Origin of the sequence: Photobacterium arenosum (assembly GCF_014841115.1) — a bacterium.
In the GTDB taxonomy this organism is placed as follows: Bacteria; Pseudomonadota; Gammaproteobacteria; order Enterobacterales; family Vibrionaceae; genus Photobacterium; species Photobacterium arenosum.
The window spans coordinates 1-57671 of record NZ_JACYTP010000009.1; the positions used below are offsets into that span (position 1 = coordinate 1).

A 57671-nucleotide genomic window follows, 5' to 3' on the forward strand; every position below is an offset into this window, starting at 1 on the left:
CCTCCATGCCTGCAATGGTGGCGCATACGGTCAGAAACAAAATGTCGAACAGTGGGTACGATATTTTTGCTGACTGTCGTGGGTCTTGAATAACTGAAAAGAATTGAGAAAAAGCATCGATATTCATCAGGAACTCCCGTAAAAAAGGAGTATATGATCACAACCAGCCCAGATCGTCAAACTGATCTATTTTGTTCAAAAAACGTTCGTGATCTTGCCCTGGCAGTCAGCTGGCCAATCCCAGCAATTAGTCCTATACCGTATTTTCCAATTTCAATTGTCTGATCAATCAGACTCTGCCTTTCTTGTCTGACATACCGGGCAACCTGATTTTTGGAGAGAATACCATTTTCATAGTCATCAACCAAACACTTGCCCAGCCATAAATACTCAGAACGGAACTGGTGTTGGATCATGGGGTTATTCAGGTGGGTTAAGCTGATCGAATTCGCCTGCCGAAGCAGGCCTCTGACAGCCAGCTTAACCTCATCGCGATCGGCTTCCTGTTGAGATGCGTTGCTCATTGCATGGCTTCCTTGACAGAATCAATCAGCCAGCTTGCATACGCGCCAGTGTTGGCAGCAACATGACGCCATTGAATGTCTTTGTAGGCAATCAGGAGTGTTTCCTGCATCTCGTCATCATTAAAGTCAACAACATGAGGCATATGCATAGATACCGATCGAATCAGTGCGCCGGTTAGCTGGATTTCATAAAAAAGCTCAACACCACCCTTGGCGTTCGGTCGGTAAAATGACAGTTTGCATTTCAGTTCCTCACCATCTGAGCAGGCCTGTGCCAGAATGGGGGAGCTTTTATCGACTCTTTTCACGATTTGAATCGGATGGTGAGTTGAACGGTTATCAAAGGCAATGGCGTGTGAGTAAGAAAGCACGGTAATTTCGTCCTCATGCCCTAACTGGTAAGCATTACCCATGGACAGGGGAGTGTTACACCCTTGGGTTAAGCAGCCAGTAGTTGTTCCTTCAATTGATAAATATGCGATAGTTGCCATGATCATACCTGTCGTAAAAAATCACATATTATCAATCATATATATTGACAGATAGCTGTTAAAATGACTGTGTTGGCAGTCGAATTGACGGTTGCGACCGTAAAAAAGAAAAATGGGGGCGAGATCTAAAATTGTGTTTTCGCAGATAAAAAACGCCCGTCCGCGGCGGTGTTAGAGACGTGAATACCGGGACGGGCAAGGATAGACGCATTGTGGAGACGCGAGTTTTTAGCTCGCTTTTTTCTTAGTTACCATTTCTGGTTCGGTTGTGCCTTCGGCATCGTAGGCTTTTTCGCCATAGACGAAGGTTTTGCTGACGGTGCGGTCATCGCCCAGACTCATCAGCACAAAAAGTTGCTCTTCCAGCGTTTTTGCTTGCTGCATGCGGAAAGACATTAACGGTGTTGCGTGCAGATCCAGTACCACGAAATCCGCTTCTTTACCCGGTTTCAGGTTGCCGATCTTGTCGTCCAGATACAGCGCTTTGGCGCCGCCCAGGGTCGACAGATACAGGGATTTCAGCGGATGCAGTTTCTGCTGCTGTAACTGCAGAATCTTATAGGCTTCGCTCATGGTCTGAAGCATTGAGAAACTGGTGCCGGCACCAACATCGGTTCCCATACCAACACGAATACCGTGCTGCTCCATTTTCGGCAGGTTGAACAAGCCGGAGCCAAGGAACAGGTTAGAGGTCGGACAGAAAGCAATCGCTGAGCCGGTTTCAGACAGACGTTTGCACTCACAGTCGGTCAGGTGCACACCGTGGGCAAAAACGGCCCGGTTTTTCAGCAGTTTGTAATGGTCGTACACATCTAAGTAACTGTCGCGCTCAGGGAAGAGTTCCAGCACCCACTCAATTTCTTTCTTGTTTTCAGAAAGATGAGTGTGCATATACACATCCGGATACTCTTCCAGCAGTTTGCCGACAGTCGCCAGTTGCTCGGGTGTGCTGGTTGGCGCGAAACGCGGTGTCACGGCATACAGCAAACGGTCTTTGTTGTGCCATTTTTCGATCAGCGCTTTTGAGTCCTGATAACCGGATTCCGGGGTGTCTGTCAGGTAATCCGGCGCATTGCGATCCATCAGAACTTTACCGGCTATCATGCGCAGTTTGCGTTTTTCAGCTTCTTCGAAAAACACATCAACAGATTCTTTATGCACTGTACCGAAAACCAGGGCGGTGGTTGTCCCGTTGCTGGCCAGCTCATCAAAGAAAATGTTGGCGACCTGGCGTGCATACACCGGGTTTTTGAACTTCAGTTCTTCCGGGAAAGTGTAGTTTTCCAGCCAGTCTAGCAACTGCTCGCCGTAAGAGGCGATCATGCCGGTTTGCGGATAGTGAATATGGGTATCAATAAAACCGGCAGTGATCAGCTTGTGCTCATATTGCGTGACGGACATTCCGGACGGGTGGCGAGCCAGTACCTCGTCAGCCGGACCCACATCCAGAATGTGGCCGTTCTCAACCACCAGAACACCGTCTTCAAAAAATTCAAAGCTGTTATCAAGGCCGACTTCCTGGGGATCGGCAATGCTGTGTAAAATCGCTGAGCGATAAGCCGTGCGTTGTAATGTCATGTATTTATCCTTCGTTAATCGCTGTCAGGCGACTTGATTGTCGGGGCTGTCATTGGGCTCTGTGGCAGCAGAGTCCTCGCGTTTATCGGCCAGGGTTTCGCCCTGATAGTGGGCGATCAGCTCGCCCGCGACGGAAACCGCAATTTCTGCCGGATGCTTACCCTTGACGGCATCAATGCCAATCGGGCAGACCATACGCCGTATGGTTTCATCATCGTAGCCGCGTTGTGACAGTCGATAATCAAACTTCTTCCTCTTGGTCAGCGACCCTATCATGCCAAAATAGGCAGTATCATTTCTGTTGAGGATTTCCCTTGCCAGCTCAAAATCCAGCTGATGATTATGGGTCATCACCAGATAATAACTGTTGGCAGGCATATCGCGGATATCGCCAACCGGATCATCAGACACCAGTTTGGTCACACCGAGTGGCAGCTCGGCAGGGAATTCACTTTCCCGCTGATCGATCCAGGTCACACGAAAAGGCAATGTACTGACAATATGAATTAATGCTTTCGCAACATGACCTGCACCAAAAAGCACCAGATGGTGTTGTTGCTGGCCAATCGGCTCCAGGCTCAGGGTGGCCATGCCACCGCAGCACTGACCGAGTCTGGCACCTAAATTGAAGTGCTCAACTCGCGGGTGTCTGTCTCCGGTCAGCAGCATTTCCCGTGCCAGTTTGATCGCTTTGTGCTCAAGATGGCCGCCGCCAATGGTGGCGATGATCTCGTTACGGGTCACCAGCATTTTGGTACCGGCATCGCGGGGTACTGAGCCCCGATCAGCCAGCACAGTGACCATGACACAAGGTTCACCACGTTGATCCAGTTCAGCCAGGGCATGAATCCAGTTGTCTTTAAACATCGCGCTTTCCTCATCAGGCGAGCCCGAAGGCCCGCCATATACTACTTTTGGCTGTTTTACTGGGCTTGTTCACTGGTTGCTGTCTCGGCCTCTTCTTTTTTCCTGCGACTCAGGAAAGGTTGAGACGAAGACGGTTGCACTTCGTTGATTGCCCAGAGAACGCGCTCTGGTGTTGCAGGGGTATCCAGTTTGACCAGCGCACCCGGCTCGGCAACCGAACGGATGGCATCTTTAATGGCACTCCAGACCGACATACCCAGCATGAACGGCGGTTCACCCACGGCTTTTGAGTTGAAGACTGTGTCTTCAGGGTTACTGCGGTTTTCCAGCAGATGCGTGCGGAAATCAATCGGCATATCGGCAATGGCCGGGATCTTGTAGCTCGCCGGGCCGCTGGTCATCAGACGTCCCTGATCGTTCCACACCAGCTCTTCTGTGGTCAGCCAGCCCACACCCTGAATAAAGCCACCTTCAACCTGGCCGATATCAATGGCCGGGTTCAGAGATGCCCCTACATCATGCAGTATGTCAGCACGCAGGATCTTGTATTCACCGGTCAGGGTATCCAGTACCACTTCGGCACAGGCTGCACCGTAGGCGTAGTAGTAGAATGGGCGACCGCGGGCTTTCTCATGATCGTAGTAAATCTTAGGTGTGCGGTAGAACCCTGTGCTCGACAGCGAAACCTGATTGAAGTAAGCCATCTGAATGATTTCTTCAAAGGTTTTCAGTTCTTCACGGATTTGCACCAGGCCGTTTTTAAAGATCACTTCTTCCGGTGTGACTTTAAAATGGCTGCAGGCAAAGTCGATCAGGCGCTGTTTGATGGTCAGGGCGGCATTCTGCGCCGCTTTACCGTTCAGGTCGGCACCTGAGGAGGCTGCCGTTGGCGAGGTGTTCGGTACTTTGTCGGTGTTGGTCGCCGTGATCTGAATCCGGTCGATATCCACCTGGAACACTTCAGCCACTACCTGAGCCACTTTGATATTCAGGCCCTGACCCATTTCAGTACCACCGTGGTTGAGGTGAATACTGCCATCGGTGTAGATGTGGATCAGTGCACCTGCCTGGTTCAGGAAGGTGGCTGTGAAGGAGATACCGAATTTAACCGGTGTCAGTGCCAGGCCTTTTTTCAGTATCGGGCTGGTTTTATTGAACTCGGTAATGGCTTTACGGCGCGCTTTATACTCACTGCTGGCTTCCAGCTGCTCGGTAATGTCATGAATGAAGTTGTCTTCCACTTTCTGATAGTAGTGGGTGACATTGCGATCCTCATGGCCGTAATAGTTCACCTTGCGCACATCCAGCGGATCTTTACCCAGATGCTGGGCAATTTCGTCCATGATGTGTTCTATGGTCATCATGCCCTGCGGGCCACCGAAACCACGGTAGGCGGTATTCGACGCTGTATTGGTTTTACAGCGGTGACCTGTCACTGTGGCATCGCCTAAATAGTAGGCGTTGTCAGAGTGGAACATGGCACGGTCCACGATAGAGTTAGACAGATCCGGTGAATAACCACAGTTACCAGATACCGTAATATCAATACCGTGGATCCGGCCGTCATCATCAAAACCGACTTTGTACTGGTTGAAGAACGGGTGACGTTTACCCGTCATGACCATGTCTTCCATACGTGGCAGACGCATTTTGGTCGGGCGGCCGGTCAGGTGTGCAATTACAGCAGCCAGACACGCCGGGCTTGCCGCCTGCGTTTCTTTACCACCGAAACCGCCACCCATGCGGCGCATGTCGATCACCACTTTGTGCATAGGGACGCCCAGCACTTCAGCGACCAGTTTTTGCACTTCAGTAGGGTTCTGGGTAGAGGTGTACACTATCATGCCGCCGTCTTCGGTTGGCATTACAGAGCTGACCTGGGTTTCCAGATAGAAGTGTTCCTGACCGCCGATATGCAGATCGCCTTCCAGCACGTGCTTCGCACTCGCCAGTGCGCCTTCGGAGTCACCGCGCTTGTGCTGGTGACTGCCTGAGACGAAGTGTTTCTTGGCCAGTGCCTCTTCAACATCCAATACGGCTTCCAGTGGTTCGTATTCGATGATGGCCGCCTGAGCGGCTTTGCGGGCAGTTTCCATATCATTGGCGGCTACTGCAATGACTGGCTGGCCATAGAATTCAACAATGCCGTCTGCCAGCAATGGATCACCCGGCAATACTGCACCTATGTCCAGTTGTCCCGGTACATCTTTGCTGGTGATGGCAATGGCGACGCCTTCAAAGGCGTAACACGGGCTGACATCCAGCTTGGTAATTTTGGCGTGCGCGTAGGTACTGGTACGAGCATACACGTGTAATTGGTTGGGAAATTCCAGCCGGTCATCAATGTAAACGGCTTCGCCAGTCACCTGTTTGGCAGCGCTGTCATGCTTTACGCTTTTACCCACGCCGGAAGTCAGATTCTGCGCGAATTTCGCCACCATTTCATCGTGACTCAATGTGTTATGGTGATGATTAGACATAAGCAGTTACCCTTGTTTCAATTTGGCCGTTGGACTGTTGTTCGAGATAGAAACGGTGCAGCATGTTCGCGGCCGTTAATGCACGATATTCCTTGCTGGCCCGGAAATCAGACAGCGGCTCGAAATCGTCAGACAGCGCAGCCATCGCGGTCTTGACCGTCTCCAGATTCCACTTCTGACCAACCAGTGCGGCTTCGCAGTTGGCGGCTCGTTTTGGCACTGCCGCCATACCACCGAAAGCAATACGGGCATCAGCCACTTTTCCGTCATCGCTCAACGCAATAGTGAACGCACCACAGACGGCGGAAATATCATCGTCCAGACGCTTCGACAGTTTGTAAGCCCGGAACTGGCTGCCAATCACAGGCTTAGGCACAATGATTTTCTCGATGAACTCGGAAGGCTGCTGCGCTGTGACTTTATAACTGATGAAGTAGTCTTCCAGCGGCATGGTGCGGCGGTCGTTACCACGACGCAGCACGATCTGCGCATTCAAGGCAATCAGCAGTGGCGGACTGTCTCCGATTGGCGACGCATTCGCCACGTTACCGCCGATTGTGCCCTGGTTGCGTACTTGCAGAGAAGCAAAGCGGTGCAGCAGTTCTCCGAAATCCGGATAGTACTTTTTCAGTGTGGCATAACAGTCGGAAATCGGCAGGTTTGCACCAATTTCAATGCTGCTTTCAGTTTCGGTCAGGATCTTCATATCGCTGACCAGACCCACGTTGATCAGTTTATCGATCGGACGGTGGAACTGAGTGACTTCCAAAGCCAGATCTGTACCACCAGCAACCATACGGGCATCCGGGTGCGTCAGCAGCAGGTTGGCCAGTTCATCGCCAGAGGTTGGTGAGAAGCCATACTGGCCTTCAAACTTCAGTGTTGCATTGGACAGATTGATTTTCGACAGCTTGGCAACCGTCTGGCGCTCCAGCTCTGCGAACTGGTCCATCAGCTGCTCTTCCTGGCTTAGCGACAGGGCAGCATCAACGATAGGGCGATAACCGGTACAACGGCATAAGTTGCCCGCTAACGCTTCCATGACATCTTCTTTATCTGCAGCCGGCTTGTTTTTGCTCAGCGCAAACATCGACATAATAAAGCCTGGTGTACAGTAGCCACATTGTGAACCGTGGTATTCGACCATGGCTTGCTGAACAGGGTGGAGCTGCTTGTTGGCATTCTGCAGATCTTCAACCGTAATCAGCTGCTTGCCATGCAGAGAAGATACAAACGTCAGGCAAGAGTTGACTGAGCGGTATTGCAGTTTTCCGTCGACAAGTTCACCCAGCACTACGGTGCAGGCACCGCAGTCACCAGAGCCACAACCTTCCTTGGTGCCTGTTTTCTTTACATGGGTACGCAGGTAGTTCAGTACCGTCATATTCGGGGAAACATGCTCTTCTTCCCGAATGTCCTGGTTTAACAAAAAAGTAATCAAGTGACCTCCTCACAGGCTCATGATCTGACCTATAAGTCAATTCTGGATATACTTGACCCAGTAGTCAACTTTTGTGTTAACGCTGTGTGACAGACCAGCTTGAGTGAAAAAATACAGTTAACTCTTTTTAATCAATATGTTGCTTCATTTTTGTGCTGTTGTGGCATACCCTCTGTGTCAAATTTGTTTCTAAATGTTGTGATATAGGTAACAAGTCATGGTTTTGATATCACTGTCACCAATTAAACGGAATCTTCATCTGTAAATTTTAGTATTTATTGGTGGAATGTGCTGAGTGATAGGTGTGAGATTGTTTGTGGTTGGCGATATTAACTTATTGATATATATGGAAATAGAATGATTTTCTGCCAATTGGGCTTTAATATAGAGACTCTGTGATCTGACAAGCTTTTTTACGGTAGCAAGCCGTATCCAACCACCGGGCTGAACTAAACTGAAGTGAAGGCAGAGCTGTAATGAGGGACTAGACTGTGCAGAGTACCGGCTTTGCCGGGCGGTGTGTTTTTTAACAGTTGCAGTGGTACGGATGTTAATCGCCTGTGAAAAGAAAGCCTTCGTCATCAAACAGGCTGAAATAGATAAATCAGAGCATGAGTATAAATGTGATGAATGAATATGGGAGTAGCATTTTTTTATTTTGTGGATTATAACAGCCCGGTAATACTGAATATTATTCTGCACTGCTTCATAGGTTACTGTCCCTGTATATTTTTGACTTAACAGGCTGAAACAGGATGTTTTCATCCGTTTATGTGGCTTAATACGATGAGTAATTCGTGTGCTTTTACACATAAACAGTCTGTGAGAACATTCCAAGTTCAGGCAAAATTGGGTACTATCAGCAAAAGTTATCCCGCCAATTCCGGCAGGGTGCAGAGCCAAATCATATTGGAGATACAGCTTGATCAATGTATTCCTTGTAGATGATCACGAACTGGTTCGCACAGGGATCCGACGTCTTCTGGAAGATGTCCGTGGTATTAAAGTGGTAGGGGAAGCCATCAGTGGTGAGGACGCCGTAAAGTGGTGTCGAAACGAGCATGCCGACATAATCCTGATGGATATGAATATGCCTGGCATTGGTGGGCTGGAAGCGACACGAAAGATCCTTCGCTTCAATCCGGATGTGAAGATTATCGTGCTGACTGTCCATACGGAAAACCCATTCCCGACTAAAGTGATGCAAGCCGGCGCTTGTGGTTACCTGACCAAAGGTGCAGGTGCCGATGAAATGGTCAACGCTATTCGCACAGTCAATAGTGGTCAGCGTTATATTTCACCGGAAATTGCACAACAAATGGCGCTGAGCCAGTTTGCATCCAACTCAGAGAACCCGTTTAAGGATTTGTCTGAGCGTGAATTACAAATCATGATGATGATTACCAAAGGCCAGAAAGTGACCGAGATTTCTGAGCAGCTGAACTTAAGCCCTAAAACGGTAAACAGCTACCGTTATCGCTTGTTCAATAAGCTGGATATCAATGGTGATGTCGAACTGACCCACCTCGCAATTCGTCATGGCATGTTAGACACAGAGACCTTGTAGTGTCAGAAACCTTCGATGCAAAAAGTTTCCTGAAATCAGTCACAAACCAGCCTGGTGTATACCGGATGTATGACCAGGCTGGTGACGTTATTTATGTCGGTAAAGCCAAAGATCTGAAAAAACGGCTGGCGAGTTACTTCCGTGTTCAGGTGTCGAGTGAGAAGACCCGGGCGCTGGTACGCAACATCTGTAAAATCGATGTCACTGTTACGCACACCGAAACAGAAGCCCTGATCCTCGAGCATAACTACATCAAGCAGTACCTCCCCAAATATAATGTACTGCTGCGCGATGATAAGTCTTACCCCTATATTTTTCTGAGCGGCCAGCATCATCCGAAACTGGCGGTTCACCGGGGGGCGAAGAAACGCAAAGGCGAATACTTCGGCCCGTATCCGGATTCAGGCGCTGTCCGCCAAAGTCTGCACCTTCTTCAGAAAATCTTTCCTATCCGGCAATGTGAAGACTCGGTATATGCTAATCGCAGCCGTCCCTGCCTGATGTATCAGATTGGCCGTTGCCTTGGCCCTTGTGTGAAGGGGCTCGTCAGCGATGAAGAGTATGCTGAGCAGGTCAATTTTGTTCGTCTTTTCTTGCAGGGCAAAGACCGTCAGGTGATCACTTCGCTGGTGGACAAAATGGAAGTGGCCAGTCAGCAGCTCGCGTTTGAGAAGGCGGCACGTTACCGGGATCAGATTCAGGCGTTGCGCCGAATTCAGGAGCAGCAATTTGTCAGCCAGGACAGCGACGATGATCTGGATGTTATAGGTATCGCTCACGATAAAGGCATGGCGTGTATTCATGCCCTCTTCATCCGTCAGGGCAAGGTGCTGGGCAGCCGCAGTTATTTTCCGCGTATGCCAGCCGATACGGATATGAATGAGGTGATCACCAGCTTCATCAGTCAGTTCTATTTCAATCAGGCGGAAGGGCGGACCATTCCTTCCGTTATTCTTGTCAGTGAATCATTGGGTGATGAACAGGCGGCCCTGTCTGCTGCGCTGACTGAAGTTGCAGGTCGTAAAGTCGAACTGCGTTCACAGGCCCGGGGCTATCGCGCCCGCTACCTGAAACTGGCGCAAACCAATGCCCTGACAGCATTAACCAGCAAACTCAACCATAAAATGACGGTTCATCAGCGTGTGACGGAACTGCGTGAATTGCTGGGACTAGACTCACTTTCCCGTATGGAATGCTTTGACATCAGCCATACGATGGGCGAGAAAACGGTAGCGTCTTGTGTTGTCTTCAATCAGGAAGGGCCGGTCAAGGCTGAGTATCGACGGTTTAACATTACCGGTATCACGGGCGGCGATGATTATGCTGCGATGGGACAAGTGTTGAATCGCAGGTATAGTAAACAGATTGATCCTGATAAGATCCCCGATATTATTTTTATCGACGGGGGCAAAGGGCAACTTTCCCGCGCCCATGAGGTTGTGAGTCCGTTGTGTAGTGACTGGCCAAAAAGGCCGCTGCTGGTGGGGGTGGCGAAGGGCACAACCCGAAAACCCGGCCTGGAAACTTTGTTGCTGGTCACCGGAGAAGAATTTTCATTGCCTGGCGATTCACCGGCGCTGCACTTAATTCAGCACATTCGTGATGAAAGCCATGATCATGCTATCAGTGGTCACAGGGCGCAGCGTGGAAAAGCCCGTAAACGAAGTACACTGGAAGATGTTGAAGGTATCGGGCCGAAACGCCGACAGGCATTGTTGAAGTACATGGGGGGATTACAGGAACTGAAACGCGCAAGCAGGGAAGAAATCGAAAAAGTGCCGGGCATAAGCCGATCTCTGGCCGAAAAAATATACGACGCATTGCAACACGGCTAGCTTTGCGGCACCCTTAAGGTCTGTTTACAGCGGAAAGGCTTTCGTTGGCAGGCACAATACGTTAAACATAAGAACGAACAATATGCGCTTAACAATTCCAAATATCCTGAGTTTCATCAGGCTGGTGCTCATTCCATTCTTCGTGATTACCTTCTACCTACCTTACGAATGGTCACCGTTTGCCACCGCTCTTATCTTCACCATAGCAGGTATCACAGATTGGTTTGACGGTTACCTGGCCCGTAAACTGAACCAGACGTCAAGATTCGGTGCTTTTATTGACCCGGTTGCCGATAAAGTCATGGTAGCAACGGCGCTGGTGCTGGTGACAGAACACTATCATTCGGTCTGGGTAACCATACCGGCGATTACCATGATAGGCAGAGAGATCATTATTTCAGCATTGCGCGAGTGGATGGCTGAACTGGGCAAGCGTTCCAGTATTTCTGTTTCCTGGGTGGGCAAGGTGAAAACGGCCGCGCAGATGTTTGCTCTGGTGATGCTGATGTGGCATCCCAACGAGCTGTTGGAGACAGTGGGTTTTGTTGCCCTCTACATTGCAACAATTTTGACTTACTGGTCAATGTACCTGTATCTGAAAGCTGCAAAGGGTGATTTACTCCATCCCGACAATATGTGACAGAACAATCACCTACCTATTGATAGAAAGCGGCCTTGGCCGCTTTTCTTTTTCGCTTGTAACCAGTGTGTTGAAACAAAGTAGATGAATTTTTTTATTCAATCGCAAATTCTGCTTGGCAATGAAAAGCGCAATATGTTATTTTTCGCGCAATCTCAGGGGGCAACATATCTGAGACACATCCGTCATCATGAACTCAGGCTGATTGCATGTTGACGATCCGTAGGTACTGCTAGCGATGGCGCTGTCAGTAGAAGGGCATTAATAGTGCAATCTTGCGTAATGAAGCAAGGGCATCATTGAGGGAACCCAACTGTGAATACTTTAACGTCTCTAACCCAAATCAGCTTTGTCTTACCCAATTGCAGTATTATTACTGAGCCTTGATCGTCCGATCACCATGTCTTCAGCTGACTATCTATCAAACTACAGTGATGTTTATCGCTGGGGTTGTTAGTTGTGTGCTGAGTGCGCTTTACCGATAAGTTACTGACTTATCAATGTCTTTTATACTCAAAAGTACCACCTTTGGTGGGCTTCACTATTTTGGATTAAAAACCAATGAGTAATGTGTTTGATTTTGACGATGTCAAGCATGCGTCCAATGTTCCTGTAGTTCATGACCTGTATGACCTGACCCCAGATGAGTTGCTGCTCAGTCAGGAGCATTATGAGTCCGAAGTTCGCTCTTATCCGCGTCGTTTGCCGCTGGCGATTATGAAAGCGACAGGTGTATTGGTTGAAGACAGTCGTGGCCAGGTCTTTCTGGACTGCCTGGCAGGCGCAGGTACTCTGGCCCTGGGTTACAACCATCCTGAGATTAACCAAGCAATCATTGACCAGCTGAATGCGGGTATCCCGTATCAGACGCTGGACATGACGACACCAGTAAAAGATAAATTTATCCGTGAAGTGATGAACTTCCTGCCGGATGAGTTTGCTGCCAATGCTCGCATTCAATTCTGCGGTCCGTCTGGAGCAGACGCTGTAGAAGCGGCTATCAAGCTGGCCAAGCAAACCACTGGCCGTAACGTGATGATGGCCTTCCATGGCGCGTACCACGGTATGACCAACGGTACTATGGCCATGATGGGCAACCTGAACACCAAGGCACGCCGCCAGGGTCTGATGGCTGACGTCCACTTCATGCCGTTCCCGTACAGCCTGCGCTGCCCGTTTGGCATCGGCGGTGATGAAGGGGCGAAACAAACGCTGCGTTATCTCGAGCGTATGCTGAACGATGATGAGAGTGGCGTACAAAAGCCGGCTGCGATCATTGTTGAACCCGTACAGGGTGAGGGCGGTGTGATTCCTGCTCCGGCATTCTGGCTGCGTGAACTGCGCCGTATTACCAAAGAACACGGCATCCTGCTGATTTTTGATGAAATTCAGTGTGGTATCGGTAAAACCGGTTTCAATTTCGCGTTCGAAGAATCTGGCATTACCCCAGACATCCTGTGCTTGTCTAAAGCTGTGGGTGGCGGTTTGCCTATGTCTGTGCTGATTTTCGACAAGTCGGTTGACACCTGGCGTCCGGGTGAACACACAGGCACTTTCCGCGGCAATCAGCTGGCGATGGCAACTGGTGCGAAAGCACTGGAAATTATCCGTCGTGACAACCTGGTTGAGCATGCCCGCGTGGCGGGTCAGTACCTGCGCGAAGGTCTGGAGCGCATTGCTACTTACGTTGACTGCATCGGCGAAGTGCGTGGCAAAGGCCTGATGCTGGGTGTTGAGATCGTCAAAGGCGGCAAGAAAAACAAATTCGGCGAGCCGGAAGCGGATCCTCAACTGACAATGCAAATTCAGCGTGCTGCGCTGGAGCGCGGTTTGATCATCGAAAAAGGCGGTCGTCAGGGTTCTGTACTGCGCTTCCTGCCACCTTTGATCATCAGCCTGGAGCAAATTGATTTTGCGCTGGATGCACTGAGCAAAGCGATTATCGCTACTGCCGGTCCAGCGAAAGTGGTTGAAAAGTCAGCGGCCAGCGATGCCGACAAATGGCGCTCATTCTTCATCCAAACCGGTGAAGGTGGTGCTGATCAGTTCGAAGCTGCGCTGAACCAGACAACCAAAGTACTGAAACAAGTATTTGAAAGTACCACTGCGCCGTACTCAGGTATGGAGCCACAGGTGCTGAAAAACCTGATCAACAATATTGAATTGAATGATCAGCAACTGCCGTTGGATGCTGTGATTGACCAGGCTGGCGAGTTGATTGCCAAAAACTCAATCATTGTTCAGCATCCTAACTGCATTGCGCACCTGCACACGCCACCACTGGTACCGGCTGTAGCGGCTGAAGCATTCATTGCGGCTCTGAATCAGTCTATGGATTCATGGGATCAGTCAACGGCTGCCACCTTTGTTGAGCAGAAAGTGGTCGACTGGCTGTGCGGTGTCTATGGTTACGACAAGCAAGCTGATGGTGTATTCACCAGTGGTGGTACACAGAGCAACCTGATGGGTCTGTTGCTGGCACGTGACCGGTTTGCAGATATCCAGTCGGGCCATAACATTCAGAAGCAAGGTCTGCCTGAGTATGCTGGCAAGATGCGCATTCTGTGCTCGAAGAAATCGCACTTCACCGTACAGAAGTCCGCTTCGCTGATGGGCCTGGGTGAGCATGCGGTAGAAACCGTGGATACGCATCCGGACGGCACCATCAAACTGGCATCGCTGGTTACGCGTATTGATGAACTCAAGCGTGATGGTTTGCTGCCGTTTGCGGTAGTGGGTACAGCGGGTACAACAGACCACGGTGCGATTGATGATCTGGATGGTCTGGCTGATATCGCCGCTCAGAACAAGATGTGGCTGCATGTAGACGGTGCTTACGGTGGTGCGCTGATCCTCAGCCGTCACAAAACGCGTCTGCATGGCATAGAGCGTGCGGATTCGATCAGCGTGGACTTCCACAAGCTGTTTTATCAACCAATCAGCTGTGGTGCGGTGATCATCAAAGACAAGAGTAACTTCAAGTATCTGCTGCACCATGCAGATTACCTGAACCGCGAAGACGATGTCGTGCCTAACCTGGTTGATAAGTCTATCGCGACGACCAAGCGTTTTGATGCACTGAAAGTACTGATGACAATGCAAGCTGTCGGCACACATTCACTGGGTGCCATGTATGACCACCTGCTGGGTCAGACACAACAGGTTGCAGACATGATTAACCAGTCAGAAGAGTTTGAACTGCTGGCTGATCCTGCGCTGTCGACAGTACTGTTCCGCCATGTCGGAAATACCGAGGCTGATCTCGACAAATTGAATAAAAAATTGCGTTTTGAGGCCCTGGTGAAAGGTGTTGCAGTATTGGGTGAAACCGTAGTTGATGGCAAAATTGCCCTCAAGCTTACGATTCTCAACCCATGTCTGACCATGGCAGATTTTGAGAACCTGCTAAATGAAGTTAACCAGCTTGCTTGTTCACTGGTTGACTGAATGACGTGGCTTGCTCCAGTGGGGCTGGAGCAAGCCAATGTTTTATCTGAAGAAGACGGAATGAATTAAATGGCAATTTTACAAATCGGTGCTGGGGGTGTTGGCTGGGTTATTGCCCATAAAGCTGCTCAAAACAATGATGTGTTAGGTGATATTACTATCGCTTCGCGTACTGTGAACAAGTGCGAACAGATCATTGAATCCATCAAGGGTCGCAACAATATGAAAGATCCAGGCAAGAAGCTTGAGGCTCGTGCCGTGGATGCTGACGATGTCGATGCCCTGGTGGCACTGATCAAAGAGGTTCAGCCAGATCTTGTTATTAACGCTGGTCCTCCTTGGGTTAACGTTGCAATCATGGAAGCCTGTTATCAGGCGAAAGTGTCCTATTTGGATACATCAGTGGCAGTTGACCTTTGTAGCGAAGGCCAGCAAGTGCCAGAAGCCTATGACCCTCAGTGGGCTTTCCGTGACAAATTTGCACAAGCGGGTATCACAGGTATTTTGGGTGCCGGTTTCGATCCGGGTGTCGTCAGCGTCTTTGCTGCCTATGCAGTGAAGCACCTGTTCGATGAGATTGATTCTATCGACGTGATGGACGTCAACGCCGGCGATCACGGCAAGAAATTTGCAACTAACTTCGATCCTGAAACCAATATGCTGGAAATTCAGGGCGACTCTTTCTACTGGGAAGACGGCGAGTGGAAGCAGGTTGGCTGTCACACCCGCATGATGGAATTTGATTTCCCGCTGGTCGGCTCACAAAAAGTGTACTCCATGGCGCACGACGAAGTGCGTTCAATGAAAGAATTCATCCCGGCAAAACGCATCGAATTCTGGATGGGCTTTGGTGACAGTTACCTGAACTATTTCAACTGCATGCGCGATATCGGTTTGCTGAGTCCTGAACCTGTCACTCTGGGTGACGGTACGGTTGTTGAGCCACTGAAAGTGCTGAAAGCTTTGCTGCCTGATCCAACCACACTGGCACCGGGTTACACAGGTAAAACCTGTATCGGTACCTGGGTGCAGGGTACCAAAAGTGGCGAGCCTCGCAGTGTGTTCATCTACAACAACGCTGATCATGAAGTGGCTTACAAAGATGTTGAGCATCAGGCGATTGCCTACACGACAGGTGTCCCTGCGATCACTGCGGCATTGCAGTTCTTTGCCGGAAAATGGGCCGATGCCGGTGTGTTCAATATGGAGCAGCTGGATCCGGATCCATTCCTGGCAACCATGCCGAAAATTGGCCTGGACTGGCATGTTCAGGAGCTGGAACCTCGCCAGCCACTGATTAATATTCTCAAGTAAGTCACCGACTGTTGAGTTAACCATATTCAAGCCGGCGTTGGAAACGACACCGGCTTCTTTAGATAGAAGCTTAGAATATGCAGCATCCTGAATTAAAAACCCCGTATTTCATGATTGATGAGAGCAAACTGATCCGCAATCTTGAAATTGCCAAGAAACTGAAAGAACTGTCCGGCGTTAAACTGGTTCTGGCCCTGAAGTGTTTCTCTACCTGGGGTGTGTTTGACATCATCAAACCGTACCTGGACGGCACCACCAGCAGCGGCCCGTTTGAAGTGAAGCTGGGTTATGACACCTTCGGTGGCGAAACGCATGCCTACAGCGTGGGTTACAGCGAAGATGACGTCAAAGAAGTCGCGGATATCTGCGATAAAATGATTTTTAACTCGCAAAATCAGCTGGCAGCGCACCGTCACCTGGTGGAAGGCAAGGCTGAACTGGGCCTGCGCCTTAACCCTGGTGTCAGCTATGCAGGTCAGGATCTGGCCGACCCGGCACGTCAGTTTTCTCGTCTGGGCGTACAGGTTAATCACATCAACCCGGAAGTATTTAGCAGTATCGATGGTGTGATGTTCCACATGAATTGTGAAAACAAAGATGTAGATGCCTTTATTCGTTTGCTGGATGATATTTCTGAGCAGTTCGGTACGTATCTGGACCAGCTGAAATGGGTGAGCCTGGGGGGCGGTGTCTTCTTCACCTGGCCGGGCTACGATGTTGAGAAACTGGCCGCAGCACTGAAAGCGTTTTCTGACAAACACGGCGTTCAGCTGTATCTGGAGCCGGGCGAAGCTATCATTACTCAAACCACAGATCTGGTGGTGACTGTGGTTGATATCGTAGAAAACGAGCTCAAAACAGCTATCGTCGACAGTGCGACAGAAGCGCACCGTCTGGATACCTTGATCTATAACGAACCTGCTTCGATCCTCGGCGCCAGCGAGAGTGGTGATCACCGTTACGTGATTGGCAGTTGCTCGTGTCTGGCCGGTGATCAGTTCTGTGTCACCCAGTTTGATCAGCCGCTGGAAATTGGTCAGCGTCTGCACATCCTGGACAGTGCCGGTTACACCATGGTGAAACTGAACTGGTTCAACGGCCTGAAAATGCCGTCGATTTACTGCCAGCGTGCGAATGGCGAAGTACAAAAGCTGAATGAATTCGGCTATGAAGACTTCAAACGCTCGTTGTCGCAGTGGTCGGTTAGTTAAGATTCTGCCCAAACGAAAAATAGAAGGCCGGTTACTGACCGGCCTTTGTTTTATCGGCGCCATCAACACTTTGGTGCAGTTTTTAACTGCTTGAGAGAAAATTTGAACAATTAAACCCAAAATATCAATTAGTGTTTGACTCAAATTTTAAAATCAGTAAATTAGCATTCGCACCGCAGTCAATGAAGCGGTATCACAAAATGGCGCGTTGGCAGAGTGGCTATGCAGCGGATTGCAAATCCGTGGACCTCGGTTCGACTCCGGGACGCGCCTCCATATTTCACCACGCTGAACTATTCAGCCTGGTTGTGCAAAACAGACAAAAGCCAGCATTTCAGCTGGCTTTTTTGTACCTTCGAAAAGTCGTCATCTTGTTAGCCGGACAGCGAAGCCCAGTAGGCCGCCCATTCTGCTGGCTTGCCGAAATAGGCCTGTAGCGGGATATGTTTCAATTGCCCGTCCTGCTCAACCGTCATTGACGGATAGCCGCTCAGCTGATGTTGCCTCATCAGGTTTGCCGTGCGGGCAATAACGGCATCTTCATTCGCCGTGATGAGCGCTTGATGCCAGATCTCAGCCGGAATGCCTATCTCGGCTGCCAGCCCGGTTAATACTTTTTCATCATGCACCGTCTCGCCTTGCTGATAATGGGCAAGCTGGATCCGTTTGAGCATCTCTAACGCCGATTTCCCGCATTGCCCGGCTGCCAGAATGGCACGTACCGGCACGATGGAATCAAGAACCACAGTGTCTGCATGTCGCATCTTTGTCTGATAGGCATCGCCAAAGATGACGCCACTCAGGGCGTGGATACGTTGATCACTGTCGAGAAAGTGCTGGCGGCTCGCTTTGTCGAGTGCTCTGCTGTCAAACAAGCCTCCGGGATGCAGCATAAGCTCAATATCATCGCGCTCAGCCAGGTGTTCAATCAGCGGGCCGGCGCCGAAGCACCAGCCGCAAAGTGGGTCGTAAAAGTAATGGACCGTCACGCCAGTATTTACCATTTCATCTCTCCCATGTGGACTTTTGCACCTATGCTCAGCGCCATCGGCAGGCCAGCATCCGGGTAGCGTTTCTCCATGGTGTCGATGACTTGCTGGCTGTTGTCACTGGATTTCACGGTTTGCTGAAATGCCTTCAGGTAGTTCAGGGCAAACGTGATGTTTTCAGCCGTCATTGGCGTGCCCGCTTTCATGTGGCCCGGAATGACAGTTTGCGGCTTCAGTGCCTGCATGGCTTCCAGCTGCTGTGCCCAGGCGGTTTGTTCAGCAGGTGTCTGTGCGTCGGCCATCCACAGGTGAACATTACCGTATACGGCAACATTGCCCAGCACGGTTTTACTGGACGGGATCCACAGGTAAGGGCGGTGCGCCAGCTCGCTACTGGTGTCATGGATTTCAATCGTCTCACCGTCAACTGTTAAAGTGGTCTGTGCATACGCGTCAGGAAGCAAAGTTTTCACTGGTGCGTTGTCACCCATTTTGGGTGTCCAGAATGCCAGTTTGCCCGCCATTTTCTCTTTAATCACCGCACGGACTGCAGGCGTGGTGATCAGGCGTGCTTCAGGAAACTGTTCTTTCAGCACTTGTGCGCCAAAGTAGTAATCCGGATCGGCCTGGCTGATGAAAATGGTTTTCAGTGTTTTGCCACTGTCCAGCACCATAGCGGCGATACGCATGGCATCGGCACGGGTAAAACCGGTATCGACCAGCATGGCGTCATGCTCGCCATAGACCAGGGTGGCATTAACATGGAAGCTGTTGCCATCGGCGTTATACACCTGAGTTGAAAGCGGCGCCGCTTCGGCCAGAGTGGCGGTAGAAAGTGCTACAAGGGAGGCTGCCATTAAGAATGTCTTTTTCATGTGTTCGCTCCAGCGAATGTCATTGGGAATGGCATGCATCATAGTGATTTTATTTGATTGGATATAGAATCAATTATCAACAACATTGTTTCTTAAATCGGACAAATAGATGGACAGACTCACGGCAGCAAAAGTGTTTATTGATGTCGCAACGACCGAAAGTTTCACCACGACAGCAGATCGGCTGGAGATGTCCCGCTCTATGGTGACCCGCTATATCGCCACCATGGAAGAGTGGATGAAAGCCCGGCTGTTACAGCGCACAACCCGCAAAGTGGCATTAACAACTGCAGGCCAGCAGTGCCTGAAAGAAATCAAGCTTTGGGTTGAGCAGGCCGAGCATATTGCAGTGACATTGCAGCCTGCAGACCGGCTCACCGGTCATGTCAGATTGACGACCAGTATGTCTTTCGCTCATGCGCAGCTTGCTAAGGCAATACAGCCATTTTTAGCGCTCAACCCTGAGGTTTCTGTTGAAATAGATGTCCGCGATCAGGTAACAGATTTGATTGCAGAAAGATTCGATTTAGCCATTCGTATTGCTATGGCGCCGGATCCGTCATTAATCGGAAAGCCGATAGCAGGTTGCGATTCTGTGATCGTGGCGTCACCTTCCTATCTTAAGCGGTCGTCTGATATACAGGTACCGGCGGATCTCAGTCATCATCAATGCCTTGGTAATCGTAGTTTCGAGCAACATGTGTGGCACCTGACGAAAAATAACGTTACTGAGTCGGTAGAAGTGACGTGCCGATTCATTTCAAACGAGGCGACCGTATTGAAAGCCGCGGCGATAGAAGGAGCGGGAATTGCAGTGCAACCCATGTATCTGGTTAGTGAAGATATTCAAGCGGGCAGGTTAGCCGTGGTATTAGCGGACTGGGTACCCAAATCAATGTCGGTATATGCACTTTATCCCGCAAGAGAATATCTATTGCCGGCGGTGCGGGGACTGATCGATCACCTGGCACAGTATTTTGAAGACAATCATTGGCCTGCAAAGCCGAATGAATTCGGGATGTAAATAAAAGTGAACAGTTTCTGTGAACCAGATACGGCTTCTCATTACTGTAAATGTGAGATAAGTCATACCTTCTGGTAAATTGAGAGTTAACAGCAGTATTACTTTGACTTATATAACAAAGTTGGTATTACGCGGAGTTTTTTCTCGATGTTGGTAGCTGAAACACATATCCGCTTTATGGGTGTGATTTAGCATATCCTAATATGGTATATTGCGCGCTCATTTTTCGATCTGGTTAGTGAGTTGGGCAAGGCGTGAAATCAGGCATTATCAACATCAATTTAGCTGTAAACCGGAATCGGTTGTTAGAAGTCTTTGATGCGGGCAGTGAAGGCCTGTGGGAGATGACGCCAGGGAATGTGGTGAAATTTTATAATACGCGTTTTTATGAAAATTTTGACGTGAACTTGAATGGTTCTCCAATTCATGAGTGGATTGCCATTGTGCATCCTGATGATGTTGAACAATTCCAAAATAATGTGAATCGACAGGTGACGGAGAAGATCAGCTATTTTACCAGCCAATACCGGATTCGGAATCGGCAGAATGATTATCGCTGGATTGAAGCTGTGGGTGTACTGAATACCGACGAGCACGGCGAACTGCAATATCTGGTTGGTTCACATAAAGATATCACTGAAAAAAAATTGCATGATGAAAAATTATTCCAATTAGCTTACCGGGATTCACTGACCGGTTTGTGGAATCGTCGGCAATTGGTTGAGCAACTTAACGTCATTCAGGCGGATGGTGTACCGGGCATTATCACTACTTTTGGGCTGACGAAGTTTAGTCAGTTTGTCGAAGTTTTTGGTTTTGAGGCTGGTAATCAGTTGATAAAGCTGTGTTCTGAGGCGATTACTGAAGTCTTTACTGACACCGATCTGATCTTCCGTTCGTATTCCGATGAATTTGTTGTCATGCTCAAAGACTGCCCTGAAAAATCAACGCTATGTTGCACTATCAATAAAGCGATCACACTGTTTGATCAGCGATTCCGTGCCGTTCACGACACCACAATTCAAAAGTTAAATGCCGGGGTTTATCAATTACCCGGTGGTTCTGCAGCGGCTGAAGATGAAGAATCTATTTTATATAAATCTATGCTGGTTATGCGCCACGGCAAAGAGCACGATTCACGCATTGCGTTTTATGCAGACGATGAGCAGCGAGCCATTGAGCGGCATCTTTTTCTGGAAACCGGCATAGAGAAATCTATTCAGGATGATGAATTCTATTTAATGTTCCAACCGATAGTGTGCGCAACGACCGGGAAGATCAAGAGTGTCGAATCATTGCTGCGTTGGCACAGCGCCAGTTATGGCGAAATTAATCCGGGAGAATTTATTGGGATTGCGGAAGCCAATCAGGACATTATTCCACTGGGATATCATGTGTTGGATTTGGCGTGCTCATATATTGCGGAGTACCGCCGACAGCACCAGCATGATTTTAAAGTATCTGTGAATATTTCTGTTATCCAACTGATGCAGGCAGATTTTGTTCGTAAATTTCTGGCAATTGTTAATCAGTATCAGCTATCCCCGAGTTATCTGTCAGTGGAAGTGACCGAATCGGCCGTATTAGAAACCAATGCATTTGCTGTTGAACAGTTGCTGATTCTTAATGAGTTAGGTTTTTCAATTTCACTGGATGATTTCGGCTCCGGGTATTCCTCATTCAACACCTTCTTTTCTATTCCTTTTTCTCAGCTCAAACTCGACAGATGCATCGTCAAAAAAATGGCTGATGATTCATCCGTATACTCTTATGTCAAATTTCTGGTTGTTATGTGTCGTGAAAAAGGAATTTCTGTTGTCGCAGAAGGCATAGAAGATCTTGCTCATGCCGAATTAGTCAGAGAAGCCGGAGTTGATTTAATGCAAGGCTATTACTTCTATCGACCTATGGTAGGACAAAAATTGCTCGAGTTAGAAATCAGTCCCGATTGAACGTCGCCAGAACAGGGCAATGTTACCTCAGAGCATAATGGAATATGCTCTGAATGATTATTGAAGCATGACTAAGAATATATGCAGTAGCTAGTGTAGCTATAATCTTGCTTATTGATACTGATTTTCCTATATATTTTAGTTGATTTATCTTAATTTCAAATTAAAGCTAGTGGGTTAAGCTGTTTTTCTTCATAGAGTAATTATTCACTATTGTTGATATGTTAATCGTTTATCCTTGTATGGTATATTACGCGCTTCATTTTTTACTGGTACTCAACTGGGCTTAACGTGAAATCTGACATTATCGACAATAAAGTTGTTAATAATCAGCATAGGTTGTTGGAAATATTTGATGCTGGTAGTGAAGGTTTGTGGGAAATGACACCAGATAATATGGTGAATTTCTATAACACACACTTTTATGAAAACTTCGATGTGTCATTACACGGCTCACCATTGGATGAGTGGATAGCCATTATGCATCCTGATGATAAAAGCCAGTTTATTGAAAATATTAGCACTCAGGTTACAGAGAAAATAACCCGTTTTATCAGTCAGTACCGTGTGCGCAACCGGCAGGGGGAGTACCACTGGATTGAAGCGGTCGGTGTTATTCATGCTGATGACAGCGGTAATCTTCTGTATATGGTCGGCGCGCATAAAGATATCACAGAAAAAAAGCAATATGAGGACAAGCTGTATCAGCTGGCTTATTGTGATTCACTGACTGGGTTTAATAACAGACGTAAATTAATTGAAACCCTGACAGAGTTGCTGGAAGCCAAAAGTCATGCGGCGATAATGACATTTGGGTTAAATAAAATAAACCAAATAATGGATGTATTTGGCTACCAAGCGGGCAACAGTATCATATTGCTTTGTGCTGAGTGTCTGAAAGAAGCCTTTGGCTCGAAAAACGTGTACAAAACACAGCCAGATGAATTTGTAGTGTTACAGAAGGGTGTTTACTCTGAGAGCGTATTGAAACAACAAATTGCCTCACTGCTTACTGACTTTGAACAACGTTTTCGCTCTTTTCATCAGTCGACATTACAGTCACTGAATGTGGGTGTTTATTTGTTGAAAGAAGATAACTGCCTTAGTGAAGATGCTGAATCGCTGTTATATAAATCAACGTTAATCATGCGGCACGGTTCAGAAAAAGACGACTGTATTTCTTTTTATGTGGATGAAGAGAAGCGATCGATTGAACGCCATCTCTTTTTGGAAACCGGATTAAAAAAAGCAATTACAGACAAAGAATTATATTTGTTGTTTCAGCCCATTGTCTGTGCTGCAACAGGAAAAACAGTGAGTGTGGAATCTCTGGTTCGCTGGAACAGTGTTCGGTATGGCGAGATCATGCCTACTGAATTTATCAGTGTTGCGGAAGAAAACGGGGATATTGTCGAACTGGGCTACCATGTACTTGTGCTGGCATGTGAATTTTTAAATCAATACAGAGAGGCCCATTCCCGCGTCATTAAGGCGTCGGTGAATGTATCGGTTATTCAGCTGATGCAGCCTGACTTTGTTGCCCATTTTCTCGCTATTGTGCGCCACTATCAGTTACAACCAGAAAATCTGACGATAGAGATGACAGAGTCTGTCATTCTTGAATCGAATCCTTTTGCCGTACAGCAGCTGCTGGCACTGGATGAGGCAGGATTCACCATTTCCCTGGATGATTTTGGTTCCGGATATACCTCTTTCAACACCTTTTTCTCTATCCCGTTCACCCAGCTTAAACTGGACAGAGCCATTATTAAAAAAATGGAAGCGAACAGCGCAGTCCGAGCCTATGTGAAATTTCTGGTCAGCATGTGCAACGAGAAAGGCATCACTGTGGTTGCTGAAGGCATTGAAGACTATGCTCAGGCGGAACGGGTTAAAGAAGCCGGAGTTGATCTGATACAAGGGTTTTATTTTCATAAACCCAAGAGCGGCAAGGCGATTATTGAATCTGAAACTGTATAAATTCGACCTGCCAAAGCCATATGTACTGACCGTTGATACTGATTATTTGAGGTTTATGCAGTATCTGTAGCATCAATGTGTCAGTCACTCTGTTCGGGTTGGTTAAATTCAATTCAGTTTGGTTGTAAAGTCCCGCACTAAGCTGGGCATATCGAAGTCCGGGCTAAACCGCCCGCGGAAAACGCCTTCAGGGTCGATAATGGAAAATGTTACGGAATGTGCAACGCTGTAGTCTTCCTTGTTTGCTGAGACTTCAAAACGGATGCCAAGACTGTTGGCAAAGCGCGTTAACTGCGGCTCACTACCTGTTACACCGTGAATTGAAGCATCAAAGTACTGCAAATATTGGCTGAGTTCGACAACTGAATCCCGTCCGGGATCAACAGACACAAACACAAAACTAACATCATGTTCGCCAGGGTTTTCTGTCAGGGCGGCAGAGAGTCTTGATAGCTGTGCCAGACTGGTTGGGCAGATGTCAGGGCAATGGAGAAAGCCAAATAATACAATGGTCCAATGCCCCATTAATGACTGGTTAGTAAACTCACCGACCTCAGATTCAAGGCTAAAACTTGCCAGACTGCGCGGGTTGTCCAGCCACTCAATGGCTTGTGGTGTCTTGGGTTGCTGTGCGTTGAGTCCGAGGGCTACGATAGCTAATGTTGCCCCCAAGGCGATACTCAGACTAAGTAATAGAAAAACACGCTTTGTACTATTCATGTGCCTGTCCCTTATAACTGGTCACAATCAGCCACAGCGCCAGCAATGCGGGCAGTGTAACGCCGCCAAAATCAATGATCAGAAATTCAGGCCCGCAGATGCCAACAAGCACTTCCCACACATGGAAAATGGCATGGCCGGTTAACCAGGCAGTTGGCATCAACCAAAGCGTCAAGCTATGTCTGGTGTCAATCGCTCCCCAAATAAAAGCGGCACCGATCAGGCTGTAATTCATGCCGATATCACGCAGAAAGTGCTGATTGAACGGTCCCCGGTCTGGCACGCCCGGCACCATCCAATACCAGGGCTCAGGGGCGAGCGTCATAAACACACCGTTACCCAATGCTGCCAATCCGAGCAGCACAGCTATTGTGATGCGCCATTTATTCAGCATTCTCAGCCTCCCCGGTTAAAGCAGCGCTCCGCTCAGGTGTGATGTATGATGCGTTGATCTGAATTCGCTGACAGGTTTTCCCATAGCCCAAAGTGTATTTCAGGGCCGGAAAAACCCGATAAGTGCTGATGGCAAAACCAATTGTAATCAGCCCTTTGGGGCCCCACAAAGCCAGTATTTTCTCACGATAATCATCCGCTTCAGGGTGATGAGCCAATACAGATTCAGTAAATTTCACCACCAGGGCAATATCATCAGGCAGATTGTTTAAATCTTTATTGATAATGGCTTGTACAATATCCGGGCTTATTTTTGCCTCCAGAGCCATATTCACCGCCAATTGGGTGCACGGGCCGCAATCGTCCCAGAGAATGGCGCGTATTCTGGCGGCATACAGAGGCCCTGCGGGCAAATTACCCGAATGGGAAGACATGGTCTGGAATCCCATAAACTTCAGGAAAGCCCCAAGATCGGTTTTCAGAATATCCTGCTGATAACGAATGTCGTAATCGTAACGGTTTTTGAATGCCAGAAGCATCTTGCTGAACAGATAGCGAATCATATTGGGTCCTTAGTGTTTGGCTGATAGTGAGGTGGCAGCACACCGGTTTTTGTTCTTTCCTGTGCCTGAACAGGCTTGAATAACAGAAAGAGACACGAGAAAAAGACCAGGGCGCAGGCATAGAGCATGACCGAAAAGTTACCGTTATCTAATAAGCCGGAAGCGAGCAGCGGGCCTGTCGCTAAACCGACGGAAGAAACAACAGCCGCCAGCGCTGAAAGACGCCCTGTGACGTCCATGTCAGCCGTTACCGCTAACAAATAAGACTGAACGGCAGGCCAGGAAAAAAACAGCAGCGTCATTGAAGTGACATAAAGCAGCGGGGTGAGCGGCGAGACGCTGAGCAAGAGCGCAGAAATGCTCGACAGAGCAACACCAGCGAGAACCCAGGATAAACGACCAAAACGGTTGCCGCTTATCACAGGTAACATTGCCCCCAATAACCCCAGCAATCCGGTTATTGCAATATACAGACTGACATTATCCGTGCTAATGCCCGCACCGAGGCCGATGCGCCCGACATAAGTCCAGATAGCGCTGGCGGCAAGCTGATAGGCGGTGATGGCCAGCATCAGTAACACTGCGTTGCCATTTAGCTCGGTCAACAACAGCGATTGTTTGACTGGCTTGCGCTCACTGGCAAGAGAAGGCAGAAACAGCATCATAATCAGACTCAATAATGCAAAGCCTGCCATGACATAAAATACCGCATAAGCGCTCAGCAGCGTTTCAAGTGCCGGCAGCAGGTAAATTACCACAGCGCCCAGGCTGAACTGTATGAGTAACAAGGTGCCAAAAGCACGATCCGCATTGTTTAACCTGGCCAGTACAGAAAAGCCGATACCGACACAAAGCCCACCGAAAAGCCCGGCTAAAAAGCGCCAGCCGAGCATGACACTGTAGGTTTCAATCCATAAAGTCCCTATATCAACGACAGCTAGCAGGGCTAAAAACGTATACATGGCAGACTGCCAAGGCATTCGGCGTACCAGAAAAATAGCCACAGTGCTGCCCAAAAGACCACCGTATCCATTGAGCGCAACAAGCTGTCCGGCCTGCGCATCACTAAAACCAATACTGCCTGCGAGTGCATTAACCATACCCGGCAGAAAATTAATATAGGAAAGTCCGGCCATAGTGATAAATGCCAGGAAAAAATAAACCAGCGGATGATTGGCGGATACTTTTCTGAACATAATGCCTCATTGAAGTAACAGGATTTGTTGTTGGAGCCTGAATATTAAGATTCAGCAAAGGGAAGAAAAATAGGCCGAAATCCATTTGAGTCGTGAATACTATTCATGAGTCTTTATTGTTATAGTCAGCCAACGAATAAAATCTTGATGCTCAGTGAATGGATAAACTCAGGTCATTAGAAATATTTTTAGCCACGTGTGATGGTGAGAGCTTTGCGGCAGCAGCACGAAGCTGTAACACAGATCCGTCCACGGTCAGCAAGGCAATCAGCCGGCTGGAAGCGCAGTTAGGACTGACACTTTTTCAGCGCTCTACCCGACAATTGCGTATCACCGCTGCGGGTCAGCGCTATGCCGATACAGTGCGCAAGATGATTCAGGATCTCACCGTCTGCGAATATGAGCTCAAGCATTTGAATGACTCGCCCAGCGGTACTCTGCGCATCAATTCGGCCGTCTGTTACGGCCATCTCTATCTTCGCCCCTTGCTGCAGGCATTCTGTCAGCGTTACCCAGCCATCAAGCTAGATCTGGAAATCAATGATTTACACGCCGATATCATTGAGAACGATATTGATGTCGCGCTGCGTACGGGTTACGTAAAGGACAGTCGCCTGGTGGCCCGGCGCCTGAGCCCAATGGACTTTCTTGTTTGTGCCTCACCACACTATTTAGCGGCTCAGGGTGCACCCCAATGTGCCGATGACTTTCACCAGCACAGCTGGATTGGTTTTCGTATCAAAGAGACACGACAGCTACAGCCCATCTTTTTGCCGAATGAGCAGGGTGAATATGTTCCTTATGAATTAGAACGAACGCATGTCACTGATGATGGCGAAGCAATGGCCTGTATGTGTGCCGATGGTCTGGGCTTTGCTCAATTACCTCACTTTCTTGCAAAACAGGGCTTGAACAACGGCACCTTAGTATCCCTGTATCCTTATTTCAGACCGCCACAACCTGATAATGGTGTGTTTGCCATCTATCCTAAACGCGAATATTTACCCGCCAAAGTCAGAGTGTTTATTGAATTTATGACTGCATCTTTGGCATCTATGGGGGAAAGCACAAATCACACCTGGGCTGAAAACTGGGCGCCTCTTGTGAGTGGCCGGTAGTTTTGCGGGGTGTTCAATAAATTGGTTTAGTAAATTAATATAAGTGCCTTTAGTATAGAGTTTTAGCAGAAGTATGTGAGAACATGGTAATGCGGAATTAATAAAGGCTAAACCCGATAATTGTAATGTGTTTTTTTCAGGTGAATGAATGGAAAATTCAATTGGTATGTTATTAGTTGTAGCTTTGATGCTGGTAACTTTATTTGCTTTGAATCGGTTTTGTAATGTTATGAAAGAAATTTGGATGAATAAAAAGATTAATTGGGCGTTGATACTTCAGTGCTTTGTTGCTTCTTTTGTTACAATTCTTCTTTTTTTCTTTATTTCGGAAAATGCAGAAATGCTAAATATCAAGGTGAGCCCAGCAAATCCACCTATTCAAAGGTAGTTAGTAGAAAATTATATTGAAATGGAGATTGTTATGAAACAGGTTCTTATGACATTGATGTTGTGCTTTTCATCGTTTTCTTTCGCCAACTACTATTGTTTAGGCGAAATCAAGCACCTTGGTGTTGATTCTTCAACCCTTCATGTCAGTAATGGTTTTGGTGTGCATAAACTGTGTAATGTGTCTGAAGAACACTGTAAAGCGTGGATGTCTATGGGATTATCAGCCAAAATGTCGAATCGTCAGGTGGTGATTTATTACAGGCATCCGACGTTGGCTGGAAACCTGAGTGGCAGTCGCTGCAATGAAATCGGTGACTGGGTGGTGCCAGAAGATAGTGTTTACTATTTCCAAGTCTATTAAATGGCTATATTGTTATTAATTGAGAGAAAACATGAATAAAAAACATGCAAGTTTGGTTAAGGGGTTATTTATTGCAGCTGGGTTCCTGAGCACGCCGTTCGCTAGTGCAGATGTACTGTGTGAAGGGAAAATTCAGAATATATATAAGTGGTCAGACAGACAAACGTTGTCTATTCAGGTAGCCACGCCTGAAGGTGTGACGAACTGGATTCGGATGCCAACCAAGTCGGATGAATCGATGGCGTTAACGGCATTTGCCAGTGAAAAAACGGTACAAGTTCGCTGGGAAGGCGATCTGAATTTTACCAAGTGTGTGGATGGATGGCCGCATAATACCGAATTTGAAGGCTGGTGGCTGATTAAGGGCTAACACTCTTGGATATTTTTACACGTTAAGTTGGTTGGAGAATAAAATGAAAAAATGGAATAGATTTTTGCTTGTTGCGTTGTCGCTTTTATCTTTTAGTTCACATGCTGTATACAACGCAAATATGACTGGCGTAGTAACGCAAGTGTTAACTTATACGGATGGCAATCAGATTTATTTCTTGCTGAAGAATCAGCCAACATCACACCCCAGCTGTAAGCCTGATTTGTTCGCCATTGACGCGAGCACTCCTGGTGAAACCCGACATCAGGTACTGTCACGGTTGCTGACAGCCTATGCAACCGGTAAGCCCGTGAATATCGGCTACGACAAAGAAGGGGATTGTGCACATACCTGGATTCGTGCTCACCGGATCGGGTAATTGTTCGTTTTTGCAAGAATGGCCGTCACTGACAATGATGGCCATTTTTTATGTCTGACGCTCGATCTCTCCGTTTCACCAGCATGAAAAAACAATCCCGCCAGCTCCCCATAGAAAGCATTGCCTGAATGGCGGTTTAGTGTTGATATGGTGTCATCGTGTGACTTACACGAGTGTAATTGTCTGTTGTGGCACTAAAATGGAGCGTTTCTGTTGAATCCGAACTATAAGGCAAGCGCTATTCTGGTGCTGACGACTATGCTCGCGGCCATCGGGTGGATTTTCTCTAAGGAAACACTGCAGGGCTTGCCGCCTTTTCTGTTTATTGGCATGCGATTTCTGCTCGCTTCACTGTGTCTGCTGCCGTTTTGTTATGCGGCGTTAAGGCGCACTACGCTCAAAACAATCAGTTTTGCTGCCTTGGTGGGCGTGCTGCTGGGGGTAGCCATGATGTGTTGGATTCATGCCATGTCCAATACGGAAGCCTTAGCGGAAGGGGCATTTATTGCCAGCCTGTCGATGCTGTTTGTGCCGGTTGTCGCCTGGGTACTTTTCAGACAGAAACCGCCGCGGTCATTTTGGATTTCTATGCCAGTCGCGGTGGCTGGCATGGCGCTGTTATCGCTGTCCGGCGGCTGGCAGCAATCTGACAGCCAGATCTGGTTTGCCGCCTGTGCCTTTATGCTGGCGATACACTTTAACGTGAACAGCCGGTTTGCCCAGCAGATCCCGATCCTCTTGCTGGCCTGTATTCAGTTATTTGTCACCGGCTTGCTGTCGTTGACTATGTCATTGACCGTTGAGCAGATACCTGCGCAAGTGCCGGCGTCTGTCTGGGGCTGGTTCGCCCTCAGTACCCTGCTGGCCACCAGTTTACGTTACGTGTTGCAAACGGTAGGGCAAAAACAGATCACGGCATCGAATGCGGCATTGATCATGTTGCTGGAACCTGTGTGGACAGCAACGCTCAGCGTGCTGTGGTATGACGAAGTATTCACTTTGAATAAAGCGCTGGGATGTTTGCTGATTTTGTCGTCTCTGGTGTTGTACCGTGTGGGATCCCGGCCATTTCGGGCAGCGCGGCGGGTAGCCCGCATTGAGCGCGGCCCTGATTCTTTTATCGATGCTTCAGCTGAAACGCAGGCATGCACTAAGAAGAGTGACGAGTAACAGCAGCCATTAGTAATGGGCATGACTCGTCCTGAACAGTAAAAGGGCCATCAATGATGGCCCTTTGCATAGCGAACGGGGTATCTGTGATTACTCCACGACTTCCACTTCGTCCGCTACCAGGTTTGCCGCTTTGATGCCGGCGATGGCACACAGCTCATCCAGTTCGGATAAATCACCGCTGATGCCAACCGCACCCAGCAGGCAGTTGTTGCTGCCGCGGATCAGTACGCCACCCGGTACCGGCAGCAGGTTGCCTTCGGCCAGCACATTGACTGCCGACATGAACGCCGGACGCTGCTGGGCATCAAGGGCGAGTTTACGGGAAGAGCAGCCCAGCGCCAGGGCTCCCCAGGCTTTGGCGATGGCAATTTCAGGGCGGAGCATACTGGAGCCGTCCTGACGTTGCAGAGAAATAAGTTTACCGCCGCTGTCGAGAACAGCCACAGTGAGAGGTGCAGCACCTTTGGTCAGGGCAGTGCTGAATGCGCCCTTGGTAATTACCAGTGCTTCGTCCAGTGTTAAGCTCATAGTGATCCCTCCGATCAAGAATTAATTGACTAACTTTTTGAGCGGCAGCCGGTTCCCGACTGCCGGGTATGTTGTTTATGTGCCACCAATCCATGCTCGGTGAGCGGCTTTACTCCTAAAATGCCATTCATACATGATGACCGGGAGTAAACGTCTCTACCGCTCTGGGAAATCCCCTGAGCAGACAATCAGCCTACCAACAGCGGGTAGCTTGGCAATGTCAGGAATGGTGCAAATTCGTCTGATGTCGACAGTTCATCAAACAGTTTGGCCGCATCGTCAAAACGACGATTCTGGCTGTTATCCGTTTGTTCAAGCTTGAGGCTGTCCACTTCCTGTTGCAGCCAGTGGCGGAACAGCTCTGCGGTAAATAGCTGACCATCATCCAGCGTGACACCGTGGTGTATCCACTGCCAGATATTGGCCCGCGAGATTTCAGCGGTTGCCGCATCTTCCATCAGGCCATGGATTGGCACGCAGCCAAGCCCGCGGATCCAGGCTTCGATATACAGCAAAGCGATGCGCACATTCTTGCGAACACCGGCTTCATTACGGTGACCTTCACAAGGAGCCAGCAGATCTGCAGCTGTGATGTCGTTGGCGGCCGATGGCAGGTAATCAAGCTGGTTTGGCTTACCGCCGAGGCGCTGGTTAAACACTGTCATTGCGGTATCAACCAGACCAGGGTGGGCCACCCAGGTGCCGTCGTGACCATTGCTGGATTCACGCTCTTTGTCTTCGATGACTTTTTCAAGAACCTGCTTCATTTCTTCAGGGTCTTTACTTGGAATAAAGGCAGACATACCGCCCATTGCCAGCGCGCCACGCTGGTGACAGGCAGCAATCAGCAACTGGCTGTATGCCGTCAGGAAAGGCTGCGCCATGGTCACATCGTGACGGTCAGGCAGAATGCGGTCTTTATGTTGCTTGAGAGTTTTGATGTAACTGAAGATGTAATCCCAGCGGCCGCAGTTCATGGCAACGATGTAATCGCGCATGGCGTACAGGATTTCATCCATTTCAAAAACAGCGGGCAGGGTTTCGATCAGCACGGTCGCTTTGATGGTGCCTGTCTGCGCACCGAAGTAGTTCTCGGTGAAACGGAACACATCGGCCCACCACTGGCCTTCTTCCATCGACTCCAGCTTTGGCAGGTAATAGTACACACCTAAGCCTTTTTCAGCCCGGGTCTGGTAGTTATGGAAAAAATACAAGCCGAAATCCATCAGGCAGCCAGGGATAGATTTGCCCTGATACTGAATGTGCTGCTCAGGCAGATGCAGGCCACGAGGACGCGCGATCAGCAGGGCTGGATCATCATTCAGTACATATTCTTTCTGACGGTTGTCGTCGAAATAGCGCATTTCGCCCAGGTTGGCATCACGCAGGTTGATCTGGCCTTGTACCATATTGTCCCAGCTCGGCGCAGTGGCATCCTCGAAACAACACATAAAGACTTTCGCGCCTGAGTTCAGCGCATTGATCACCATCTTGCGATCAACCGGACCCGTAATTTCCACCCGGCGATCCTGAAGCGGAGCAGGGATATCAGCAATTCGCCAGCTTTTATCATTTCTGATGTCTGCTGTGTCGGCTCTGAAACCAGGCAGTTTGCCATTGTCGAATTCACGCTGACGTGCTTCACGGCGGGCAAGCAGATCGTCCAGACGGCCTGAAAACTGACTGACAAGTGCAGTCAGAAACGCCATGGCATCGTCGTTCAGGATAGCCTGATAGTCGGGTGACAGTGAACCAACGGCGAGCTGTAGGGAATCGGCTTGTGCCTCATGATGTTGTTGGGTATCCAATTGCGTCTCCTTAGAACAAACGGTCTATCGTTTTGTATACATTTTATAATTTTCCTATTATCTATAACCTATATGGGCGTATCAGGTAAAGTGGTTTTTATCACTATGTAAATCTGATGTTGTTTTTATGTGTCGCTATTTTTTAAGATAACCTACTGTTATTTAAATAAATAGTGGAGTTGCGGCATATTAAGTTTGTTTTAAATCGTAACAGCCCCCTTGCTAAGATCAATTATGTATGTCTAGAATACAATCATACACAACATTGTATACAATTATGCAGGAGGCAGTATGGCGAAGATGAAGGCAATTGAAGCCGCCGTTGAAGTTTTGAAAAAAGAAGGTGTTATTCAGGCATTTGGTGTACCAGGTGCAGCGATTAACCCAATGTATGCTGCACTGAAAAAACTGGGTGGCATTGATCATATTCTGGCTCGACATGTGGAAGGTGCTTCTCACATGGCTGAAGGTTACACGCGTACCAATACCGGTAATATCGGTGTTTGTATCGGTACTTCAGGCCCAGCGGGTACAGATATGATCACAGGATTGTATTCAGCAGCTGCTGACTCCATTCCAATTCTGTGTATCACCGGCCAGGCACCACGTGCTCGTCTGCACAAGGAAGATTTCCAGGCGGTTGATATCGAGAGTATCGCTAAACCCGTTGCTAAGTGGGCAACCACAGTACTGGAGCCAGCTCAGGTGCCACGTGCATTCCAGCAGGCTTTCCATCTGATGCGCTCAGGCCGTCCGGGTCCGGTATTGATTGACTTGCCTATTGACGTTCAGCTGGCTGAGATCGAATTCGATATCGACAGTTATGAGCCTCTGGAAGCGTACAAGCCAACAGCCAGCCGTGCTCAGATTGAAAAAGCATTAACCATGCTGAACCAATCCGAGAAACCACTGATTGTTGCGGGTGGCGGTGTCATTAATGCCGGCGCGTCTGACTTGCTGCAGCAGTTCGCTGAAATCACCGGCGTACCAGTGATTCCAACGCTGATGGGCTGGGGTTCACTTCCGGACAACCACGAATTGATGGTAGGTATGGTGGGTCTGCAAACAGCACACCGTTACGGTAACGCCAACATGCTGGCTTCCGACTTCGTGTTTGGTGTTGGTAACCGCTGGGCAAACCGCCACACAGGTTCTGTAGATGTGTACACCAAAGACCGTAAGTTTGTTCACATTGATATCGAGCCGACTCAGATTGGCCGCGTATTCTGCCCGGATTTAGGTATCGTATCGGATGCAAAAGCGGCACTGGAACTGATTGTTGAGGTTGCCCGCGACATGAAAGCCGCCGGCAAGCTGGCCGACCGCAGCGCCTGGGTTTCTGAATGTCAGCAGCGTAAAGCCACTATGCTGCGTAAGACGCACTACACTGAAACGCCAGTGAAGCCAATGCGTGTTTACGAAGAAATGAACAAAGTGTTTGGCGAAGAGACCTGCTATGTGAGCACCATTGGTCTGTCTCAGATTGCCGCTGCTCAGTTCCTGCATGTGTACAAGCCAAATCACTGGATTAACTGTGGTCAGGCTGGTCCTCTGGGCTGGACAATTCCTGCCGCGCTGGGTGTGCGTGCAGCGGATCCGCAACGTCCGGTTGTGGCACTGTCTGGTGACTATGACTTCCAGTTCATGATCGAAGAGCTGGCTGCGGGTGCGCAGTTTAATCTGCCGTATATCCACGTACTGGTGAATAACTCTTACCTGGGTCTGATCCGTCAGGCACAGCGTCAGTTTGACATTGATTACTGTGTACAACTGGCGTTCGAGAACCAGAATGCGCCGGAGCTGAACGGCTATGGTGTTGACCACGTTGCTGTGGTTGAAGGTCTGGGCTGTAAAGCCATTCGCGTAACGGATCCTGAGAAGATTGCCGATGCCTTACGTGAAGCGCAGGTTCTGATGAACAAGCACAAAGTACCTGTTGTGGTTGAAGTGATTCTGGAGCGTGTAACGAATATCGCGATGGGCGTTGAGATTGACGGCATCAACGAGTTCGAAGCACTGACAGAAGATCAGGCTGATGCGCCGACGGCCATCACCTTTAACCAATAATATTCCACGAATAGCAAAAGGAATGTGACATGCCGAAACTAGCAGCAAACTTATCCATGCTCTTTACGGAAGTACCTTTCATGGAGCGTTTTGAGGCCGCCGCGCAGGCGGGCTTTCGCGGGGTGGAATATTTATTCCCGTATGCTTTTGAAAGCGATGCTATTAAAGCCAAGCTGGATGAGAATGGTCTGACTCAGGTACTGTTCAATCTGCCTGCTGGCGACTGGGATGCTGGCGACCGCGGTATCGCGGTCGACCCTAAGCGTGTGGAAGAGTTTCGTGCCGGTGTACCGGAAGCCATCCGCTATGCCAAAGCGCTGAACTGTACGCAAGTGAACTGTCTGGCAGGGATTGTACCTGCCGGCGTCACCCCGGGGCAGGCGGAAGCAACATTTGTTGATAACTTGCGCTTTGCCGCGGCAGAGCTGAAAAAAGCGGGTATCAACCTGATCATCGAAGCGATTAACACCCGTGATATTCCAGGATTCTTCCTCAATACCACTCAGCAAGGTCTGGATATTATTGAGAAAGTCGGCAGTGACAATCTGGAGCTGCAATACGACATCTACCACATGCAAATCATGGAAGGTGATCTGGCAACGACCCTGAGTCGTGAACTGGGCCAAATCCGCCACGTGCAGCTGGCTGACAATCCAGGCCGTCACGAACCGGGTACCGGTGAGATCAATTACCACTTCATGTTCAGGCATCTGGATGAAATTGGCTATGAAGGCTGGGTCGGCTGTGAGTACAAACCGCAGACCACTACCGCAGAAGGCCTTGGCTGGCTGAAAGAATTTAATCAAATCTAAGGAGAGGATAATGACGACTATCGCATTTATCGGTACAGGCATCATGGGTAAACCAATGGCCGAGAACCTGCAGAAAGCTGGACACCAACTGGTCTTTTCCGACCATTACAATCCAGCTCCGGCAGATTTGGTTGCCAACGGTGCTCAGGTTGTCCATTCGGCGAAAGCCGCCGCGGAACTGGCCGAATACATCATCCTGATGGTGCCAAATACCCCTCAGGTTGAAGAAGTGCTGTTCGCTGAAAACGGTGTGGCTGAAGTGCTGAAAGCGGGTAAAACCGTTATCGATATGAGTTCTATCTCACCTATCGAAACCAAAACGATTGCAGCACGAGTAAAAGAAACCGGTGCCGAGTTCCTGGATGCACCAGTATCCGGCGGTGAAGTGGGTGCGATTAATGCTGCGCTGACCATCATGGTTGGTGGTACTGAAGAAGCCTACGCAAAAGCACTGCCACTGTTTGAAGTCATGGGTAAGAATATTAACCTGGTTGGCGATAACGGTGCAGGCCAGATCTGTAAAGTGGCTAACCAGATCATCGTTGCTCTGAACATTGAAGCGGTTGCTGAAGCCCTGGTATTTGCCTCTAAAGCCGGTGCCGATCCGGCGCGTGTTCGCGAAGCGCTTATGGGTGGCTTTGCCAACTCTAAAGTGCTGGAAGTCCACGGTGAGCGTATGGTGAAAGGCACCTTTGATCCGGGTTTCCGCATTCAGTTGCACCAGAAAGACCTGAATCTGGCGCTGTCCGGCGCTGAAGCACTGGGCATGTCTTTGCCAAATACCCAGTCTGCTCAGAACCTGTTTGACGCCTGTGTGAAACTGGGCGGCGAAGGCTGGGACCACTCAGCATTGATTCGTGCGATTGAAGAGCTGGCTAATCACAGCATCCGTCAGTAATCTGATGAAAAGGCGGCATCATTGATGTCGCCCCAGGATACAGCTGGAAATCAGCTGTATCCTGAATAATTATTGTCACATAACAATTTTTAGTCTCCTTTGGTTATGTGGTCCCGAAACCGCGGGTTGGATATTAGGGCTGGCTTCTTGTCAGAGGTGGCTTAGCCGGCCCTACCAGTTCGATAAACAATGTGGGTGACAGTGACGGTTTCGGGTTTTTTCCCCTGTTGCTTGCCGTAACTGGGAGCTAACTTGACGTGGAGCGCAACATGCAAATGGAAACGCATGCATTTTTGACTGCACTGTTTAATCGTGCAGTAAAACAGGCCCTGCCCGGTGAAACCCTGAAACACTATTTACCTGAAGACAGAACAGGTAAAGCGGTGGTAATAGGGGCGGGTAAAGCCGCCGCCTCAATGGCCAGAGCACTGGAAAGTGTCTGGGAAGGTGAATTGGAAGGTCTGGTCGTGACTCGCTATGGTCACACCGCCGAATGCCAGAAGATCGAAGTGATCGAAGCCGCTCACCCGGTGCCGGATGATGCTGGCCGTGAAGTGGCAGAACGCATCCTGAACCTGGTTACCGGGCTCAACGAGAAGGATCTCGTGATCTGTCTCTTGTCTGGTGGCGGTTCGGCCTTGCTGAGTTTGCCTGCTCCCGGCATTACCTTCTCGCAAAAGCAGCAAATCAATAAAGCTTTGCTGAAATCCGGGGCGGCCATTGATGAAATGAACTGTGTACGCAAGCACCTGTCTGCCATTAAAGGCGGAAGGCTGGCTAAGGCCGTTGCACCTGCACAGCTGATTACACTGGCCATTTCGGACGTACCCGGTGATGAGGCAACAGTGATTGCTTCCGGTCCGACGGTTGCTGATCCCACTACCAGTAAAGATGCCTTAGACATATTGAGCCGCTATCAGGTGAGCGTACCCGACTCAGTGACTGAGTGGTTACACAGTCCTGAATCTGAAACAGTAAAACCGGGCGATGCCTGTCTGGAGCGGGCCAGGTTCGAACTGATTGCCAGCCCTCAGCTGTCATTGGAAGCGGCTGCCGAAGAGGCCAGCCAATGGGGTATCCCGGCGCATATCCTGAGTGACTGCATTGAAGGTGAATCTCGCGATGTCGCCAAGGTACATGCTGCACTGGCGAAACAAATTGCAGACCGCGAACAGCCTTTCACGCCGCCGTGCGTATTACTGTCTGGTGGTGAAACTACTGTGACAGTCAGGGGCGAGGGACGTGGTGGACGTAACAGTGAGTTTTTGCTGAGTCTTTATCATGAACTGCAGGGCCACCCGCAGATCTTCGCACTGGCCGCTGATACCGATGGTATTGACGGGGTAGAAGATAATGCCGGTGCGGTACTGAACCCGCAAAGTTATCACCGGGGACAGGCTCTGGAACTCAATAGCCAGGACTATCTGGATAACAATGATGGATACACTTTCTTTAAACAATTGGATTCATTGTTAACAACCGGTCCAACACTGACGAATGTTAATGATTTTCGCGCCATTCTGATTCTTCCGAAGGAGGAATCCGGTAACTGAATAACTCCTTGAGTTATGTTGTAAGTTGTAAGAGGCAACGGTAGGCACAGTTTTCTTTGTCCTTGGAGACTGTGTGCCCTTTGGGAATAGTGTCAGCGGCACTATTCCTTTTTTTATTGTTATTTCACCACGTACCGTCATTTCCGCGCAGGCGAAAATCCAGTCAGTCAGTCAGTACAAAACCCATTATTGATTGAGCAGAAAGGGCAAGGCTGAACTACACAGTCTGCCGGCTGGTTGTATAGGATACTTTGTGATTTTGTCATGCAAAATCTCAGTGAGCAAAAGCACATTAAGAAAAGATGAACACAGGTAAATATTTGTCTGAACAGACTAAAAAGAGGAATGGGTGGGAGCGTGCAGCACCAACTTATACAATACCGAACTGAACACGTAGGCTGCATGCCCCACTGAGAACAGTATAGGGCATGATGACATTGTATACAATGTTGTTCTTTATTTTTCGTTAAATTGTTTACGATTTATCTTCGCTTTAACACAACATCTGAAAAGACAGCGTGGAGGTCACTGCTAATGGCTTCATCATCAAGGGCTAACTTGGCATTGATGTGGCCCAGGTGACTGCGCATCAGTGAAACCGCTTTCTCTGTTTCACCCGCTTCAATGGCGTCAAGCAGCTGGTTATGTTCATCAAAGGAGCATTGACCACGGTTGCCGACTTCATAAAGTGCAATGATCAGAGAAGTTTGCGACACAATACTGCGCTGGAAAGAAAGCAAAGGAGGGTTATTGGCCATACTGGCCAGCTGGATATGGAATTCACCGGAAAGGCGGATACCCCGGCCCACATCGCCTTGGTCAAAAGCTGCATGCTCATCTTTAACCAGTTCACGTAATTTGGCGACTTGTTCGCTGGTTGCATGTTCAACGGCCAGCTCGGTGATGGCGAGCTCCAGCACTTCACGTGCTTTCAGTACCTGCCGGGCTTCTTCAACATTAGGTGCAGCGACAATGGCACCACGGTTCGGGCGAATTTTAACAATCTGCTCGACAGACAGGCGAAGTAAGGCACGGCGGATAATGGTTCGGCTGACACCGAAAATTTCACCCAGAGCTTCTTCATTGAGCTTGGTGTTTGGTGGCAGGCGCTGTTCCAGAATGGCATCAAAAATGTGTCCGTAGACAATATCATCCTGGGTAAGTGTCGGACCCACAGTGGGTGATTTCTTTAACGTTGATTTTTTTTTCACTGGCGTGGTCACTACTTCTCTCCTAAAGCTTCTCCAGCTGCCCCGTTATTGTATGCAATTAACGCAAAAAAGCGAATTAACTTTTCAGAGTAAAATAAATAATCATATTTTCTCCGGCTCGCTTGCGCTCTTGAATCGCGATTGATCAGGGAAAAATGAAACAGAGTGTATAACCGCGTCCTGATGGCGACTCACTGACGGGGCGAAACTATTGAGTGCTAACCCGGTCCTGATTGAATAAATCTGCAAATTTCGGATAAGCTTCGGAGGCGGTTTTTCTAATAAATTCAATGGGCATGTCATCAAAACAACCGTGGTATTTTACATACTCCATGTGTTTGCTACCATCTTTTGTCGCGGAATGGAGAATAGCGTCATGTTTACCGTCAAATTCCAGTGGTTCAACGTTAAACTTCTCGCATAAAGCACGATCGAATACAGGCGTTACTTTCACCCAGCCCTGGTTCAGCCAGATCTCTGCATAACCATGCAGAGCGAAGTAGTCTGTTCCCAGCCATTCAACCAATGCCGGTGTTGATAAGTGATTGATCACATCCGCGAGACCAAGACGGGCCGGGATACCGTGTTGACGGCACAGTGCGACCATAAGCGCCGCTTTTGGGATGCAATATGCCTGATTTTTCTGAAAGCAATAACTGGCTTTCAGACTGGGCAGGCCATCCTGCAGCGTGTAGGGATTGTAAACAATCTCATCGCGAACCAGATAATACATGCTGATGGCTTTCTCGGCCGCAGTGTTACCTGTCACCTGTCGACTGAAGCTTTGGATAGCCGGGTGATTAAAATCAAAGTAGTCGGTAGCGATCAATTGGTCTTCCATGTTAAGAGATCCTTTATGCTGTTATTCATTAGCAGACTAGAGTCTAAGCTCTATCTTGGCGAGTAGCACGGAAAGGTTTTGTGCGAGAGCTTGAGGTAATTCACATCAATGCTGGCATACCACAGATGGCCTGTGGACCCTATCCTATTCTTAGATATGACTGGCGACATACCAGAACCTTGATCTGTCGTGAGACACAGCATTGCATGGTGGTGACCAGCGGTTGGCCTGATCTGAGATCTGATGTAAAGGTGTGAGTATGGTATTAAAGCGACGGATTAACCGAACACTTCAGTTGCTGTTAAGCGATCTGTCAGATCGAGCTCTTGTCAACGCGAATCAATGGCGGGCAGGTTTGGGGGAGTTTGTTGAAACCGGCTTGCCGCCTGTGCCCAGCGATCTGGTGATCGCCACAATGAACGGTGTGATGGGGGATTCGCTTGAAGAGCGCAAAAGCCGGTTAGCACAGAAAATGGCATTCAGCAGCGGTATGCAGCCACTGAGCCTGGATCCTATTACGCTGGCCGGGCAATTGTCGCTGCCGCAGTCCCGGATTGTGATTTGTGTGCATGGCTGGTGTATGAATGACAGCCAATGGCAACGTAAGCCCCATGATCATGGGCGAAATTTGGCGAAGTTTGGCTATACACCCGTTTATCTGCGTTACAACACCGGGCGTCACATTTCATCCAATGGTGAAGATTTCGCTTTATTGTTAGAGCAGTTGATTGCTGCGTGGCCTTGTCCGGTACAGGAGATTGTCATTATTGCCCACAGTATGGGGGGGCTGGTCAGCAGGAGTGCATGTTTTTATGCCAGCAGACATCAGGTGAGCTGGATAAATCAGCTCACCACACTGATTACCCTGGGCACCCCGCATAACGGTGCGCCTCTGGCAAAATTGGCCAGCTGGGCTGAAACCCGGATTGCGGCTGTGCCTTACCTGCAATCTGTGGTTAACCTGACCCGGCTGCGCAGCGCCGGCAGTAAAGATCTCAGTCTGGGAACCATCTGCCATTCCGACTGGCAACGTGAGCCACCGCCGCCTTACCCGCTTCGTCCTCCCTTACCTGAGGGCGTGGCCTGTTACGCTGTTGCCAGCTGTCTGAGCAAACACATACAGGATGAAAGAAGCCGCCGTATCGGCGATGGCCTGGTGCCGGTCGCGAGTGCGTTGGGGGAAGGGGATGAACAGCAGCTGGCAGTGGGTTTTCCGGCCGTTAATCAGTGTGTCGTTGGCAGTGTGAATCATATGGGATTGCTCACACATCCTTTCGTTGCCAGAAGAATAGAGCAGTGGGTTCTGGCAAATAGCGGATAACCATCAAGCAGATTATTTTATGGTGAGAAACTGTAAAATTTATCCATGAGTTTTTTTTATCTTTCCCATTCAACCAATGATTTGTGACTCGCGATGTGAGTGTCTATAAAGCTTCAACGCTAGGCTAATACGGACTCATCGCATGGATCTCGACACTATGCTTGATAGCCTGCACACGCAGGGTTGGTGTGTGTGGGACGATTTTCTTTCTGCAAACGAAATATCTGCATTGTTGCAATGCTTACCCTCTGAATGGTCACAAGCTGGCATTGGGCGTCAGGATGCCCATGCGCATGTGGCGTCGATCCGAAGCGATAAGATTCATTGGCTGAAAGAAGAGATGGGCCAGCCGGTTTATCACTATCTGGATAAGATGGAAGTGATCCGACAGGCGGCTAATCGCTACCTTTACCTGGGGCTGTTTGAATACGAGGCGCATTTTGCCAAGTACGAGCAGGGGGATTTTTATAAAAAGCATCGTGATAGTTTTCGTGGCAAAGCCAACCGTATTCTTACGACTGTGTTGTATCTGAATGATCAAGACTGGCAGGAAACGGATGGCGGAGAGCTGGTTATTTACAATAATGATGAGAGCTTTCTGACAAAACTGGTGCCTAAAGGCGGGCGTCTGGTGATGTTTCTATCTGAAGATTTTCCTCATGAGGTGCTGCCAGCACATCGCCCGCGTTTCAGTATTGCGGGTTGGTTTCGGCTCAATGGCGTGAGCGCAGGCAGTCTGGATATCGCGGTGTAATTGTAGAATGATCATGCGCCCTGCAAGGGTCAACGTATAGGGTCAGCCGTCTTTCATTTCCACGCCCGAAACCGGCAATTCGCAACCTGAAACCTGTTATTTCCACTGAAAGTCACCCTCAAAAACCGTCACACCGCAACCGCTTCCCAGTGGTAAAATCTTGCGCAAAATGTTTGATATAGCTGCTTTTTTGTTAAGGGGGCATTGTGAGTGCGGATGACGATTCAGTGAAAAAAAGATATCCCAGGGCGTCTTATGCGCCCCTTGAGGATTACTCCACCCTTGCACCTCCGCCGCCGGCAGGGGAAGACCCGGAGCCAGTGGCACAGTTCGAGTACAGTTTTGATCTGTCCTGTTCGGCAGAGTCATTGCACCAGCACAGCACTTGCGAATTTGCGTTAGGCAACACCGAAGCAGAAGACTGGCGGGCAAACTGGCAAATCAAACCGATTGAACAGGGCTATCGCCACACCACAGAGGTCAGGGTTGAAGAGCCGAAACATTTGTACGTGAACCGCGCCAGCTCATCGCTGGGTGTGACTCCGGTTGAGCCGGTGACCGTTCATCCCAAAGGAGCCGGTCAGGCGCAGGACGCCTTCGTGGCTGTTATGCCTGCGGTGGAATTTGACGGTCGTCTGGGCCACCCCACACAGGGTTACTTCTACCATTTTTGTGACGATAAGCTGATGCAAGAATACCAGATTCTTGGTAATAAGCGCTGGGCATTTCAGGCGACGTATTCAACCCACGACCGGCTTCACGATGATCTGCACCATGGCGTACAGAGTGCTATTTTGCTGCCGTGGAAACGGGGCGGGCAGAAGGCAGACAATCAGTATCTGGTCTACCGCCGTGAGCGGATCACCCGCCTGCATCTGGATAATCTGAGTGAAGACTGGCTGGTACAAAACGGCGTCAAAATCGATCTCGGTGCGCTGCTGGATGCCATCAAAGAGCCTGTTGTTGTGCGGGAAAACAGTAGCAATGAGCAGCATCAGACTGAGTTAACAAGCTCTCATACGGTACAGCGTGATCCGGCCACCGGACAGCGGGAATCATGGTCTGATATTGCCCGGCAATACGGCCTGACCGCCCGCGAACTGCTGGATTTGAATCCAGGCTATGAAGAAAACCCCTTATTGCTGGAGGCGGGGCATATTCTGACGGTGCAATCACCGGATGCTGTGGCTGCCTCCGAGCCGGTCAGAGAACGGCCGCCGGTGCCGCCAGCCGATGTTAATCAGCCGCTCAACACTTGCTATCACTACGACGGTTCGTGCATTGAAGACACCAGCATCATTCCGATGTATCCCAGCGGGCTGGCGGCAGACATTCCTGTCGTGCGTATCAAGTCGGTGGTAGCGCCGGTGTTTGCCAAATCCTGCGATATCCCGCGAGGGTGCACAGACGCCGGTACATCGCCAGAGCCGATCACCAACTTTGGGCCGTTCTCGTGGTTTTTCAGCTCGGCTCATGCCAATCCAATCGCAGTTATTCAGGCACAGCAAGCCACCCAGTCAGCACTTGCGAGCAGTGCTGGTGGCGCGGTTGGCAACAAGGCACTCAGTTCGGCCAATAAGGATGCCGCTAACGCTCTCATCAGGCTGACCGGTAAACTCGGCAGTGTGCTGGACGACTATCGGCTGATGACCTCAGGCGGGATTACCTCAGTGCTGATGATGCAGCGTAAAATCTGGCACGATGACGACACCCAGCACACCGAAGAAGAGCTGCATAACTTAGAAAGCGTGCAAAGCCGTATCCGCATCCGCCTGACCGACCCGGCACCGGGCGAATCTTATCCGCAGGTTCGTGCGTATCACATGGATGACACCCGCATTCCGGTGCGTTATGTCGGACTGGATCAAAAGACCAACAGCTACTCCGTTGCGCTGGAGGAAAACGGCCCGCATATTACCTGGACGCCGAATGAAGAGGGCAAACCAGAGTGGCAGCTGACACCGGATCATGACGATGGTTTTGAGGCGGACGATATTCGCACCACACCGATATCTGATATGCCAACCCCGACGGTTGAAACCGATCCTGCCGCAGAAGAAGCCCACTGGAGCGATGCGATTCTGGTGTTTCCTGTCGATTCAGGGATTGCACCGCTTTATCTTGTTTACAAAGAAGACAGGCGTAATCAACCGGGTGTTGTCACAGGTAAAGGGAAAGATGTGCCGTGGGAAGACGGTTACTGGCTGGGCAAGGCGGCCAATGAAGGACAGGGGCAGTATATTCCAACCGCTATCGCAGATGCGTTGAGAGGGTGTGAATTTAAAACGTTCTCAGGATTGCAAACTGCAATATGGAAAGAAGTTGCCAAAAACCCAGAACTATTCAACCAATTTAAAACTTCGAGTCAGATTCAGATGAAAAAGAAAGGGAATGCACCATATTGTTTGCCTGATTATTGGGCTGGAGAAAGGGGAAGGTATGAAATACATCATGTTGAAGAAATTCAACATGGCGGGGATGTATATAATATTGATAATCTTAGAATAAATACTGCAAAAAATCATGTAAGGATCCATTCTAATGAAAAATGAACTAAACCAATACACTGAACAAGAGTTCCTCGAACTAGTTAAAGAGCCTTATGATGAGAATTGTGATGATCAATTAGTTGATGAGCTTCTTATTTTCTTCAATAAAAAAATTCGACATCCCAGAGGAAGTGCTTTGGTCACACATCCAGATATGTGTGGCATTGAAGACTCACCAGAAGCTGTGGTATCTGAACTTAAGCGCTGGTATGCCGAGCAAGGTTTACCCTGCTTCAAATCTGAATAATCATCGTACTGCACGCCACAATTGGTGAATTCCATTGATTGTGGCGTGTAATTCTCCCCTCAGCCCGATTTACTGGCAAATGTCTCCCTTCATTTAAACCGCATCCGCCTGACCGACCCGGCACCGGGCGAATTTTACCCGCAGGTTCGCGCGTATCACATGGATGACACCCGCATTCCGGTGCGTTATGTCGGACTGGACAAAGTTTAGATAAGTTATTCGGTCTCACTGCAGCAGCCGAATTAGTGTTACTTGTTCGGCTACGGTAAGATTGGGAGAAATCTTACTGATAAAGCGTTAAGAAGGGCAGGCAGTATGCAAGATGATGAGATCATGACAGGTGAAATGCTGGTTGAAACGGTTGAAAATCAACTGGCTGAAGGCAATCCGATTAAAGTAAAAGAAACGTTGATGCGCCTCGTGATGACAGGGACACCAAGGGAAGAAGCCATTGAGATGATTGCTTGTGCGTTGTCTATTGAAGTGTTTGATGTGGTGAAAAATGACGGTGAGTTTAATCTGAAACGCTATTCAGAGAATCTTGATGCCTTACCCGACATGGATTGGGAAATTGAAGACTGATATTGCACTTTCTGTCGGATTGTCCGCGCCACCTCAGGGTGGCGTTTTTATTTATCCCCGCTGAAATTCTTATCTGCAGTGATAAATCTCCCTAAACAGCGAGACTGCTGGGTAAAAACCAGCATTTTATATGGCTGAAACGAAACTGTCAGTATCTCTGCATTTATTTAGCTAATGAAGAACATCAGTAAAGTCAAAAATGCTTAAACGACCTTAATATTTAGACTTAAAGCCTGATAAATTGGCTTGAAACTAGTGTCAAGGTCTGATTATTGGTGTTTTCTTGACCTTTTGTAGTGTGATGATCGTCATAAACAGAGTGATGTGCTGCTAAATCTCTTGTGGCTGGTTTCATTTGTTGCTTTTAGGTTAAAAAACGGTGACACATTTCAAATGTATTCCATTATTGTTTTCACAACCTCTGACAAGCAGCAAGGAAACTTACAATGATTATTGGTGTACCAAAGGAAATTAAAGTTCATGAATACCGCGTAGGCATGGTGCCTGCTTCTGTCAACGAAGCGGTTGCCCATGGCCACACTGTGTATGTTGAAACGCAAGCTGGTGTAGGTATTGGTTTCAGCGATCAGGACTACATTGACGCCGGTGCAAAAATTCTGCCGACCGCCGCTGATGTGTTTGCAGAAGCTGAAATGATTGTGAAGGTTAAAGAACCTCAGGCAGTAGAGCGTGCCATGCTGCGCGAAGGTCAGATTCTGTTTACCTATCTGCACCTGGCACCGGATCCAGAGCAGACCAAAGATCTGGTGGACAGTAAAGCGGTATGTATTGCCTACGAAACCGTTACTGATGATTTCGGCCGCTTGCCTCTTCTGGCACCTATGTCTGAAGTGGCTGGTCGTATGTCGATTCAGGCGGGTGCTTTTGCGCTGGAAAAATCTCGCGGCGGCAGCGGTATGCTGCTGGCTGGTGTTCCAGGTGTTGAGCCTGCGAAAGTGGTGATTATCGGCGGTGGTGTTGTGGGTGCGAACGCCGCTCAGATGGCTGTCGGCCTGCGTGCTAATGTTGTTGTTCTGGATCGTAGCATTGATGTGCTGCGTAAACTGGATGCACAGTTTGAAGGCAAGGTTCAGTGCGTGTATTCAACCAAGGACGCGATTGAAAAGCATGTACTGGAGGCTGATCTGGTTATCGGTGGTGTGCTGGTGGCAGGCGCTGCCGCGCCTAAGCTGGTAACGGCTGAGATGGTGAAGAAGATGAAACCTGGCTCTGCCATTGTGGATGTTGCTATCGATCAGGGCGGTTGTGTTGAAACCTCTCATGCTACGACGCACAGCGAACCGACTTTCATTGTTGATGATGTTGTTCACTATTGTGTTGCCAACATGCCTGGCGCCGTTGCCCGCACTTCTACCTTTGCCCTGAATAATGTGACATTGCCATATATCCTGAAACTGGCCAACAAAGGGTATAAAGCGGCGCTGCAGGAAGACAAACACCTGCTGAACGGTTTGAACGTTTACCGCGGTCAGATTACCTGTCACGAAGTATCAACAGCCTTGGATCTGCCATTCGTCGAGGCTGATAAAGCGCTGGCCTGATAAGGCTGAACTTGACGATAGTATTTATATCCCTGCTTCGGCAGGGATTTTTTATGCTCAAGTAAAGTGAACGAAATTACGATGACTGATAGTGGATAATCTCTGGCTGTGAATCACCGGATTATTAAAGGTGAATGACAGGGTTTAAACTCTCGGAGTGAAGTCAATTAAATCTGTCCTGTGTGTCTGCAAAGCCGGTCATATAAAATGCAATAGTCAACGAAAATGAGACCATCCTAACAACTCTGAATGCCAGATTTTAATTTGATATTACTCTGACAAAACAAAAAGCCCTTATGAGAACATAAGGGCAAGAAATAAAATTAATCAGTCAGGTGACATTACGCTCGAGCGTATATGACGCTGCCACCTTTAATGGTGTCGATGATTTTCTTAGAAAGATTTGCCGGAAGAGCAGGGCAGCCCCAGCTACGGCCTAAATAACCGTGGCGTTGAATGAAATCTTCAGACGCATAGGGAGCGCCGTGAACAACAATATAACGGCGACGCGCATTGTCATTGAGGCCTTTTGTCAGTCCGTCAAGACGCAGTGAATAGCCATTGCCCCCGAAGTAGGTCGTATCTGTCAGAAAAGTACCCAACGAGGTTTGGCGCGAATTGACGATATTCGAAAAGTGCTTTGCAACCACACCGCCACTGTTGACGCCGTGTGTCACGTAAGTGTGATATAGCAGTTTATTTCGTTTCAGGTCGATAACAAAAAAACGTTTTTCAGTAGATGGCTTGCTGTAGTCAATAATAGTCAGTAATTGTTTTTTTCGTGCCTTGGTATTGTAATAAGCATTATAACCATTTTTAAATACTTCGAAGTCTAACTTTCCTTTCAAACCCGCCTGTTCATATACATATTTGACAATGACTTCAGGATTTTGAGTTTGTTGTGAAAGTGGTCCCTTAATTGTGCTTGCTGATGCATACTGTGGTAAATAACAAAACAGCAGAATGAATAGGTAGATGGCTTGTTTCATTTCCTTGTTTACACTCTTTTAATTAGTTTGTGCCAGTGACGATAGGACTCTACCATAGGATTTGAATTTTTTTAGCCCTTGCATTGAAAGGGTTAAGTTAAAATTATCCCATCATCAAAGTATTTAAATTTTATATGATTATATATTTATCAATATAAAACAGTGCATTAGAATATGAACATTGTTTAATCGAAAATTAATCTCAACATGTCAGTTTTTTTTACATTTTCAGTAAATAGCCAGGTCTGACACTATTAATCATCTGTTTTAGAAAAGAAAAATAATGAGGGCATATCAAAAACATCAAATAATCATTCATTTAACGGTTTGTTCGTATTTTGAGCTTGATATCGCATTTTAATCACAGGAAATAAATTTTGGGGTTAAAAAATGAACAATCTCAGTGCATGAAAAAGCGGGCTTGAGTGCCCGCTTTGGTAAACAACGTAATAATGACTCATGGTTTTGTTATTGAACCGTACAAACGGTATCCCAACTGCCGTCGCTGCCCGGCACTGAATTCGTCCACCATTTAGCCTGATAAACCACGCCGTTGTAGATAATCTTGTCACCGGTACCAGCGTGGCTTGGATTACCTGCCCAGTCAGTTTGCGGCCAGTTAGGGTAGGTATTCACACCTGTGGTTACACAGTCGCCATTATTGCCATCACCGCCACCATTGTCGCCGCCGCCATTGCTTAAGTCTGCAATCGGTAAGTCAGGCTGTTCGAATGCCAGTGCATAGTCAGCATTGTTGACTCGTACGCTGTAGTTCGCCGGGCCGGAAATCGGCAGGAAGTAGTTCAGGGTCAGCTCAAAGCTTTCATTGTTACCCAACTGCTTCCAGCTTGGCAGAGTGAATGCGACACGGTGGAAGTTGCCGTCCAGGCCGCCAATGTTGTCGCCTCGGGTGTGGCCAGAGGAAATGACCTGCAGATTGGCTCCTGATTGATCCGACATGTTATCCGGTGTTGAGGTTGGAATGTCGAACTGGAACTCGGTGCCGCCAGGCAGAGTCTGACCTGTTTTATTGGTTAACGTCATTGTCGGGTTGAGCGGGTAGTTCTGATCGCCCACCTTGAATCCGGTGACAGACACGTCGATATTGACAGCTTCTGTCGGGATCGCGCCTTCGGCAAGGGTATTGCCATAAGGTGTCGCAGTGGCAAACTTGTTATGAATGGCCTTGGTCATGGTGTCGCCCATGTGGTATTCACCGTTGCCTGTTTTACAGGCGTTTTCAGTAGGATCCACTGTGGTGCGGTTACCGTTGGCATCCAGGTTGTAACAGCTGTAGTCACCGGCCAGTTCCCAGAACATGATACCGCCGATACCCTGTTCAATCACATAGTCTGCCTTGGTGTTGATCGATTCTTTATCTTCGGTCGACAGGAAGACTTTTTTGTCTGCGTTCCACAGCCAGGGGGCGACAGAGACACTGTCGTAGTGGCGGGTATAGGTACCAGTCAGCGCGTCCTGAGGATCGTTAACCGGATCTAAGCCATAGGCTGCGGTATAGCTGCCGTAAACACCGTTTGCCAGGTTCATGGCATGCCACATAGGGTTAGAGCCGGCGCCCATTTCATTGCCGTTCGCGTCTTTGTCGTGCCACATATTATCGATACCGATGGCACCATAACCGCAATTACTGGTACCTGCACCGGTACCGGTTGGGCAATCGCTCTGATTAGGCAGCGCCGCTTTACCCCAAAGTCCGTTGGTTCCGCCTGTGACGCCTTGCCAGCCACGGGTGTAATAAGGCACACCAATGTTGATCCGTCCCGCAGGCATTGAGCCGCGGAAATAATGGTAAGCCCAGTCAGTATTCAGATACCCGGTTTTTTTGTACTGAGCTGTACCGTATACGTTACCGGCTTCCAGCTCAGCATCCAGGCCGCTGTCAAACAGTGATGCGTTGTGACCTACGTAGTCGTTCCATGCACCGTGCAGGTCATAGCTCATGATGTTGACATAGTCGAGGTACTTAGTGACCGACATGGTTTCCATACCGCGCAGCAGGTACCCGGATGAAGGTGCGGCAATGGTCAGCATATAGTGGTGGCCGTCTTGCGCACTGGCCTGATCCAGTTTTTCACGCAGTACTTTCATCAGTTCATGGTAAGACTTCATTAAATGAGGACGCATTGCATCAGAGTAGGCGAAGTCATCCGGGTTACCTGCACCTTGCATACTGGTGGGGTATTCGTAGTCGATGTCCAGACCGTCAAATTTGTACTGGCGCATCATAGCCACGGCAGAGTCAGCAAAAGTCTGAATTCCCTGATGATTGATACTGCCGTCTGCATTGGTTGTCATGGTATAAAAGCCGCCGTCAGCAACACGGTTGCCGTTGTCATCAAAATGACCCCCGGTTTCCGCCCATCCTCCGATGGAAATCAGTGTCTTAACACCATGCTGAGCTTTGGCTGTTGCCAGCGCCCCGAAGTGGCCTTTAAAGCCGAGTGCCGGGTCTATCTCAACGCCCGGCCATTCTTTGCCGACCGCAGGGTTGTCCGGGTTATTGACATTACCGATGTTTACTTTGCCGTCAGAGCCGATACTGACGAAGGCGTAGTTAATATGAGTCAGGCTGTCCCAGGGAATATCATTGACCAAGTAGCTGCTTTGCGGGTCGTTACCGCTGCGCCAGCTGGTGAAGTAGCCGATAACGCGGCGCGGGTGGTCTACGCCCATTTTTTCGCGGCCATCCTGATCGTACACAGTACAATAAGGCACAGTCACACCCGGTGTTTGATACAAGCCGTCCGGGCGGCAGTTAGCGGCTGCCTGGGCCTGAAAGCTCAGCATACAGGCTGCGCTGAGAGTCGCGAGAGCGAAGCCCTGTTTAGCACGCTTGCGCTTCATATTTAGCTTTAGCATTAATGGTTCCTCAGTGAAAAAAATCAAACGATAAAATAAGTAACAGGCTTATGTTTAGCCGTAAAATTACTATAGGTTTTCCACCGGAACTCCGAGGTTTTTTGTTAAAATATTGATCTAATATCACATTAATAAAGTGATTATCTGTAACATTTTCGTCATTATTTTGCGTTGACAACCAAATGGTGTGCTTAATTGTGTTTATGAAATAAATCGGTTAATCAATAGATTAGTACACTACCACCTGTACACCTGTGCAGCCTATAGAGTATAAAGTGGGGCTTTGGAATTACTTTCAGGATCAGAAATGGATATCACCTTATTCCACGCCGCATTGCTCATCGGTACAGGGTTTCTTGCCGGCATCATCAATACCCTGGCTGGCGGTGGCTCAAATTTAACTTTGCCTGCCTTGATGGTGATGGGCATGCCAGCAGAAGTGGCGAATGCGACCAACCGGCTGGGTGTTGTTTTACAGGCCGTGACCGCAGTGCTGGGCTTTAAACGGCATGGAAAATTAGAGTTAAGTGATACCGGCCCCATTATGATACCCACATTGATCGGTGGTCTGGTTGGTGCCGGGGCTGCGGCTTACGCGCCGTCTGAGTGGATCAAGCCCTTACTGCTGGGCACCATGCTGCTGATGGCGTTCATCATTTTGGTCAAGCCTGCCGTGGTGGCACCTGAGCCCGGCAGCCTGGCGAGAAAAGTGGCAGATACGCCCAGCTCCTGGTGGGGATTAGGGCTGGCTGGCTTTTATGGCGGTTTTGTTCAGGCGGGAGTGGGGTTTGTGTTGCTGGCGGCACTGGCGGGTACCTTACGCTATGACCTGGTACGGGCGAATGCATTAAAAATGCTATGCACCCTGATGTTTACTGTGGTTGCCCTTGGCCTGTTTATTTACGAAGGTCTGGTGCTCTGGATGCCGGGTCTGATCCTGGCGGCCGGAACTATCGTTGGCACCCATCTGGCGGTGAAGTTTGCCATTAAAGCGACAGCAAAAACATTGAAGTGGTTTTTGTTTTTAATGACATTGTGCGGTTGTATTGCTGCGATGCTGAACTAAGTTGTGGAAAATAATTAAATCATTGCTGTAATTTTGTTAATTTAATTAACATTAATTGTGTGTTATTTTTTGCCTAAATAAAGCTTGTACTGTTCTTCTGTTATTGTTCGAACAGCTAACAAATTATATTTGCTATTCTTAATGAAAGCTCGCTATTAGCCATGTAAATAATATGGTTAATGGCGGGCTTTTTGTCTTTATGGTCACAATTTGGTCATGATTCCAAATGCTAGATCTAAAGTTTCATTTTTAGTGAGTGTTAACTTAACAGCGAAAGTGGCAAAATATTTCAGTTGTAACAAAATGTGAGGGGGTGTAACCGTAAGTGAAATCAAGTGAATATGTGTGAACTGTTTGGTGAATCAGTTAGCGCTTGTACGAGCACAAAAGTGATTCACTATTGTTAATAGGGACATATAACAACTTGATTTTACGTAAAAGAAAATGATTCAGATCAAAATAATAACTCATGTAGTCATTAAAAAGTGCTACTAGCTGTTGGTGACGACTTTTGCCCAAAAAGCTGAGAGAGAACATGAAAACCTCAAGATATAAGAACATCTTGTCGGGTGGGTTTGTATTTTTTATAAGCCTCTTCCTTTCAGGATGTCAATTTGCGCTGCTTGATCCCAAGGGACAAATTGGTGCTGCAGAAAAAGATTTGATAATCACATCAGTGCTACTGATGTTGGTTGTCGTTATTCCCGTTATTCTGATGACCTTCTATTTTTCATTTAAATATCGTGAATCGAATACGGGTGAAAAGTATACACCTGAGTGGGCTCATTCAACCAAAATAGAACTGGTTGTCTGGACTGTGCCAATTATTATCATCGCCATTTTGGGCACTATTACCTGGCAGTCTACTCACGCGCTGGATCCAAGAAAGCCAATCGAAAGTTCAGTAAAACCAATGACGATTGAAGTGGTTTCGCTGGATTGGAAATGGCTGTTTATCTATCCGGATCAGCACATTGCAACGATCAACGAAGTGGCCTTCCCGAAAGATGTGCCGGTTGAGTTTCGTGTGACGTCCAACAGCGTGATGAACTCCTTCTTCATTCCACAGCTGGGCAGCCAGATTTACGCCATGGCAGGCATGCTGACCAAGGTCAATCTGATTGCTGATGAAGCGGGTGTTTACGATGGTATTTCAGCGAGCTACAGCGGCCACGGTTTCTCTGGCATGAAGTTCAAAGCACTGGCGATGCCAGACCAGGCAAGTTTTGATGAGTGGGTGCAGAAAGCTCAGGCATCAAGCGACAAGCTGGTCACGCTGAAGGACTTCGAGACCATTGCGGAGCCAAGTGAGAATGCACCAGTGAGTTATTACTCCAATGTGCCTTCAAGCATGCTCACAACCATACTGAATCAATTCGAAGGCTCGTTGATGTGCACAATCACGCCATCAAATTCCACTGAGCAAACATTCTAGGACATATTATGTTTGGACGATTAACACTGGACGCCATACCGTTCCATGAGCCAATTCTCATGATAACGATGGCGATCATCATGCTAGGCGGCGCGGCTCTGGTAGGCGGTATTACCTACCTGGGTAAATGGCGTTACCTCTGGACAGAGTGGTTCACTACTGTCGATCACAAAAAAATCGGTGTGATGTATATCATCGTCGCCTTTGTCATGATGATGCGCGGTTTTGCCGATGCCATCATGATGCGTAGTCAGCAAGTGCTGTCTGCCGCGGGTGAAACCGGCTATCTTCCGCCTCATCACTACGATCAGATTTTCTCTGCGCATGGCGTAATCATGATTTTCTTCATGGCGATGCCTTTCATCATTGGTTTGATGAACATTATTATCCCGTTGCAGATCGGTGCGCGTGACGTTGCTTTCCCGTTCCTGAACTCCCTGAGCTTCTGGTTGTTCGTGGTGGGTGTAGTGCTGATCAACCTGTCGCTGTTTGTCGGTGAGTTCGCGCAAACAGGCTGGCTGGCTTATCCGCCGCTGTCGGGCAAGGAATACAGTCCCGGGGTAGGGGTAGACTACTGGATATGGGCACTCCAGATATCCGGTATCGGTACCACGTTATCAGGCGTTAACTTCTTTACGACGATCATGCGCCTGCGTACACCGTCAATGCCACTGATGAAAATGCCTGTTTTTACCTGGGCTTCACTGTGTGCCAACGTACTGATCATTATTTCGTTCCCGATTCTGACAGTGACCATTGCACTGCTGACGCTGGACCGTTACCTGGGTACGCACTTCTTCACCAATGACATGGGCGGCGACATGATGATGTACGTCAACCTGATTTGGGCCTGGGGTCACCCTGAAGTCTACATTCTGGTGCTGCCGGTATTCGGTGTGTTCTCAGAAGTGGTCGCGACTTTCTCGCGTAAGAAACTGTTTGGCTACACCTCGCTGGTGTGGGCGACGGTTGTGATCACCATTCTGGCCTTCGTGGTCTGGCTGCACCACTTCTTCACTATGGGTGCCGGCGCGAACGTGAATGCCTTCTTCGGTATCGCCACTATGGTTATCTCCATACCAACCGGTGTGAAGATCTTCAACTGGCTGTTCACTATGTACCGTGGCCGCATTAAGTTCACGACCCCTATGCTGTGGACTGTCGGTTTCATGATCACCTTTACCATAGGTGGTATGACGGGTGTGCTGCTTGCGGTACCGGCTGCGAACTTTGTCCTGCATAACAGTCTGTTCCTGATTGCACACTTCCATAACGTGATTATCGGCGGTGTGGTATTTGGCTGCTTTGCCGGCTTTGCGTACTGGTTCCCGAAAGCCACCGGCTACATGCTGGATGAGAAATGGGGTAAACGTGCCTTCTGGTTCTGGATTACCGGTTTCTTCGTGGCCTTTATGCCGCTCTATATTCTGGGCTTCATGGGTATGACCCGTCGTCTGAGTCAGCACATTGAACCTCAGTACTTCCCGATGCTGGCGATTGCCGCCTTCGGAGCAGTGCTGATTCTGTGCGGCATTATGTGCCAGATCATGCAGCTGTACGTGACTTTCCGTGACCGTGAAGCACTGCGTGATGTGACCGGCGACCCCTGGGATGGCCGTACCCTGGAATGGGCAACATCGTCTCCACCGCCGTTCTACAACTTTGCCCATTTGCCTGAAGGCAATGAGCTGGATGCACACTGGTATCAGAAAGAACGTGGTGAAACCCATCAGTCGAGTGATTATCAACCCATCCACATGCCGAAAAATACCGGTGCAGGTGTGATTATTTCAGCGTACGCACTGGTGTTCGGCTTCGGCCTGATCTGGTACATCTGGTGGCTGGTCGCTATCGGTGTGGTCGGCATGATAGGCACTTGGATCAAGCACAGCTTCAACGAAGACGTGGATTACTACGTGACGGTTGAAGAAGTGACAGCGATCGAAGAAGCACATAAAGCCCGCATTGCAGGCGCAAGCGCTAAACCTGCCACCAATAACGACGAAGATGAGATGGAGGTCGAATATGCAAACTAATGCTCTCGATCATCACGAGCACGACGAACACCATCACAACATAGGTGAAACCAAGCTGCTGGGCTTCTGGATTTACCTGATGAGCGACTGCATTCTGTTCGCGACGCTGTTTGCTACTTACGCCGTATTGTTTACCAATACGGCAGGCGGTCCGAGTGGAAAAGACATCTTCGAGCTGCCGTTTGTGTTTACCGAAACTATGATGCTGCTGTTCAGTAGTATCACCTTTGGCTTCGGTATGATTGCCATGAAACGCAAAGACATTGGTGGTCTGAAGCGTTGGATGTACGTAACCTTTCTGCTGGGCTTAGGCTTTGTGGCGATGGAAGTGTATGAGTTCCACCACCTGATTGAAGAGGGCTTTGGCCCGGATCGCAGCGCGTTCCTGTCTTCCTTCTTTACCCTGGTGGCGACTCACGGTCTGCACGTTACTGCCGGTCTGATCTGGATGGTGGTGTGCATGATTCAGCTCAATACCAAAGGCCTGAACGAGATGATGGAAACCCGTTTCCAGTGTCTGAGCCTGTTCTGGCACTTCCTGGATATCGTGTGGATCTGCGTGTTTACCATAGTCTACCTGTTGGGAGTATTGTAATGGCGAATCAACCGCATCAAACCGGTTACGGTGATTACATCAAAGGATTCATTGCGTCATTAATCCTGACCATTATTCCTTTCTACTTTGCGGCGACCAAAAGTCTGCCTACCACAACCACCGTCATGATCCTGGTGGCCTGTGCTGTGGTTCAGCTGGTGGTCCATTTGGTGTATTTCCTGCATCTGGATCGCTCAGAGAAAGGCATGTGGAACTCAATGTCCTTTGTGTTTACGGCGGTTATCGTCCTGATTCTGATTGCGGGTTCAGTCTGGATCATGGTCAATCTGCACGAAAACATGCTGCTGTAATTCGGATGACGATAATGATCAAAGGATACATCTCCATTACCAAACCTGGGATCATCATCGGTAACCTCATCTCTGTGCTGGCCGGATATTTTCTGGCCGCTAAGACGGAGGGGCTGAACGGGCCCCTCCTTATTTACACATTGCTGGGTGTTGCTCTTGTGATCGCCTCCGGTTGCGTGATCAACAATATTTTTGACCGGGATATTGATCAGAAGATGTCCCGTACCCAAAGTCGTTTACTGGCGAAAGGAGCAATGAATGCAGACGCCGCTTTTGTGTACGCGGTTGTGTTGCTGCTGTCAGGTACAGCTGTGCTGTATCAGAAAGCTAATCCGCTTTCAGCGGTCGTTGTGCTGCTGGGGTTTGTTTTTTACGTCTTTTTTTACACCATGTGGTACAAGCGACATTCGGTCTACGGCACGTTAGTGGGTAGTGTGTCAGGCGCTGTGCCGCCTCTGGTAGGGTATCTGGCGGTGACCAACTACATCAGCCTGGAAGCCATGCTGTTGTTTGCGATGTTCTGCCTGTGGCAAATGCCGCACTCATACGCGATTGCTATGTTCCGCATGCAGGATTACAAAAATGCTGAGATCCCTGTATTACCTGTGGTTGAAGGCATTCATAAAGCCCGCCGTCATATGATGGCTTATGTGGCTGCGTTTACTGTTGTTGCACTGGCAATGTTTGCTTTAGGTTTCAGCGGTTATGAATATTTACTGGTGACGTCGGGTGTGTGCCTGTGGTGGTG

49 protein-coding genes, 1 tRNA gene and 1 pseudogene (1 of these 51 running past the window's edge) are annotated in these 57671 nt (G+C 48.8%); 32 read left to right on the top strand and 19 right to left on the bottom strand.

The window, feature by feature from the left end; genetic code table 11:
• The 7 genes from IFO68_RS13920 to xdhA all read right to left on the bottom strand — a co-directional run.
• Positions 1 to 127: transposase family protein (locus IFO68_RS13920; RefSeq protein ID WP_192016469.1), on the bottom strand; the 127-nt coding region annotated here is incomplete at its 3' end.
• 49 nt (positions 128 to 176) lie between these two features.
• The gene (locus IFO68_RS13925; RefSeq protein WP_192016470.1) at positions 177 to 524 is read right to left on the bottom strand and encodes a hypothetical protein; all 348 of its coding nucleotides are present in this window, start codon (positions 522 to 524) and stop codon (positions 177 to 179) included.
• Positions 521 to 1015, bottom strand: a complete 495-nt coding sequence (locus IFO68_RS13930; RefSeq protein WP_192016471.1) for an Hcp family type VI secretion system effector — start codon at positions 1013 to 1015, stop codon at positions 521 to 523. The genes IFO68_RS13925 and IFO68_RS13930 overlap by 4 nt, the downstream gene beginning before the upstream one ends.
• A 228-nt stretch (positions 1016 to 1243) precedes the next feature.
• Entirely contained in the window at positions 1244 to 2593 is a 1350-nt protein-coding gene (gene guaD / locus IFO68_RS13935) for a guanine deaminase (protein WP_192016472.1), read from the bottom strand.
• A 24-nt stretch (positions 2594 to 2617) separates the two neighbouring features.
• Positions 2618 to 3460, bottom strand: a complete 843-nt coding sequence (gene xdhC, locus IFO68_RS13940) for a xanthine dehydrogenase accessory protein XdhC (protein ID WP_192016473.1) — start codon at positions 3458 to 3460, stop codon at positions 2618 to 2620.
• A gap of 56 nt (positions 3461 to 3516) precedes the next feature.
• A complete protein-coding gene (xdhB, locus tag IFO68_RS13945) occupies positions 3517 to 5940 on the bottom strand; it encodes a xanthine dehydrogenase molybdopterin binding subunit (protein ID WP_192016474.1) in 2424 nt (807 codons plus the stop codon).
• Positions 5933 to 7381: a xanthine dehydrogenase small subunit gene (gene xdhA, locus IFO68_RS13950; RefSeq protein ID WP_192016475.1), complete on the bottom strand. Its 1449-nt coding sequence runs from the start codon at positions 7379 to 7381 to the stop codon at positions 5933 to 5935. The genes xdhB and xdhA overlap by 8 nt, the downstream gene beginning before the upstream one ends.
• A gap of 922 nt (positions 7382 to 8303) precedes the next feature.
• Here xdhA and uvrY point away from each other — a divergent pair.
• The 7 genes from uvrY to IFO68_RS13985 all read left to right on the top strand — a co-directional run bounded on the left by uvrY (position 8304) and on the right by IFO68_RS13985 (position 17671).
• On the top strand, positions 8304 to 8948 hold the full coding sequence (gene uvrY / locus IFO68_RS13955) for a UvrY/SirA/GacA family response regulator transcription factor (protein WP_027252441.1): 645 nt from the start codon (positions 8304 to 8306) through the stop codon (positions 8946 to 8948).
• The gene (uvrC, locus tag IFO68_RS13960) at positions 8948 to 10783 is read left to right on the top strand and encodes an excinuclease ABC subunit UvrC (RefSeq protein WP_192016476.1); all 1836 of its coding nucleotides are present in this window, start codon (positions 8948 to 8950) and stop codon (positions 10781 to 10783) included. The genes uvrY and uvrC overlap by 1 nt, the downstream gene beginning before the upstream one ends.
• Positions 10784 to 10865: 82 nt before the next feature.
• Positions 10866 to 11423: a CDP-diacylglycerol--glycerol-3-phosphate 3-phosphatidyltransferase gene (pgsA, locus tag IFO68_RS13965; RefSeq protein WP_027252439.1), complete on the top strand. Its 558-nt coding sequence runs from the start codon at positions 10866 to 10868 to the stop codon at positions 11421 to 11423.
• 561 nt (positions 11424 to 11984) lie between these two features.
• Entirely contained in the window at positions 11985 to 14870 is a 2886-nt protein-coding gene (locus IFO68_RS13970) for a pyridoxal phosphate-dependent class III aminotransferase (protein ID WP_192016477.1), read from the top strand.
• 69 nt (positions 14871 to 14939) lie between these two features.
• Positions 14940 to 16184: a carboxynorspermidine synthase gene (locus IFO68_RS13975; protein WP_192016478.1), complete on the top strand. Its 1245-nt coding sequence runs from the start codon at positions 14940 to 14942 to the stop codon at positions 16182 to 16184.
• 77 nt (positions 16185 to 16261) lie between these two features.
• A complete protein-coding gene (gene nspC / locus IFO68_RS13980) occupies positions 16262 to 17395 on the top strand; it encodes a carboxynorspermidine decarboxylase (RefSeq protein ID WP_192016479.1) in 1134 nt (377 codons plus the stop codon).
• A gap of 202 nt (positions 17396 to 17597) precedes the next feature.
• Positions 17598 to 17671: transfer RNA gene (locus IFO68_RS13985), tRNA-Cys, on the top strand.
• Between the two features lie 98 nt (positions 17672 to 17769).
• Here IFO68_RS13985 and IFO68_RS13990 read toward each other — a convergent pair.
• Both IFO68_RS13990 and IFO68_RS13995 read right to left on the bottom strand, forming a co-directional pair.
• On the bottom strand, positions 17770 to 18399 hold the full coding sequence (locus IFO68_RS13990; RefSeq protein WP_192016480.1) for a DsbA family protein: 630 nt from the start codon (positions 18397 to 18399) through the stop codon (positions 17770 to 17772).
• On the bottom strand, positions 18393 to 19259 hold the full coding sequence (locus tag IFO68_RS13995) for an MBL fold metallo-hydrolase (RefSeq protein ID WP_192016481.1): 867 nt from the start codon (positions 19257 to 19259) through the stop codon (positions 18393 to 18395). Before IFO68_RS13995 ends, IFO68_RS13990 begins: the two co-directional genes overlap by 7 nt.
• Before the next feature lie 109 nt (positions 19260 to 19368).
• Between IFO68_RS13995 and IFO68_RS14000 the strand changes: the two genes are divergently transcribed.
• The 3 genes from IFO68_RS14000 to IFO68_RS14010 all read left to right on the top strand — a co-directional run bounded on the left by IFO68_RS14000 (position 19369) and on the right by IFO68_RS14010 (position 24215).
• Positions 19369 to 20283 (top strand): LysR family transcriptional regulator, encoded by a 915-nt coding sequence (locus tag IFO68_RS14000; protein ID WP_192016482.1) that lies wholly within the window; start codon positions 19369 to 19371, stop codon positions 20281 to 20283.
• A 254-nt stretch (positions 20284 to 20537) separates the two neighbouring features.
• The gene (locus IFO68_RS14005; RefSeq protein ID WP_192016483.1) at positions 20538 to 22235 is read left to right on the top strand and encodes an EAL domain-containing protein; all 1698 of its coding nucleotides are present in this window, start codon (positions 20538 to 20540) and stop codon (positions 22233 to 22235) included.
• A 381-nt stretch (positions 22236 to 22616) separates the two neighbouring features.
• Complete coding sequence (locus IFO68_RS14010; protein ID WP_192016484.1) at positions 22617 to 24215, top strand: sensor domain-containing protein; 1599 nt, start codon at positions 22617 to 22619, stop codon at positions 24213 to 24215.
• Between the two features lie 108 nt (positions 24216 to 24323).
• On the opposite strand, the gene IFO68_RS14015 is transcribed toward IFO68_RS14010, so the two are convergent.
• From IFO68_RS14015 to IFO68_RS14030, 4 genes are read right to left on the bottom strand one after another with little or no spacing between them, the layout of a single operon-like run.
• Entirely contained in the window at positions 24324 to 24935 is a 612-nt protein-coding gene (locus IFO68_RS14015; RefSeq protein ID WP_192016485.1) for an SCO family protein, read from the bottom strand.
• A complete protein-coding gene (locus IFO68_RS14020; RefSeq protein ID WP_192016486.1) occupies positions 24928 to 25329 on the bottom strand; it encodes a hypothetical protein in 402 nt (133 codons plus the stop codon). The genes IFO68_RS14015 and IFO68_RS14020 overlap by 8 nt, the downstream gene beginning before the upstream one ends.
• Positions 25319 to 25891 (bottom strand): hypothetical protein, encoded by a 573-nt coding sequence (locus IFO68_RS14025; protein ID WP_192016487.1) that lies wholly within the window; start codon positions 25889 to 25891, stop codon positions 25319 to 25321. The genes IFO68_RS14020 and IFO68_RS14025 overlap by 11 nt, the downstream gene beginning before the upstream one ends.
• Positions 25888 to 27087, bottom strand: coding sequence for an MFS transporter (locus tag IFO68_RS14030; protein WP_192016488.1), 1200 nt, complete (start codon positions 27085 to 27087; stop codon positions 25888 to 25890). The genes IFO68_RS14025 and IFO68_RS14030 overlap by 4 nt, the downstream gene beginning before the upstream one ends.
• A gap of 158 nt (positions 27088 to 27245) precedes the next feature.
• On the opposite strand from IFO68_RS14030, the gene IFO68_RS14035 reads away from it, so the two are divergent.
• From IFO68_RS14035 to IFO68_RS14060, 6 genes are all read left to right on the top strand, one after another.
• Positions 27246 to 28205, top strand: coding sequence for a LysR family transcriptional regulator (locus IFO68_RS14035; RefSeq protein ID WP_192016489.1), 960 nt, complete (start codon positions 27246 to 27248; stop codon positions 28203 to 28205).
• A gap of 148 nt (positions 28206 to 28353) precedes the next feature.
• On the top strand, positions 28354 to 28593 hold the full coding sequence (locus IFO68_RS14040) for a hypothetical protein (protein WP_192016490.1): 240 nt from the start codon (positions 28354 to 28356) through the stop codon (positions 28591 to 28593).
• A gap of 33 nt (positions 28594 to 28626) precedes the next feature.
• Positions 28627 to 28956: a hypothetical protein gene (locus IFO68_RS14045; protein WP_192016491.1), complete on the top strand. Its 330-nt coding sequence runs from the start codon at positions 28627 to 28629 to the stop codon at positions 28954 to 28956.
• Between the two features lie 31 nt (positions 28957 to 28987).
• Complete coding sequence (locus IFO68_RS14050) at positions 28988 to 29326, top strand: hypothetical protein (protein ID WP_192016492.1); 339 nt, start codon at positions 28988 to 28990, stop codon at positions 29324 to 29326.
• 43 nt (positions 29327 to 29369) lie between these two features.
• Positions 29370 to 29705, top strand: coding sequence for a hypothetical protein (locus tag IFO68_RS14055; protein WP_192016493.1), 336 nt, complete (start codon positions 29370 to 29372; stop codon positions 29703 to 29705).
• Positions 29706 to 29915: 210 nt separating this feature from the next.
• On the top strand, positions 29916 to 30875 hold the full coding sequence (locus tag IFO68_RS14060; RefSeq protein WP_192016635.1) for a DMT family transporter: 960 nt from the start codon (positions 29916 to 29918) through the stop codon (positions 30873 to 30875).
• Positions 30876 to 30965: 90 nt separating this feature from the next.
• Here IFO68_RS14060 and IFO68_RS14065 read toward each other — a convergent pair whose 3' ends face one another.
• Both IFO68_RS14065 and aceB read right to left on the bottom strand, forming a co-directional pair.
• The gene (locus IFO68_RS14065) at positions 30966 to 31406 is read right to left on the bottom strand and encodes a GlcG/HbpS family heme-binding protein (RefSeq protein WP_161456925.1); all 441 of its coding nucleotides are present in this window, start codon (positions 31404 to 31406) and stop codon (positions 30966 to 30968) included.
• A 188-nt stretch (positions 31407 to 31594) separates the two neighbouring features.
• Positions 31595 to 33115, bottom strand: a complete 1521-nt coding sequence (gene aceB, locus IFO68_RS14070) for a malate synthase A (protein WP_237028872.1) — start codon at positions 33113 to 33115, stop codon at positions 31595 to 31597.
• 390 nt (positions 33116 to 33505) lie between these two features.
• Between aceB and gcl the strand changes: the two genes are divergently transcribed.
• The 4 genes from gcl (at position 33506) to IFO68_RS14090 (ending at position 38544) form a co-directional block, all read left to right on the top strand.
• Positions 33506 to 35281: a glyoxylate carboligase gene (gene gcl / locus IFO68_RS14075; protein ID WP_192016495.1), complete on the top strand. Its 1776-nt coding sequence runs from the start codon at positions 33506 to 33508 to the stop codon at positions 35279 to 35281.
• Positions 35282 to 35310: 29 nt separating this feature from the next.
• Entirely contained in the window at positions 35311 to 36093 is a 783-nt protein-coding gene (hyi, locus tag IFO68_RS14080; RefSeq protein ID WP_192016496.1) for a hydroxypyruvate isomerase, read from the top strand.
• 10 nt (positions 36094 to 36103) lie between these two features.
• Positions 36104 to 36991, top strand: a complete 888-nt coding sequence (locus tag IFO68_RS14085; RefSeq protein ID WP_192016497.1) for a 2-hydroxy-3-oxopropionate reductase — start codon at positions 36104 to 36106, stop codon at positions 36989 to 36991.
• 269 nt (positions 36992 to 37260) lie between these two features.
• Positions 37261 to 38544, top strand: coding sequence for a glycerate kinase type-2 family protein (locus IFO68_RS14090; RefSeq protein ID WP_192016498.1), 1284 nt, complete (start codon positions 37261 to 37263; stop codon positions 38542 to 38544).
• Between the two features lie 482 nt (positions 38545 to 39026).
• Here IFO68_RS14090 and IFO68_RS14095 read toward each other — a convergent pair whose 3' ends face one another.
• A complete protein-coding gene (locus IFO68_RS14095; RefSeq protein WP_192016499.1) occupies positions 39027 to 39755 on the bottom strand; it encodes a GntR family transcriptional regulator in 729 nt (242 codons plus the stop codon).
• A gap of 208 nt (positions 39756 to 39963) precedes the next feature.
• On the bottom strand, positions 39964 to 40596 hold the full coding sequence (locus IFO68_RS14100) for a transglutaminase-like domain-containing protein (RefSeq protein ID WP_192016500.1): 633 nt from the start codon (positions 40594 to 40596) through the stop codon (positions 39964 to 39966).
• A gap of 259 nt (positions 40597 to 40855) precedes the next feature.
• On the opposite strand from IFO68_RS14100, the gene IFO68_RS14105 reads away from it, so the two are divergent.
• The 6 genes from IFO68_RS14105 (at position 40856) to ald (ending at position 47611) form a co-directional block, all read left to right on the top strand.
• Positions 40856 to 41917 (top strand): lipase family alpha/beta hydrolase, encoded by a 1062-nt coding sequence (locus IFO68_RS14105; RefSeq protein ID WP_192016501.1) that lies wholly within the window; start codon positions 40856 to 40858, stop codon positions 41915 to 41917.
• Positions 41918 to 42059: 142 nt separating this feature from the next.
• The gene (locus tag IFO68_RS14110) at positions 42060 to 42671 is read left to right on the top strand and encodes a 2OG-Fe(II) oxygenase (protein WP_192016502.1); all 612 of its coding nucleotides are present in this window, start codon (positions 42060 to 42062) and stop codon (positions 42669 to 42671) included.
• Positions 42672 to 42877: 206 nt separating this feature from the next.
• Positions 42878 to 45223: a T6SS effector antibacterial DNase gene (locus tag IFO68_RS22085; protein ID WP_192016503.1), complete on the top strand. Its 2346-nt coding sequence runs from the start codon at positions 42878 to 42880 to the stop codon at positions 45221 to 45223.
• Positions 45213 to 45467, top strand: coding sequence for a bacteriocin immunity protein (locus IFO68_RS14120; protein ID WP_218386420.1), 255 nt, complete (start codon positions 45213 to 45215; stop codon positions 45465 to 45467). The genes IFO68_RS22085 and IFO68_RS14120 overlap by 11 nt, the downstream gene beginning before the upstream one ends.
• Before the next feature lie 315 nt (positions 45468 to 45782).
• Entirely contained in the window at positions 45783 to 46049 is a 267-nt protein-coding gene (locus tag IFO68_RS14125) for a hypothetical protein (protein WP_192016504.1), read from the top strand.
• Positions 46050 to 46495: 446 nt separating this feature from the next.
• Positions 46496 to 47611 carry an alanine dehydrogenase gene (gene ald, locus IFO68_RS14130; RefSeq protein WP_192016505.1) on the top strand — a complete coding sequence of 372 codons (1116 nt, stop codon included), beginning with the start codon at positions 46496 to 46498 and terminating at the stop codon, positions 47609 to 47611.
• Between the two features lie 341 nt (positions 47612 to 47952).
• Here ald and IFO68_RS14135 read toward each other — a convergent pair whose 3' ends face one another.
• Positions 47953 to 48600: a murein L,D-transpeptidase catalytic domain family protein gene (locus IFO68_RS14135; RefSeq protein WP_192016506.1), complete on the bottom strand. Its 648-nt coding sequence runs from the start codon at positions 48598 to 48600 to the stop codon at positions 47953 to 47955.
• A 468-nt stretch (positions 48601 to 49068) separates the two neighbouring features.
• A pseudogene (locus tag IFO68_RS14140) lies at positions 49069 to 51381 on the bottom strand (chitinase C-terminal domain-containing protein); the annotation flags it as partial.
• A gap of 406 nt (positions 51382 to 51787) precedes the next feature.
• On the opposite strand from IFO68_RS14140, the gene IFO68_RS14145 reads away from it, so the two are divergent.
• The 6 genes from IFO68_RS14145 to cyoE all read left to right on the top strand — a co-directional run.
• Positions 51788 to 52546 (top strand): sulfite exporter TauE/SafE family protein, encoded by a 759-nt coding sequence (locus IFO68_RS14145; RefSeq protein WP_027252409.1) that lies wholly within the window; start codon positions 51788 to 51790, stop codon positions 52544 to 52546.
• A 535-nt stretch (positions 52547 to 53081) separates the two neighbouring features.
• Positions 53082 to 53981, top strand: a complete 900-nt coding sequence (gene cyoA, locus IFO68_RS14150) for a ubiquinol oxidase subunit II (RefSeq protein ID WP_192016508.1) — start codon at positions 53082 to 53084, stop codon at positions 53979 to 53981.
• A gap of 8 nt (positions 53982 to 53989) precedes the next feature.
• Positions 53990 to 56017: a cytochrome o ubiquinol oxidase subunit I gene (gene cyoB, locus IFO68_RS14155; protein WP_192016509.1), complete on the top strand. Its 2028-nt coding sequence runs from the start codon at positions 53990 to 53992 to the stop codon at positions 56015 to 56017.
• Complete coding sequence (gene cyoC / locus IFO68_RS14160; protein ID WP_237028868.1) at positions 56007 to 56612, top strand: cytochrome o ubiquinol oxidase subunit III; 606 nt, start codon at positions 56007 to 56009, stop codon at positions 56610 to 56612. Before cyoB ends, cyoC begins: the two co-directional genes overlap by 11 nt.
• Positions 56612 to 56923 (top strand): cytochrome o ubiquinol oxidase subunit IV, encoded by a 312-nt coding sequence (gene cyoD / locus IFO68_RS14165; RefSeq protein WP_120510650.1) that lies wholly within the window; start codon positions 56612 to 56614, stop codon positions 56921 to 56923. Before cyoC ends, cyoD begins: the two co-directional genes overlap by 1 nt.
• Before the next feature lie 14 nt (positions 56924 to 56937).
• Positions 56938 to 57671, top strand: partial view of a heme o synthase gene (gene cyoE, locus IFO68_RS14170; protein WP_192016511.1) — the 5' portion only. 130 nt of this gene lie beyond the right edge of the window; only the first 734 of its 864 coding nucleotides appear in the window; its start codon is at positions 56938 to 56940; its stop codon lies off the right edge, out of view.

Coding starts and splice junctions, on each gene's coding strand:
- IFO68_RS14050 (WP_192016492.1), top strand. CDS start 28,988: ATGAATAAAAAACATGCAAGTTTGGTTAAGGGGTTATTTATTGCAGCT.
- IFO68_RS13970 (WP_192016477.1), top strand. CDS start 11,985: ATGAGTAATGTGTTTGATTTTGACGATGTCAAGCATGCGTCCAATGTT.
- IFO68_RS14120 (WP_218386420.1), top strand. CDS start 45,213: ATGAAAAATGAACTAAACCAATACACTGAACAAGAGTTCCTCGAACTA.
- IFO68_RS14020 (WP_192016486.1), bottom strand. CDS start 25,329: ATGCTGAATAAATGGCGCATCACAATAGCTGTGCTGCTCGGATTGGCA.
- IFO68_RS14030 (WP_192016488.1), bottom strand. CDS start 27,087: ATGTTCAGAAAAGTATCCGCCAATCATCCGCTGGTTTATTTTTTCCTG.
- cyoA (WP_192016508.1), top strand. CDS start 53,082: ATGAAAACCTCAAGATATAAGAACATCTTGTCGGGTGGGTTTGTATTT.
- IFO68_RS14000 (WP_192016482.1), top strand. CDS start 19,369: ATGGACAGACTCACGGCAGCAAAAGTGTTTATTGATGTCGCAACGACC.
- IFO68_RS13995 (WP_192016481.1), bottom strand. CDS start 19,259: ATGAAAAAGACATTCTTAATGGCAGCCTCCCTTGTAGCACTTTCTACC.
- IFO68_RS13925 (WP_192016470.1), bottom strand. CDS start 524: ATGAGCAACGCATCTCAACAGGAAGCCGATCGCGATGAGGTTAAGCTG.
- IFO68_RS13930 (WP_192016471.1), bottom strand. CDS start 1,015: ATGGCAACTATCGCATATTTATCAATTGAAGGAACAACTACTGGCTGC.
- cyoD (WP_120510650.1), top strand. CDS start 56,612: ATGGCGAATCAACCGCATCAAACCGGTTACGGTGATTACATCAAAGGA.
- ald (WP_192016505.1), top strand. CDS start 46,496: ATGATTATTGGTGTACCAAAGGAAATTAAAGTTCATGAATACCGCGTA.
- IFO68_RS14035 (WP_192016489.1), top strand. CDS start 27,246: ATGGATAAACTCAGGTCATTAGAAATATTTTTAGCCACGTGTGATGGT.
- gcl (WP_192016495.1), top strand. CDS start 33,506: ATGGCGAAGATGAAGGCAATTGAAGCCGCCGTTGAAGTTTTGAAAAAA.
- xdhC (WP_192016473.1), bottom strand. CDS start 3,460: ATGTTTAAAGACAACTGGATTCATGCCCTGGCTGAACTGGATCAACGT.
- IFO68_RS14010 (WP_192016484.1), top strand. CDS start 22,617: ATGACACCAGATAATATGGTGAATTTCTATAACACACACTTTTATGAA.
- IFO68_RS14065 (WP_161456925.1), bottom strand. CDS start 31,406: ATGAGCTTAACACTGGACGAAGCACTGGTAATTACCAAGGGCGCATTC.
- pgsA (WP_027252439.1), top strand. CDS start 10,866: ATGCGCTTAACAATTCCAAATATCCTGAGTTTCATCAGGCTGGTGCTC.
- IFO68_RS14085 (WP_192016497.1), top strand. CDS start 36,104: ATGACGACTATCGCATTTATCGGTACAGGCATCATGGGTAAACCAATG.
- IFO68_RS14125 (WP_192016504.1), top strand. CDS start 45,783: ATGCAAGATGATGAGATCATGACAGGTGAAATGCTGGTTGAAACGGTT.
- IFO68_RS14040 (WP_192016490.1), top strand. CDS start 28,354: ATGGAAAATTCAATTGGTATGTTATTAGTTGTAGCTTTGATGCTGGTA.
- IFO68_RS14055 (WP_192016493.1), top strand. CDS start 29,370: ATGAAAAAATGGAATAGATTTTTGCTTGTTGCGTTGTCGCTTTTATCT.
- IFO68_RS14110 (WP_192016502.1), top strand. CDS start 42,060: ATGGATCTCGACACTATGCTTGATAGCCTGCACACGCAGGGTTGGTGT.
- IFO68_RS14025 (WP_192016487.1), bottom strand. CDS start 25,891: ATGATTCGCTATCTGTTCAGCAAGATGCTTCTGGCATTCAAAAACCGT.
- IFO68_RS14145 (WP_027252409.1), top strand. CDS start 51,788: ATGGATATCACCTTATTCCACGCCGCATTGCTCATCGGTACAGGGTTT.
- nspC (WP_192016479.1), top strand. CDS start 16,262: ATGCAGCATCCTGAATTAAAAACCCCGTATTTCATGATTGATGAGAGC.
- IFO68_RS14105 (WP_192016501.1), top strand. CDS start 40,856: ATGGTATTAAAGCGACGGATTAACCGAACACTTCAGTTGCTGTTAAGC.
- cyoC (WP_237028868.1), top strand. CDS start 56,007: ATGCAAACTAATGCTCTCGATCATCACGAGCACGACGAACACCATCAC.
- cyoB (WP_192016509.1), top strand. CDS start 53,990: ATGTTTGGACGATTAACACTGGACGCCATACCGTTCCATGAGCCAATT.
- xdhB (WP_192016474.1), bottom strand. CDS start 5,940: ATGTCTAATCATCACCATAACACATTGAGTCACGATGAAATGGTGGCG.
- hyi (WP_192016496.1), top strand. CDS start 35,311: ATGCCGAAACTAGCAGCAAACTTATCCATGCTCTTTACGGAAGTACCT.
- IFO68_RS14135 (WP_192016506.1), bottom strand. CDS start 48,600: ATGAAACAAGCCATCTACCTATTCATTCTGCTGTTTTGTTATTTACCA.
- IFO68_RS14090 (WP_192016498.1), top strand. CDS start 37,261: ATGCAAATGGAAACGCATGCATTTTTGACTGCACTGTTTAATCGTGCA.
- aceB (WP_237028872.1), bottom strand. CDS start 33,115: ATGGCGTTTCTGACTGCACTTGTCAGTCAGTTTTCAGGCCGTCTGGAC.
- IFO68_RS14045 (WP_192016491.1), top strand. CDS start 28,627: ATGAAACAGGTTCTTATGACATTGATGTTGTGCTTTTCATCGTTTTCT.
- IFO68_RS13990 (WP_192016480.1), bottom strand. CDS start 18,399: ATGGTAAATACTGGCGTGACGGTCCATTACTTTTACGACCCACTTTGC.
- guaD (WP_192016472.1), bottom strand. CDS start 2,593: ATGACATTACAACGCACGGCTTATCGCTCAGCGATTTTACACAGCATT.
- IFO68_RS14015 (WP_192016485.1), bottom strand. CDS start 24,935: ATGAATAGTACAAAGCGTGTTTTTCTATTACTTAGTCTGAGTATCGCC.
- IFO68_RS13975 (WP_192016478.1), top strand. CDS start 14,940: ATGGCAATTTTACAAATCGGTGCTGGGGGTGTTGGCTGGGTTATTGCC.
- IFO68_RS14100 (WP_192016500.1), bottom strand. CDS start 40,596: ATGGAAGACCAATTGATCGCTACCGACTACTTTGATTTTAATCACCCG.